Source organism: Rhodomicrobium udaipurense JA643, from assembly GCF_000636015.1.
GTDB classification, from domain to species: domain Bacteria; phylum Pseudomonadota; class Alphaproteobacteria; order Rhizobiales; family Rhodomicrobiaceae; genus Rhodomicrobium; species Rhodomicrobium udaipurense.
Genome location: NZ_JFZJ01000002.1, coordinates 1 through 54,910, shown reverse-complemented (window position 1 = coordinate 54,910; position 54,910 = coordinate 1). Strand labels below are relative to the sequence as shown.

Genomic DNA, 54,910 nt, shown 5'->3' with positions numbered 1-54,910 from the left:
TGGCCATGCTCATGGAGGATTTCCTCGAAGAGCTGGGCTGCGTCGTGGCGGCTTCCGCGCACAGGGTCGGCGTCGGCCTGCAGAAAATCGACCAGGTCGAATTCGACGTGGCGGTTCTCGACATCAACGTCGCGGGCGAAACGGTGACGCCTGTTGCGGAGGAACTCGAACGGCGCAACATCCCTTTCATTTTCGCAAGCGGCTATTGCGGAAACGCGCTCGATGACCGTTTCGCCGGTCGTCCTCTTCTCATCAAGCCCTTCGGGCAAGCCGATCTCGCCGCCGCTCTGCTAAAGGCTCTTGCGAAGCCAGCGGAATAACATGTGTCCGCGTGCGCGTCGCTCACGCCAGCGACGCAGACGCACCTTCCCCACCACCTTCAACGCGCCGTGACGGAGCCGCCGCAGCCTTCTCGCGCCGATGAGCCAGGACGCACGCCCGCATCTCGGCCAACACGTCGCTCGCCGTCATGATGTAGTCGCCCGCCCCGCCGAAAGCCGCTGCGTAGCGCGTGCGAATGCGGCTGTAAGGCGCGGGCGATCTGACCTGACCCATTTGCCCCGGGAAGAATTGCATAAGAACGTCGGCCATCGGCAAAGGCTCGGTGGCGAGGTTCACGACGCGTACATCGAGACGCAAAGCCCTCGCGATGTCGCGGCGGAGGCGGCGAACGGGATACCACTGATGGATGGCGACGCGGTTCAGCCCGGAAGCCTCGCGGTCGAGCAGCGCTCCTGCCGCGCCGTCGGTGATCGAAGGGCCGAAGACATCAGGCAGCCGGAGCACGACGCCGCGCCGCGACCGTTCCGCCACGGCGCTTTCCAGCCATCCCAATGCCGTACGAGGCGCACAAGGATCGACATAGCGCTCGTCCAGCGGAAGGCCTCGCGTCGGATACACGTCGAGCGACGACAAGAGAACAAGGCGCTTCGCCTTCTGGGCACCGGTCTCGATGAGCGGCAAAAGAACGTTCTGGCGCGTCGTCTCGTCCACTCCTGTGGCGACGATAACCACCTCGTCGCAAGGAGGCAGGCCCTGCCCGCCATAAGCCGAAACTGGCCAAGTGGAATATGCCCCGGAGGAAGATAGAACGTCTCCGATCGCTTTTCCGGGATCGACGACAAAACGTTTCATTTCCTGCTGCCAAACCTTCGTAATTACTCTAATTATTACCGCCGCGGCGCATTTTTTGTCGCCCCGCGCAGATGACCTCTATCAAGCGGTCAAGGACACTTAGGATATAGCGTCCTTTACTGAGAGCAAGTAATTTTAAGCGCTCTCCCCGCAAAATCGTTTCGCCGAACCGCAAGCCGGTTGCGGTGTTGGGGGAGCTGTGGCTAGAAGCGCGGGGAGACGGGGATGCGCGTGCATGCCGTAATCAACAGCCGTGCCGGGCAAGCGCTTGGGGTATCGGGCGAAAGCCTGGCCGACAAGACGCGAGCGGCTTTCGAGGCGGCGGGCCACGCGATCGCCGTAAACCTCGTCGAGCCGGGCACGATGGACGTCGCGCTCGACCGCGCGGTTGCGGCCAAACCTGACGTGCTGCTCGCGGGCGGAGGCGACGGCACCGTCACCAGCGCGGCACGCCGTGTGCTCGACACCGACATCGCGCTGGCCATCCTGCCGCTCGGCACCGTGAACCGCCTCGCGCGCGATCTCGGCATCCCGCTGGACCCGGACGCGGCGCTTAACGCGTTGGCCTCGGGCGAGTTCCGCAAGATCGACGTCGCCGAGGTGAACGGCGAGGCATTCCTCTGCAACTCGCTGCTGGGCTTACCGCCAAAAATCAGCGCCGAGCGTCAAGCCCTGCGCGGCCAACCCCTCGGCGAGCGGCTTCGCGGCTATTTCGCCCTTCTGAAAACCGTGATCGCCTCGCGCGGCCATCTCGACATTGCCATCAATGGCACGGAGACGCAACGCAAGCGCGTGCGCGTGTTCTCGCTGGCGGTTTCGAACAATCTCTACGATGAGCGCCCGAGCCTCATATTCTCGCGCAAGGCGCTCTCCGATGGTAAACTCGGCGTCTACATCGCGAAGCCGCATAGCGGGCTGGGCCTGATGTGGGTGCTCGCCCGCGCCGCGCTCGGGCTCTGGCGGGGCGACGACAGGCTCGAACAGCTCAGCGCCTCGGAGGTCACGATCATGACGCGGCGCAGAAAGACGCTGCGCCTGTCGAACGACGGTGAGGTGGTGCGGATGCGAACGCCGCTCAAATATCGCGTTCGGCCCGCGGCGCTTAACGTGCTCGTGCCGGTTCCGAAAGACGCGCGATGAAGATTGCCCTTTGCGCGGACCTCCATTTCGGCAGCGTGCCGATGGGCCTCGAAGACGCGCTACGCGAGGCGATGGAAGCGGAACGCCCCGACGTCATCGTGGTTGCGGGCGACCTGACACTGCGCGCGCGGCGGCGCGAATTCGAGGCGGCGAAGACCTGGCTCGCCGCGCTTCGCACGCCCGCGCTCGTGCTTCCGGGCAACCACGACCTGCCCTATTTCAATCTGCTCCAGCGCTTCGCGGACCCGTTCCACCGCTTTCACCAGGCGACCGGCACGCCGCATCTGATGCCGGTGTTCGAGGGCGGCGGCGGGGCGGTTCTGGGGTTCAACACGGCGCGGTCCTGGCAGCCGCATCTTCGCTGGCAGGACCGCGCGGCGCGACGGCGCGACATCGCGGCGACCGAAGCGGAGTTTGCCGCGATGCCGCCGGGCGTGTTCAAGGCCGTCGCGGCGCATCACCCATTTCTGCGCGTGCCGGACGAACCGCGAGCGCGGCCGGTGCGACGTGCAGGCGATGCGCTGCGGGCGTTCGCGCGATGCGGCGTCGAGCTGCTCATGTCGGGGCATACGCATCGAAGCTTCGCCATCGAAGTCCAGGTGAGCGACAGGCGGCTCGTCGCTCTTGGTGCGCCGACGGCGCTTTCCGCGCGCATGCGGGGTGAGGCCAACGGCTTCTGGATCGTCGAGGCCGACGCGGCGGCGATAGCCTGCACGTTATGGCTGCGCGAGGTCGCTGCGGGCCGTGCCGACCGCTTTTCGCCATCGCCGACGAAATTCTTTGCTCGCCGGTGATCTTCTGGAACGTGCGAGGCGCACCTGTGTTGAGGTATATGAGAAAGCATTTCACAGGGAGAAAACCATGCTAGGCTGGGCCTTGACCTTCCTTGTGATCGCGATTGTTGCCGGTGTCTTTGGCTTTGGCGGTATCGCCAGCGCGTCAGCCGGTATTGCGCAGATCATATTCTACATCTTTCTCGTGCTTCTCGTCGTTTCGCTGATCGGCTACTTGCTGAGAGGACGAGGCAACATATGAGTGTTGCACGATGAAAGAGAAAAGGAGCCGCGAAGGCTCCTTTTTTTGTTTCGCCTTGCTCCCGGCGCCAGCTCGCAACCTCGCCTACGGATTGTCTTCCGGCGTACCGGTTCCGGGCGCGTCCTCGGCCATCTCTTCGCTGTACTTCTCAAGGTCGCGCTCGATCTTCTCCTCGTCCGGCTTCTCGCGGTCTCGCTTGTCCCACGCCTTCTGGCCCACCTTCGCATCCGGATCGTCGGGCGAAATGGCGTTGTCGTTCTCCGCCTTGTAGGAGCCGATGCCGGTCTTCGCTTTGCTCATGGTTTCCTCCTCGCGGTTGGCCGCTCAAGATACTAACCCGCGAGGCGCTAACGCGTGCCCTTCTCGATGTCGTCGCGGATGCGGTCGCCGTCCGGCGCGATGTCGCTGTCCGGGCCTTCGGACGGCGGGCGCGGCTGGCCTTCCGGCTGCGGTTCGGGCCACACGCCGCCCCTGCCTGGCTTGCCGAAGCCGCCTTCCGGCGGCGCGCCGGGGATAGCATCCGGGCCGGGGCCGGTCGGGATGCCCGGCTGACGGTCTGGCGGGATGCCGCCGGGGAGCCCCGCGCCTGCGGGTCCACCCGGTGCTGATGGGTCTGTCATGGTTGCCACTCCTTTTACAGGGGAAGGAATGGCGCCGCCGGGTGTTCCGCCGAACGACGATCTCTGCCAAAGGGCGCTTCTGGCTGACAACCGCACGCAACCACGCTACATAAGGGGCAAGAATCCCCATTCATCGACGCACACAAGAAGAGAAGCCCATGGCCGCGCCGCAGTACGTTTACGTGATGCAGAAGCTTTCCAAGACCTATCCCGGCGGAAAGCAGGTGCTGAACAACATCTCGCTGTCCTTCCTGCCCGATGCGAAGATCGGCGTGGTCGGCGTGAACGGCTCCGGTAAGTCGACACTGCTCAAGATCATGGCGGGCGTCGAGACGGAGCATCAGGGCGAGGCGTGGGCGGCGGAAGGCGTGCGCGTCGGCTATCTGCCGCAGGAGCCGCAGCTCGATGCGTCGAAGGACGTGCTCGGCAACGCGATGGACGGCGTGGCCGACAAGAAGGCGATGCTCGACCGCTACAACGAGCTTGCGATGAACTATTCCGACGAGACCGCCGACGAGATGGCGACGCTTCAGGATGTCATCGACGGGCACAATCTCTGGGATCTCGACGCGCAGGTGGAGCAGGCGCTCGCCGCGCTGAACTGCCCGCCGCCGCATGCCGGCGTCGAGAGCCTCTCGGGCGGCGAGAAGCGCCGCGTCGCGCTGACGAAGCTTCTGCTATCGAAGCCCGACATCCTGCTGCTCGACGAGCCGACGAACCACCTCGACGCCGAGTCGGTGGACTGGCTCCAGCACTTCCTCGAAGACTATCCGGGCTGCGTAATCCTCGTCACCCACGACCGCTACTTCCTCGATTCGATCACCACATGGACGCTCGAACTCGATCGCGGTCAGGGCGTGCCGTACAAGGGCAATTATTCGAGCTGGCTCGAACAGAAGGCGAAGCGCGCGGCACAGGAATCGCGCGAGGACGAGGCCAAGCAGCGCACCATGGCGCGTGAACTCGAATGGATCAGGGCGAGCCCGAAGGCGCGGCAGGCCAAGAGCAAGGCGCGTATCACCGCCTATGAGAAGCTGGCGGAGGAAGCGGGCCGCGATCAGATCGGCAAGGCGCAGATCCAGATCCCGACCGGTCCGCGCCTCGGCGGCGTCGTGCTCGAAGCGGAAGGTCTCAAGAAGGGCTTCAACGGCCGCACGCTCATAGAAGGCCTCGAATTCAAGCTGCCGCCCGGCGGCATCGTCGGCGTGATCGGCCCGAACGGCGCGGGCAAGACGACGCTGTTCAAGATGATCATCGGCAATGAGAAGCCGGACGAGGGCTCGTTCCGCGTCGGCGAGACGGTGAAGCTCGGCTATGTCGACCAGAGCCGCGATGCGCTCGATCCGAAGAAGAGCGTGTGGGAAGAAATCTCAGGCGGCCTCGACCAGATCAAGCTCGGCACGAAGGAAGTGAACTCCCGCGCTTATTGCGGCTGGTTCAACTTCAAGGGCCCGGACCAGCAGAAGAAGGTGGGGCTGCTTTCGGGCGGCGAACGCAACCGCGTGCACCTCGCCAAGATGCTGAAGGAGGGCGGCAACCTGCTGCTGCTCGACGAACCGACGAACGACCTCGACGTGGAGACGCTGTCGAGCCTCGAAGCCGCGCTTGAGGATTTCCCCGGCTGCGCCGTGGTCATCAGCCATGATCGCTTCTTCCTCGACCGGCTCGCGACGCACATCCTCGCCTTCGAGGGCGACGGCCATGTCGAATGGTTCGAGGGCAACTTCCAGGCGTATGAGGAAGACAAGCTGCGCCGCCTTGGCGCCGCCGCGCTCGACACGCCGAAGGCGAAGTTCGCGCGGTTTGCGCGGGGGTAAGCAGGCATCAAAACCCCAGCAGTCGCTTAGCGACTGCTGGGTTAACGTATCACTCTATACTCCCTATGGGTCCCGAAGCTTTTCAGAAGTCTTTTTCTTTCCGTTTCAATCTGATGGATTTTCATCGCGGCGTTACAGCCGGGACGACCTGCTTTGCAAAGACTTCCTTGGCGGCGAAAAGACCGTTAAGCGCCGCCGGGAAGCCAGCGTAGACGGCCATCTGCATCAGAATCTCGGTAATTTCCGTTCTGGTGAGACCGACGTTGAGCCCGGCCTGAATATGGACCTTAAGCTGAGGACTCGCATTGCCCATGGCGGCGAGCGCAGCGATCGTCGCGATCTCCCGGGAACGGAGGTCGAGACCCGGCCGCGAATAGATGTCGCCGAAAGGAAACTCGAACAGATAGGTGGCGAAATCGGGAGCTATGTTGGCCAGTGCCGACACAACCTTCTGTCCCGCCTCACCATCAACCTCGGCGAGTACGCGCCTGCCGCGCTCCAACCGGCTCTCGTTCAGATCCGGTGAATGATCGACACCATCGGCTTTCGCCAACTCCGTTTGCGACAAAGAGGCCATTGAGACGCCTGGAAGAGCCAAGGCGTGAGCAAGAAACGTTCGGCGGGAAGTGCTCATTGCACCTCCTCTCCGCAGGCTCGCGCCTGCTGGACTTCGCCGTTAGAGGTGGGGCTGCTGTTACGCAAATCGATGTCAGCTCTTTCAAAGAGCATGCGTGGTGTGCTTTCCAGGTATTTTCCGCTGGCGCTGTGGTAATGCCTCGTCATAGTTCCTTCGTCCTCTGTTTCTGGTCGCCGTAACCGGCAATCTTGGTGTCGAGAACGAGGAGGCAGGCTTGAAGGTCAGCCACATGGGCTCGTATGCGTTCGCGATGTTGTACCAGAATTTCACAACGTTCAGCTTCCGTGCCGGCGCCGCGCTCCCGCAGGGCTGCATAACGCAGCATGTCCCGTATCGGCATCCCGGCCGTTTTCAGGCGACCGAGAAATTCGATCCAGATCAGCATGGACGCGTCGTAGTTACGCTGGCTTGATCGGTCCCTGTCGGCATAGGGGAGCAGCCCAATCCGCTCATAGTAACGGATTGTATGGGCTGATAGTCCCGACCGCCTAGCCAGTTCACCGATCTTCATAGCCCCTATCCTCTTCACGACGCAGAAGAAGCTACGAGTTCGAGCGCACTCGAAGTCAAGGATGTAATTTGAAAATTGGGAAGCCGCTGGCTGATCCGGGAAACGAGCACTGAACGCCATAAAGATAAACATCACCTGTCTCATGCCAAGTGTGCGCCGAGAAGTGGCGTCACTTCGAGCGGCGTGCATATAGTATTAAAGCGGTGGCCATCTGGTCGCCGCTCCGCTTCCGATGGAGCGCGCACCACGAAATATGCTGTAGGATCAGACCCGTAGCCCATGCTCGATGAAGCGGCGCATTTCAAAGATGGTACGGCGCGTGTTCGGCCTGTCCGGCTTGGCGCGTTGACGCTGGAAAACCCCGTCATTCTCGCGCCGATGTCGGGCGTCACCGACAGGCCGTTCCGGCGCATCGTCCGCAAGTTCGGGGCGGATCTCGTCGTCACGGAAATGCTCGCCAGCAAGGCAGTCGTGCATCAACACAGGAAGACGCTCAGGATGTCGGAGCGGGAGACCGACGGCGGCCTCATGGCGGTGCAGCTGGCGGGCCGCGATCCCGCGATCATGGCCGACGCCGCCCGTCTCGCCGAGGATCGCGGCGCTGATATCATCGACCTCAATTTCGGCTGCCCTGTGAAAAAGGTGGTCAAGGATTTGGTCGGCTCGGCGCTGATGCGCGACGAGGTGCACGCGGCGAAGATCTTCGAGGCGGTCGCGAAGGCGGTGAAGGTGCCGGTCACGCTCAAGATGCGCATGGGATGGAGCCCGGACCAGCTCAACGCGCCGCGCCTCGCCCGGATCGCCGAAGACTGCGGCATCGTCATGGTCACTGTGCATGGCCGCACGCGATGTCAGTTCTACGGCGGCGAAGCCGACTGGGGCTTCGTGCGGCGCGTCAAGGAAGCGGTTTCCATCCCCGTCATCGTCAACGGCGACATCGTCACGCCCGCCGATGCGGCTCGCGCGCTGGCGGCGTCCGGAGCCGATGGCGTGATGATCGGGCGCGGCGCTTACGGACGCCCTTGGATCATCGCGCAGGTCGCGGAGGCCCTTCGCGGCGAAACGGTCTCCGACGAACCTTCGTTGCGCGTCCGGCTGGACACGATGGCGGAGCATTTCGAGGCGATGCTCGACTATTACGGCGAGCGCACGGGCGTACCCATCGCGCGCAAGCATCTCCGCTGGTACAGCGCGGGGCTGCCGGAGGCGACCGCTTTTCGTGACGCCATCAATGTGGCGGAGGCGGCGGCGGACGTGCGACGCCAGATGCGCGCGTTCCGCGAGCCGCTTTTGTGAGGTCTCTGGTGCGGCGGATTTTGCATGATTCATACTCGTAACACCGTTATCAGGCGTAAAATCCAAAACTGCAACAGAATCAAATAGTTGCTGGTGCGCGTGCAGCAATGTGGACGAAAACGGATCCGCCCGAGCACGGTGCTCCGGAGCATCACGCGCCCGAGTCGAAAGGCTGCATCAGATCCGGGTCGCGGCCTGAGAGTTCCAGAAACAACCGCCGCCACACCTTCAACGCCGACGCCTGCTGCTTCGCGAAGCGCGGGCGCGGGAGCAGCACAACTTTCGTTCGCGCGGCGCTGAGCGCGGGCCGCACCTCCGGCAGCAGACGCTCGGTCAGCGCGGCCGAGGTGAGCGTCCCATTATAGGCCGAAGCGCCGGGTCCATGCTCCATCATGTCCGAGATCAGAATTACCTTGAGAAGCCCCTCTGGCTGAACATCGAGGCTTTGCACACCAAGCGCCAGCGCCTCCGCAATGGGCGATGCAGTAGCCGTGCCCTCATTCTCGAGGGCCGCCAGCGCATCCTCCACCGGCTGAAGGAAGGCGCTCTCATAGCGGACCGCGATCCGCTTCGGGTTCTCGAAGAACGGGTTCACCTCCGCGCCAGCGCCCGGATTGCAGAGATCGACCAGCGTTTCAAGCGCCACGCCGAGTCCGCGTTCGCGCTCCCGCAGCACCTTGACGGCGATCCGCTCGCCGCGCGCGGCCGCATCGCGCTGCGCGGCGATCAAGTCTTTTGCGAAGGACTGCTCGACCGGCGTCAGCGGGTCGGTGCGGTCAATAAGGACGAGGGTAGCGCTCGTGGCGCCGTTGCGGGGGCAGAGCGTGGCCGGATCGATCAGGTCCGCCTTGAGGCTTGCGGCGGCGTAGAAGCCGCCACCCGCGAGCGCCGCCGTACACGCGATGAGAAGAACTCCGAGCACCGATCTCAGCATGCGGCCGCTCCTGCGTTTGCGACTTGCGTCGACTGCCGAGCGCCTTCGAAGCTCGTGCGGACCGCTTCGGCGAGGATGGTCTCAAATCCATCGGCGGCGGCGTCGAGAAAGCGGAAGCTCTCGTCCTTCTCCTTCTGAACGGCTTTTTGTGACGCCTTCAATTTCTTCTCCTGTGTTTCCAGGAATTTGCCGCGTTCCACTTCGAGCGACGGAAGCGGTTTCGAAGTCAGCGCATACATGAATCCGCCTCGTGCCGTTCGCCTTGAAACGCGTTCGAGGCTTTCGATCTCGGCTTCGGCGCGTCGGGCCGCACGATCGAGATCGGCCTGAAGGCGACGGCGTTCCGCGGCCCACGCGTCGTGACGCGAGGACAAATCCGCAAGCGCCGCCGCGTGCCGGTCGAGCTTGCGGTCGAGCGCCTGAAAGGCGGCGGTCGCCCCTCCACCAGCCCGATGCATCGCCCGGCGCAACATCGCCGCCGTAGCCGCCCGCGCCTGCCGATAGCTTCGATGCCGTCGGCCGTAGCCGGGGATGGGATCGTCGAACTTGTAGCCATCGGCGGCGGCGATCAGGGCGGCGCACAGACCGATCACAAGAAGAAAGACGCTGGAAAAGCCTTCGATCCGGAACGGGTTTTCGACGAGCCGGCGAAGTGCGTCCGCTTCCGCGCTCTTCGATCCGGCCGGGTGGAGCGCCGCCTCCTTCGTCTCGGTTATGGGTTTGGCGGGCAACGCGACGAGCGTTTGCTTTGCCGTGCCAAGCGGGGCCGCTGCCTTTGGAGGCGGGCGGCTCGCTTCCACGCGCGTCATGGAATCGGCGAAGGCGCGTTCGCGATAGTCGCGGTAATGTGCGCCGAACAGGTTGATCGCGAAAATCGCAGCAACGCCCGCGAGCACGAAGACGCCCGCGCCAGCCTTCGCAACGAAGGATCGTCGGTTGAGCTGCGGCAGCGCGAAATAGCCGATGAGGAACGCCGCGCCCGCATTGGCAATCGCGAGAACCAGCGCTTCGAGCCAGCCGCCGAAAACCCCCTGCTCGCTCGTCCCGGCAAACAGCACGCCGTTGACCACAGCTTCGGTGAGGATGAGCGCGCAAAGCACGCCGAGGCCCAGCACCGGCGACGCGGCATAATGCGGCTCGCGCGTGATGCGGTGTTTCGCCTTGAACGCGTCGAGATCGGCAAGACGGCTCTTCTCCTCGCGCACGCGCTCGGCGAGTTCCGGCCCGTTTTCGATGAGCATGGTCTGCCGTGCGAGACGGGCCTCGCGCATCTCGGCATCAAGGCTCGGGGCGACGCATTTTTTCTCATGCGCCGCGATCGAATCGGAGAGAGCGGATAGGCGGTCGGCGGCCTTCGCATAGGCTGCGTCGATTTCAGCCTGAAGGCGCTCGGCCGTCGCGGCGGCGGCAGATGAAGCCTGACCGCCGGCCTCTCGCAAAGGCACGGCCTCGCGCTGCACATCAATAGCGGCGACACTCGCCAGCGCTGCACGCCGATACGGGACAACGCTGGAGGATGACAGGCCAATTTCGTCGGGCGGCCGCTGATCGATATCGCCCGACCTGTCTATGACGCGCTCGCCGTTCAACTCATCGATACACATAAAAACGCTCGGCTACTTTTTCTTAATATGAAACAGTTTTATGCATGAAATGACTAAAAAGGAAGAGAGCGTGGGCGGGGCTCACGTTTTTCTGAGGCCTGATGCGTCAATGCAACAACGCGATAGCAACCGCAACGAGGGGGACTGAACATGCGAGCGTGGCTTGCGGCAACAGCCGCGCTGATGATCGTGACGGCGCCTTCGTTTTTAGCGGAAGCCGCATCGCTCGGCGAAGGCGGCAGTCGCGGGCCATGGCTCGCGCGGTTTTCCGCTTTCGGCGGCCAGTGCCCGAAACTGTGCGTCGAATGGTTCGACGGCTGCAACAATTGCAGCTGCGGACGCGGGCGGATCGACGTTTGTACGCAGCATATCTGCTTCGGTCGCAGGCGGGCGCGATGCCTGCGCTGGGGCTTTTAGAGACGCCACTCGGGTCAGTCGATTAGAAAATCGACTTGAACACGCCGCCATCCGCGCGCAGCGCCGCACCGTTGATCGCGCTCGAAAGCGGGCTCGCGAGGAACACGACCGTTTGCGCGATCTCAAGCGGGTCTTCGAAGCGCTGCAAGAGCGAGGTCGGCCGCGCGGTCTTGAAGAAATCGGCTTCCACGGCCTTCTCGTCCTTGCCCTCGGATTTCGCCAGATCCTTCACGAAGTCCATCACGCCCTCCGACGAGGTCGGGCCGGGCAGTACCGCATTCACCGTGACCTGCGTGCCTTTCGTAAGCTCCGCCAGACCGCGCGAAATCGCGAGCTGCGCCGTTTTCGTCATGCCATAATGGATCATCTCCACCGGAATATTGAGCGCGGACTCGGACGAGATGAAGATGATCCGCCCCCAGTTCAGCAGCAACATCGGCGGCAGGAACGCGCGGGAGAAGCGCACGCCCGACATGACGTTGACCTCGAAGAAGCGGGCCCAGTCCTCGTCCGGGATGTCCTGAAACGGCTTCGGTTGGAAAATCCCGGCGTTGTTCACGAGGATTTGCACGTCGCCGATGGACTTCACCTCATCGATGATCCGGGCGACGTCCGCCTTGTCCGCTAAGTCGCCGTAAACCGCGTGCGCCGTTGGCAAATCCTTCTTTGCATGCTCCGCGGTTTCGCGCGAGCGGCCATGAAGGATGACCCGCGCGCCTTCCCTTAGAAGCAGCTCTGCGGTCGCCTTGCCGATGCCCTTGGTCGATCCGGTCACAAACGCAAGCTTGCCTTCGAGATTGTAGTCCACGGAAGTCCTCCTAAATCCAGATGGGCGAAGCGTATTCGCACGTCATATCGGCGCGCCCGGCCTCAGGGTCCAGCCTCGGAAGGAGAACGATATATGTTTGTTGCGATGAACCGGTTTCGGGTGAAGAGGGGAAGCGAACAGGATTTCGAGGGCGTCTGGCTCAAGCGCGACGTCCATATCAATCGCGAGCCGGGCTTCGTCGCGTTCCACCTCCTCAAGGGACCGGAGGCGGAGGACCACACGCTCTACGTCTCGCACACCATCTGGGCGAGCAAGCAGGCTTTCGAGGACTGGACGCGCTCGGAAAGCTTCCGCGCGGCGCATCAGGGCGCGGGCGAGCGTAAGGTTTTCTATCTCGAAGGCCCGCATTTCGAAGGCTTCGAGTCCATCCAGGAAGTGAAACCCGCCTGATCGGGAAACCCATGCATATCGGCCGGGCGGATCGTTGTTGCGCGATCCCGCCCGGCCGGAAATCGATCCGCCTCGAATAGCGGACGCTCTGCGATCTCCGATAACGCGCCGCCTGATTGACGACAAGGACTCGCGCGCCGCGCTTTCGGATGCCGGTCGCCGCCTACTTCTTCGCGGCGGATTTCGCAGGCTTCGCCTCGGCGGCGGGCTTTGCCTCGGCCTTGGCGGCTTTGGGGGCGGCGGCGGGCTTCACGAGCCCCTCCAGCTTTCCGAAGTGGTCGGCGAGCATGTAATAGACCGTCACGCGCTCCTTCGAGCGGTCGCCCTTCATCTTTTCCATGAGCGACTGGATGGCGGCGTCGAGCGCTTCGTCGCTCTCGGTGAGCGCAAGCTTCTTCTTGAGCCAGCTTTCGCGGACACGCTTCAATTCTTCGGGATCGGTCCCCGATACGAGCGCCGAATCGCGGTTGCGCAGCGCTATGCCGAGATGGCGCACGATCGCCGCGACGGCGTCCTCATTGGGGGAACTCACGTATTTCTTCACGTGAGCAAGATATTTTTCTGCGTCGGCCATGTTGCGAATCCTTTTTGGCTTTCACGACGTGCAGAAGATGGCGCGCGGTCTTGAGCGCTACAAGAGACTTCACTGAATCGGCGGCGGTTATGCAACGGCTTTGCAACCAATCACGACGACTGACGATCGTTCTGCTGGCGAATCGTCCGCAATCGCTCCGTGGAACCCGGCATGACACGGCCGACGAGTGGAACGCTCATGGCATAGGCGCGTTCTCCGAATGACAGACGGGCACGGATTTGCCCGGCACTAGATCGCTCCCGCTCAGATGGAAACGTTCGGGCGGAATAGTTGATCGAAATAGACACGGACAAGTCGAAAGGAATACCAGCATGGCCAAGGAAAGCATCCACGAGATCAACTCCACCACCGACTATGCCGCGGACAAGAGCAAGAACGAGATCGACGATCTTCGCGCGCAGGTGAAGGAACTCACCGACAAATACGGCTCCTATGCTCAGGACAAGCTCTCTGACGTGAAGGAAACGGTGCAGCAGAACATCGGCGACGTGGAAAAGCAGATCCGCGACAAGCCGGTGCAGGCAACGCTCATTGCGGCTGGCGTCGGCTTCCTCGTCGGCGCGCTTCTCACTCGCTGAAGGAGTAACGCCCATGTTTGGAGCAGCTCTGAGGCTAATGGCCGTCGGCGAAGCGGGTCGGCGCGTGGGCGATTACGCGAAAACAATGGTCACGAGGTATCTCGTGCTTTCAGTGGCGGCGACGGCGTTCCTTGGGGCGATCGTCTTCGCGCTGTTGGCGGGTTTCTGGGAGTTAACCTCCCGGAACAACGATCCGGTGACATCGGCGGCAATTCTGGCTGGAGTCCTGACCGGAGTTGGATTGCTGATAGCATTCGTGGCCTATGGAATTACCAGGGAGAAGACACCAAGCGTAAGTGAAGCGTTCGAACGCCCCGTTCAGGCTTTTCAGGCGCAGGTGCCAGCGACCGTCAACGACATCGGACGGCAGATCGAATATGCCGTGCGGACCTATGGCCCCATAAAGGTCGCAACCGCAGCCGCAGCAGGCGGCCTTGTCGCCGGATTGCTCGCCAAGAAGTTCCGCCAGATTTGAAACACTCCCGCCGCGTCGAACAACGATGCGGCGGTTCTCCCCTTTTCCCGAAAGGCAGAGCCCATGTGGCCGGATTGATCGAAAACCGCGAGGGGCACCTCGCGGTTTTCTTTTGCCCTCGCCCTCGCGCTAATCGCCGATCGCGCCGCTTTCGCGTAACGCCGCAATCGCGTCGGCGTCGAGGCCGATGTTCAGAAGCGTCCGCTCCGTGTCGGCGCCAAGAAGCGGCGGCGCGCGGTCACAGGCGACGGGCGTTTCCGAAAGTTGCAGCGGATTACCGACGAGATCGACCGAACCCGCCGGATGTTCCATGCGCACCACCATGCCACGATGGCGGATCTGCTCTTGCGCGAAGACCTGCGCGACGTCGTTGATCGGACCACACGGCACACCCGCCGCCTCAAGCGCCGCGATCCAGTCCACGCTGGCGCGGGCCGCGAGGAGCGGCTTCAAGAGCGCGACAAGCTCGTTACGATGGCGCACGCGCGCGACGTTGGTCGCGAATTTCGCATCGCGCGCCAAAGCTTCGCAGCCCGCCGCCGCGCAGAACCGCGTGAACTGCGCATCATTGCCGACGGCGACGATCACATGGCCGTCGCGCGTCTCGAACACCTGATACGGCACGATATTCGGATGCGCGTTGCCGAGCCGCTTGGGCACCACCCCGCCGACGAGCCAGTTCGTCGCCTGATTGGCGAGCACGGCGGTCTGCACATCGAGCAGCGCGAGGTCGATATATTGCCCTTCGCCGGTGCGGTCGCGATGGGCGAGCGCGGCGAGCACGCCCACGCTCGCATACATGCCGGTGAAGACATCCGCCAAGGCGACGCCCACCTTCATGGGTTCGCCGTCCGGCTCGCCCGTGAGGCTCATCAACCCGCCCATGCCCTGAATCATGAAGTCGTAGCCTGGGCGCGCTGCGTAAGGCCCGGTCTGTCCGAAGCCCGTGATCGAGCAATAGACGATGTCCGGCTTCACGGCACGAATCGCCGCGTAATCGAGGCCGTATTTCGCCAGACCGCCGACCTTGAAGTTTTCGAGAAACACGTCGCACGTCGCGGCGAGGCGGCGAACAAGCGCGCTCCCCTCCGGCTTTGCGATGTCTATCGCGACCGAGCGCTTGCCGCGATTGGCCGCGAGGTAATACGCGCTCTCGCTCGTGTCCGCACCGCTCGCGTCCTTAAGAAACGGCGGGCCCCAGCGGCGCGTGTCGTCGCCCTCCACCGGCTTCTCGATCTTGAAGACGGTCGCGCCCAGATCCGCGAGAAGCTGGCTCGCCCACGGCCCCGCCAGCACGCGGCTGAGGTCGAGCACGCGCAGATGCGCGAGCGGCCCCGGCTTCGGGCGGCCCGCTGATCCCGTATTCCCGCTGCTCATGCTGTCTTGACCGCCGCCGCTCAGCCCATCTTGACCGCCGCCGCTCATGCCGTAAACGCCTGAATGCCGGTCTGCGCGCGGCCAAGGATCAGCGCGTGCACATCCTGCGTGCCCTCATAGGTATTCACCGTTTCGAGGTTCGCCATGTGCCGCATCACGTGGAAACTGTCGGCGATGCCGTTGCCGCCATGCATGTCGCGGGCTTGCCGCGCGATGTCGAGCGCCTTGATGCAGTTATTGCGCTTGATGAGCGAGATGGCCTCGGGCGCGGCGGTGCCTTCGTCGAGCATGCGGCCGACGCGAAGCGCGGCTTGCGTGGCGAGCGCGATTTCCGTCTGCATGCCCGCCAGCTTGAACTGAACGAGCTGGTTCGCGGCGAGCGGGCGGCCGAACTGCTTGCGGGCGAGCGTGTAGTCGCGCGCGGCGTGCCAGCAGAACTCCGCGGCGCCGGTAACGCCCCACGCAATCCCGTAGCGCGCCTTGTTGAGACAACCGAACGGACCGGCGAGACCGCTCGCCCCCGGCAGAAGGTTTTCATCGGGCACGAAAGCCTCGTCGAGCACGATCTCGCCCGTGATCGACGCGCGTAAGCTGAGCTTGCCCTCGATCTTCGGCGTCGAGAAGCCCTTTGTGCCGCGCTCCACGACAAAGCCCTTGATCTTGCCGTCATGCGCGTCGGACTTCGCCCAGACGACCGCGATATCCGCGATGGGGCTGTTCGTGATCCACATCTTCTGGCCGGAAAGCAGATAGCCGCCGTCGACCTTCACGGCGCGGGTGCGCATGCTGGCGGGGTCCGACCCCGAGTCGGGTTCGGTTAGGCCGAAGCAACCGACGATTTCGCCACGCGCGAGCCCCGGCAGCCAGCGCTTCTTCTGCGCGTCGGTGCCATAGGCGTGGATTGGATGCATCACGAGCGACGATTGCACGCTCATCGCCGAGCGATAGCCGGAATCGACACGCTCCACCTCGCGCGCGATCAGCCCATAGGCGACGTGACCCACGCCCGCGCCGCCGAATTCCTCCGGAATCGTCGGCCCGAGAAGGCCGAGTTCGCCCATCTCCGTCATAATTTCGCGGTCGAACCGCTCCTCGCGATAGGCCGAGAGCACGCGCGGCTGCAACCGCTCCTGACAATAGGCGCGCGCCGAATCCGCGATCAGCCTCTCCTCTTCCGACAATTGGTCGTCAAGCAGGAAAGGGTCTTCCCAGCGAAAACTTTGCAAAGCGGGTCTCCTCGGATTTCTTCGTCAAGCGAGATCGCCTCGGTGAAAACGGGGCCTCGTTCGACATTTTGCGGAGCATGATCCTATCGCAAAGCCGGTTCAACTGTTGCGGGTCATGCCGTCTGACATATCGGCAGCCATGGTGTTCGAGCCAAGTCGTAATCGGTGGCAAAAGGCGTCCCCCGCTCATGGCCCGCGTCGCATCGCCCCGCCTTTGCCGAGCGCTTCAAGGGCGAATCGCGCGGCCTCCATGATCGCGGCGCGATCTACGCCCGTCTCGAAGCCGAGGCCGTCGAGCAGATAAACCACATCCTCCGTGGCCACGTTCCCCGAAGCACCGGGCGCATAGGGGCATCCGCCGAGGCCGCCCGCCGAACCGTCGACCACGCGGACGCCCTCTTCAAGACATGCGTAGATGTTCGCGACCGCCTGCCCTTTGGTATCGTGGAAATGGACGGCGAGGCTTTTCATCGGCACGCGCTCCGCCACTGCCCGCAGCATGGCGCGCGCGGCATTCGGCGTGCCGACGCCAATGGTGTCGCCGAGCGAAACCTCGTAGCAGCCGAGTGCCGCGAGCCTTTCGGCCACATCCGCCACCCGCGAGAGCGGCACCGCGCCTTCATAGGGGCAGCCGAGGACGCAAGACACATAGCCGCGCACAGCCACGCCTTCCGCCTGCGCGCGCTCGACCACGGGCGCGAACCGCTCGAAGGACTCGGCAATCGAGCAGTTTATGTTCTTCTGCGAGAAGCTTTCCGAAGCCGACGCGAAGATCGCGATCTCCCGCGCACCCGCCGCAAGCGCAGCCTCAAGCCCGGTCATGTTGGGCACGAGCACCGGCAACGACACGCCGCGCCTGCCCGCGAACGCTTTCAGCACGGCCGCCGTGTCCGCCATCTGCGGCACCCGGCGCGGCGAGACAAAACTGCCCGCCTCGATTGTCGTCAGCCCCGCCGCGATCAGCTTTTCGATGAAGGAGACGCGCGTTTCGACCGGCAGCGTCGCAGCCTCGTTTTGCAGGCCGTCGCGTGGCCCCACCTCGACGATGCGCACATGCTCAACCATCGCGCGCCTCCTCGGCCTCGAACTCCATCAGCGCCGCGCCCTCGGAGACGAAATCGCCGGTGGCGACGGCGTAGCGCGCAACGCGCCCGCACGAAGGCGCTCGCACCGTGTGTTCCATCTTCATCGCTTCGAGGATGAGGATCGGCGCGCCCGCTTCGAGGCTCGCGCCCGGCTCGGCGAGCAGCGCAAGCACCGTCCCCGGCATCGGCGCGAGCGTGCCCGTGCCATGGTGATGCGTGACCGCCTCCGCCCCGAAAGGATCGACGAGCGCGAGGCGGATGGGCTGCGGACCGTCGAAAACCGTTACCGCGCCGTCGATCAAGACCGCGCCGATGCTGTGCCGCGCGCCGCCGAGCGTCACCGCGAAACGACGCGGGTCGCCGCCCTCGCGCTCGAACGCGAACCGCGCAGCCTCGCCTTCGACGGCGAGCGTCATTCCATCGCGGCCCTGTTCGAGGCGGACGGTGAACGCATGGCTATCCTTGCCGCGAAATTCGAAAACCCGACTGCGCGAGCCGAACAGCGCCCATGCCGCCCATGCCGCGCCCGCCACCCACGGCGACCACGGATCGGCCGGATCGCTACGCGTTTCGTCCGCCTCGCGCGCAAGGATCGCCGCCACCGCCGCCGCGAGATGCACGGCGCCGGGCGTGAGGCTCGCGTCGAGACCAGCGTGCTCGCGCTCGATATATCCGGTATCGACCGCATTCGCGGCCACGGCATTCTCGCCGAGAAGCCGCGCGAGAAACGCCACGTTCGTCGCCACGCCCGCGATCTCGAAGCCCGACAGCGCGCCTCGCAGCCGGGCGAGCGCAGCGGCGCGCGTCGGTGCCTGCGCGATCACCTTCGCGAGCATCGGATCGTAATGCGGCGTGACATCGTCGCCAGCGCCGAAGCCGGTGTCGATGCGAAGGCCCTGCCCCGCCTGCGGCGCGCGCCAATGCGTGATGGTCCCGGTGGACGGCAAAAAGCCTGCGTCTGCATCCTCGGCATAGATGCGCGCCTCGATTGCGTGCCCGGCGCGCGCGATTTCCTCCTGCCGCAGCGGCAGCGTTTCACCCATGGCCACGCGGAGTTGCCATTCCACGAGGTCGAGGCCGATGATCGACTCCGTCACCGCGTACTCCACCTGTAGGCGCGTGTTCATTTCGATGAACCAAGCGTTGGCCTCGTCGGCGACGAATTCCACTGTCCCCGCACCGACATAGCCGATGGCCGCGGCTGCTTTTCGCGCCGCGTCGCAGAGCGCCTCGCGCCGCGCGTCATCAAGCGAGGGCGACGGCGCTTCCTCGACGACCTTCTGGTGGCGGCGCTGAAGCGTGCATTCGCGCTCGAACAGCGACACGACATTGCCGTGCGCGTCCGCGAAAATCTGCACCTCGATATGGCGGGGCCCCTCGACGAAGCGCTCCATCATCAGCGTATCGTCGCCGAACGCCGCCGCCGCCTCGCGCTTCGCGGCCGTGAGCGCGGCTTCGAGTCCATCCGCCGCGCGAACGATGCGCATGCCTTTGCCGCCGCCGCCCGCGACCGCTTTCAGCAGCACCGGGAAGCCGAGCCGCTTTGCCTCGCGCGCGAAGGCGTCCGCGTCCTGCGCCGCGCCGCCATAGCCCGGTACGACGGGCACGCCCGCCGCCTCCATCAGCGCTTTCGCTGCGGCCTTTGAGCCCATGGCGCGGATGGCCGATGCGGCTGGCCCGACGAAAATGAGCCCGGCTTCCGCGCAGGCTTCCGCGAACGCAGCCTTCTCGGACAAGAAGCCGTAACCCGGATGCACCGCCTCCGCGCCGCTCGCCTTGGCGGCCTCGATGATGCGGCCGATGTCGAGATAGCTGTCGCGGGCGGGTGCAGGCCCGATCAGCCGCGCCTCGTCGGCGGCCCTCACATGGCGCGCGCGGGCGTCCGCCTCCGAATAGACGGCGACGGTGCGAAGCCCCATGCCGCGCGCGGTGCGAGCGATGCGGCAGGCGATTTCACCGCGATTGGCGATCAGGAGCGACGTGAAGGGCCGGAGCGTCATGTCTGCCTCACATCCTGAACACGCCGAAGCGGCCCCGCTCGGGCGGCGCATTGAGCCCCGCCGAAAGCGCGAGCGCGAGCACAATGCGCGTGTCGGCGGGGTCTATGATGCCGTCGTCCCACAGCCGCGCGGTGGCATAATACGGGTCGGCCTGCGTCTCGAACTGCGCGCGGATCGGCGCTTTCAACGCCTCCTCCTCCGCCTCGCCGAGCGTTGCGCCCTTCGCCTCCAGAGCCTGCCGCCGGACGATGGCAAGCACGGTCGCAGCCTGCTCGCCGCCCATGACCGAGATCTTCGCGTTCGGCCACATCCACAGGAAGCGCGGACCGAAGGCGCGTCCGCACATACCGTAATTGCCCGCCCCATATGAGCCGCCGATGACGACAGTATATTTCGGCACGCTCGCCGTCGAAACCGCCGTGACGAGCTTCGCGCCATCCTTCGCGATGCCGCCCGCCTCGTATTTCCGGCCGACCATGAAGCCCGTGATGTTTTGCAGGAAGACGAGCGGAATGCCGCGCTGCTCCATGAGCTCAATGAAATGCGCACCCTTCAGCGCGCTTTCGGAAAACAGGATACCGTTATTGGCGAGGATGCCGACGGGGTAGCCGTGGATGCGCGCCGTACCGCAGACGAGCGTCGGGCCGTAGAGCGCCTTGAACTCGTCGAAGTCCGAGCCGTCGACGAGGCGAGCGATGATTTCGCGAACATCGTAGGGCTTCCGCGCGTCGGCTTCGACGATGCCGTAAAGCTCGTTGGTCGCGTAGCCCGCATCGCGGGGCGGCGCGATGTCGAGCGACGCGGGCTTCGTGCGGTTGAGCCGCGCCACAATCCGCCGCGCGATGCCGATGGCGTGCGCGTCGCTCTCCGCATAGTGATCGACGACGCCGGACTGGCGCGCATGCACGTCCGCGCCGCCGAGTTCCTCTGCCGTGACGATTTCCCCGGTCGCGGCGCGCACGAGCGGCGGACCGCCGAGAAAGATCGTGCCGTTACCCTTCACGATGACGCTCTCGTCGCACATCGCAGGCACATAGGCCCCGCCCGCCGTGCACGGCCCCATGACGAGCGCGATCTGCGGAATGCCTTCCGCCGACATGCGCGCCTGATTATAGAAGATGCGGCCGAAATGGCGCTCGTCGGGGAAGATTTCATCCTGCATCGGCAGGAACGCACCGCCCGAATCCACCAGATAGAGACAGGGGAGCCGATTTTCCCGAGCGATGTCCTGCGCGCGAAGATGCTTCTTTACCGTCAGCGGGTAATAGGTGCCGCCCTTCACGGTCGCGTCGTTGGCGACGATCATGCATTCGACGCCCGACACGCGCCCGATCCCCGCGATGAGCCCTGCTGCGTGCGCGTCGCCGCCATAAAGACCGTGAGCCGCAAGCGCGCCGATTTCGAGGAAGGGCGACGCCGGATCGAGGAGGAGCGCGATGCGGTCCCGCGCGAGAAGCTTGCCTCGTGCGACGTGCCGCGCGCATGCTTCAGCCCCCCCGCCGCCTTGCGCGAGCGCGGCTTTTTCGCGAAGCCTCGCGACGAGAGCCGTCATCGCCTCCGCATTCGCCCGAAAAGCTGCGGAGCGCCTGTCGATGGCGCTGTTCAAGACTGCCATGCCCGCTCCTGGTTTCGTCCCGCACAGGCGGAACGCGACTTCACCGCAAGACGAACAGAATAGTGTCGAGGAGCCGTTCCGAAAACGGGCGGCCCTAACGCAAGACGTGCACCTCCACCGAAAGAGCGATGTCGCGCCATGTCCGGTCGGCGGTCAGCACCGGCAGGCGCAGTTTTTCGGCGAGCGCAAGGCAAGCGCGGTCGCCGAGCGAGAGGCCGAAGGCCTTCGTCGCGACGCGCAGCGCGCCCGCGCGAAAGGCGAGGTCTTCATCGAACGGCAAGGTTTCGAGGCCGTAGCGCGAAAGCGCAGCGCGAACGAGCGGCATGGCGGCGCCGCGCTCCTGAAGTTTAGCCACCACCTCGGAAAGGTTCACGGAAGACATCGCGGCATTTCCGAAAAAAGCCTCGGCGCGGTCTGCGCCGGGCTCGCCGCCGAGATGCGCGAGGATGGCCGAGGCGTCGAGCACGATCGCGGCGCACATCAGCGGCGCCTCGGCAGTGGTGCGCGGGCACATTTGCGCATTCTAGCCACGCGATTCCACCTCCGCCTCATGCCGCCGGTCCTTTATGAGGTCGTCGGCGAGGCCGCTTCCGAGCAGACCTTTCATCATCGCCTGAGCCTGTCTTGCGCCAACGCGCGGGCTTAACACATGGAGTTCGCCATCCTCCAGCCAGGCGAGAAGCGCGTCGCCCTCTTCCACCTGCATCGCCTCGCGAAGCGCCGCCGGGATCACCACGCGGCCGCCGGGGCCAAGCGTCAGACGCAGCCGATTCGCGGCCCCGAAGCCCGGTTTTTCAGTGTCGTCCGCGACGAACGGAGCCTGCGGCGCTTCCTCGAAGCCGGTCCCCCGCGAGGGCGCGCCATCCGGCCGTTCGTCCTTTTTTTTGCGCGCCATTTCATCCTCCATTTTGCCCGACTATATCACATCGAGCAAAATTGGCAACAAGTCTGTTGGTAGCACTTACACATAAAATGACATTAATCACATCTTGCCAAACAATTCTCGCCCGATGAGCATGCGGCGGATTTCGCTCGTGCCCGCGCCGATTTCGTAAAGCTTCGCGTCACGTAGGAGCCGCCCCGTCGCCGTGTCGTTGATATAGCCGGTGCCGCCGAGAAGCTGGATCGCGTCGAGTGCCACGCGCGTCGCCGCTTCCGCCGCATAGAGGATCGCGCCCGCTGCATCCTCGCGCGTCGTCTGCCCCCGGTCGCAGGCGCGCGCGACCGCGTAGACATAGGCGCGCGCCGAATTCAGCGCGACCGCCATGTCGGCAACCTTGCCCTGCACGAGCTGGAACGTGCCGATGGGCTTGCCGAACTGCTTGCGCTCGTGGATGTAGGGCAGCACGATGTCGAGCGCAGCCTGCATGATGCCGAGCGGTCCGGCGGCAAGCACCGCGCGCTCATAGTCAAGGCCGGACATCAGCACGGCGACGCCACGCCCCTCGCCGGCCATGACGTTCGACTCCGGCACCTCGCAATCCTCAAAGACGAGTTCTGCGGTGTCTGAGCCGCGCATGCCGAGCTTGTCGAGCTTCGGCGAGACGGAAAAGCCCGACATGCCCTTTTCGATCAGGAACGCGGTGATGCCGCGCGGCCCGGCGGCGGGGTCGGTCTTCGCGTAGACCACGAGCACGTCGGCGTGCGGCGCGTTGGTGATCCACATCTTCGTGCCGTTCAGAACATAGCGGTCGCCGCGCTTCTCGGCGCGCGTGCGCATCGACACGACATCGGACCCGGCCTCCGCCTCCGACATTGCGAGCGCGCCGACATGCTCGCCTGAGATAAGCTTCGGCAGGTAGCGGCGTTTCTGCTCGTCCGTGCCATTGCGGCGGATCTGGTTCACGCAGAGATTGGAATGCGCGCCATAGGAAAGCCCCACGCTCGCGCTCGCCCGGCTCACCTCCTCCATGGCGATGCAATGATGCAGATAGCCGAGCCCCGCGCCGCCCCATTCCTCCTCGACCGTGATGCCGTGGAGGCCGAGCGCGCCCATGGGCTCCCACAAGTCGCGCGGAAAGGTGTTCGAGCGGTCGATCTCGGCGGCGCGCGGCGCAATATTGTCGTCGGCGAAGGCGCGCACGCTGTCGCGCAGCATGTCGGCTTCCTCGCCAAGCCCGAAATCGAGACCACGATAGCTGGCCATGACGTCCTCCCGCTCTTGTTTTTCTATAATGAGGCGCTTGAGGGAGGCTTGCTGTCAACATGGCGGAACGGCTATTCGGCGGCCTTCCGCGTCTGTCCATCCGTTGCGAAAGCCGCCTCAAGCTCGGCGTAGCGGGCCGTTGCCTTCGCGATGTTGGCTTCCTTCACATGGCCGAAACCGCGGATGATGTCCGGCACGGCGGCATAGGCAGCGGCGAGCCCAAGATTGGCGCGTGTCAGCATCGGCAGAAGCCGCTCGACGCGCGCCTCGTAGTCGGCGAGAAGCGCGCGCTCCGCCTTGCGTTCGGCGAGCCGCGCAAACGGATCGAACCATGTGCCGCGAAGGCGCTTGCCTTTGGCGAGAACGCGCAGCACGGGCAGCATCCACGGCCCGAAGGTCATCTTTTTGAGCTGCCCGGTGTCGGGATCGCGGCGGCCGAAGATCGGCGGCGCGAGATTGAACTTGAGTTTCACGTCGCCGTCGAACTCGGCGCTGACCTGCTCCGCGAAGGCGCCGTCCGTGTAGAGCCGCGCGACTTCATATTCGTCCTTGATCGCCATCAGCCGGAAGAGGTTCTGCGCGACCGCGCGGGTCAGCGCCTCGCTTTGTGGCGCGACGGCGATTTCGCGCGCGCGCACCCGGTCCACAAACGCGAGATAGCGCGCGGCATACGCCACGTCCTGATAGGCGGCGAGTTCGGCGGCGCGAAGGCCGACGATGTCGTCGAGAGTTTCGGCGAGCTTCGGCGCGGGATTAAGCAGCGCCGCGATGCGGTCGGGCCGGAGCGCCGCCTCGCGGCCGAGCGCGAAGGCGCGCTTGTTCGCGTCGACGCTCGCGCCGTTCAATTCGATGGCGCGCAGAATCGCACCGCGTTCGAGTGGGATCAGCCCCTTCTGCCAGGCGAAACCCGTCAGCACCATGTTGGCGAAGATCGCGTCGCCGACGAGCGCGACCGCGATAGCCTGCGCCGGGCATTCGTGGACCGCGCGGGCGCGCTTCCCGAGCCGTGCTGTCATGGCGGGCACATCGAAGGCGACGGCGTTGTCGCGGACGAATTCGGCGGTCGGCGTGATGCGCGGATCGGCCACGACGGCGGTGCGCGCCTCACTCATCATCGGCAGGCCGTTCTTGCCGTGCGCGACGACGATATCGGCCGCCAGCACGAGATCGGCCTGCCCCGCACCGATGCGCGGGCTGAAAAGCTCCGTCTGCGGCTCGCCGATCCGCAGGTGCGAATAGACGCCGCCGCCCTTCTGCGCGAGGCCGATCTGATCCACGATTCGCACCTGACGGCTGTGGAGATGGGCAGCCATGCCGAGCATCGCGGCAAGCGAGGTGATGCCGAGGCCGCCGATGCCCGTCATCAAGATGTTGTAGCCATCCTCGGGGATCGCGGGCAGCGCGGGGTCGGGCATGTCGGGCGACGCGTGCGCCGCCTGTGCGCGTTTGCGCGTGCCGCCATAAACCGACACGAAACTCGGACAGAAGCCGTCGACGCAGGTCGCGTCCTGATTGCATGTAGATTGGTTGATTCTGCGCTTTCGGCCGAACTCGGTCTCGACCGGTTCGACCGAAAGGCAGTTTGAGGCGCGGGAGCAATCGCCGCAACCTTCGCAGACGCTTGTATTGATAAGCAATCGCCTATCCGATTGTTCCATAAGGCCGCGCTTGCGGCGACGGCGCTTCTCGGTGGCGCAAACCTGATCGTAGATGAGGACGCTCACGCCCGGCACGGAACGGAGCTCCTGCTGCACCGCATCGAGCCGCGAACGGTGGTCGAAACTCGTGCCCGAAGGAATCGCAGGGGCGCGTCGGTGACGGTCTGGATCGTCGCTCACGATGGCGATGCGCGACACGCCCTCGGCGCGCATTTGCGCCGCGATCTGCGGCACCGTCAACTGCCCGTCGACCGGCTGCCCGCCGGTCATGGCCACGGCGTCGTTATACAAGATCTTGTAGGTGACGTTCGCGCCCGCCGCGATGGCCTGCCGGATCGCGAGGCTGCCCGAGTGAAAATAGGTGCCGTCGCCGAGATTGGCGAAGACGTGAGTTTCCTCGGTGAAGGGCGCCTGCCCCACCCACAACACGCCCTCCCCACCCATCTGGGTGTAAACGTCGGTGTTGCGGTTCATCATGGTCGCGAGATAGTGGCACCCGATGCCCGCCATGCCACGGCTTCCGTCCGGCACTTTCGTCGAGGTCGAGTGCGGACATCCGGAACAGAAATACGGCGTGCGCAGATGGATCGGCGCGGCGGCGGCCTGTTGCGCGGCCTCCGCGAGGCGCGTCTCGGCGGCCTTCATGCGCGGCGTCTTCATCGCTTCAGGCAGAACGCGAAGGATCGCGCGCGTCACATGCGCGGTGTCGATGTCGAGCACGTCGCTTATCAGCGGGCGGTCGTCGAGGTCGCGCTTGCCGAGGATGCGCGGGCGGCGACCATCGGGCAGCCCGTAAAGCGCCGCGCGAAGCTGATGCTCGATCATGTCGCGTCGCTCTTCCACCACGAGCACGGTTTCGAGGCCGTTCGCAAACGCGCGAGCGCTGTGATCTTCCAGCGGCCAGACGAGGCCGATCTTGTACACGCGAAGGCCGAGGGCGGCCGCCTCGGCCTCGGAAAGGCCGAGATCGCGCAGCGCTTGGCGCACATGCAGATACGCCTTGCCCGAAGCCGCGATGCCGAAGCGGGCGGCGGAGCTGTCGATGGCGAGACGGTCGAAGCCGTTTTCGCGCGCGAAGGCCATCGCGGCGGGAAGGCGGAAATGGCGGTGGATTTCCTCCTGCTCGGGCGGCGTGCGGCCGAGCCTGGCATTTCGGCCACCCAGCGGTTCGGCCACGCCATAGGGTGCGAACGACCGGTAGCGCAGCGGATCGATGCGCACCGTGGCGCTTGCGTCCATCGTGTCGGAGATGGCTTTCAGGCCGACCCAAAGCCCCGCGAAACGCGAGAGGTCGAAGCCTTTAATGCCGAATTCGATGATTTCGGCGATGTCGGCTGGGCTGAGCACCGGAATTTCGGCGTCAGCGAAGGCGAAATCGCTCTGGTTCGGCAGCGTCGAGGATTTGCATGAGTGGTCGTCGCCCGCGAGCGCCAGCACGCCGCCGTTTTTCGCGGTGCCGAAGAAATTCGCGTGCTTGAAGGCGTCACCGGAGCGATCTACGCCCGGCCCCTTGCCGTACCAGATGCCGAACACGCCGTCATGACGCGCGCCGGGGAAAAGTGATGCCTGCTGGCTACCCCATACGGCCGTCGCCGCGAGTTCCTCGTTCACGCCCGGCTGGAAGACGATGTGGCTTTCGGCGAGCCGCTTCTTTTCCTGCCAAAGCTGCTTGTCGTAGATGCCGAGCGGAGAACCGCGATAGCCGGAGATAAAACCCGCTGTGTCGAGGCCCATGGCCACGTCGATCTGGCGGCGAAGAAGCGGAAGCCTGACAAGAGCCTGTACGCCCGTGACAAAGACTTGACCTTGATCGACGCGATACTTGTCGTCAAGGCTGATGGAGGGCGCAGACGCAAGTGTGTCCATTGGCTTCTCCCATGGTCGATTTACGAGTATCCCATGAGAGAACTGAAAAGACTTTGCAAAGTTCTGAGAGGCGTTGCGAGCGTCGCATTAAGGCTTTCACAAAGCGCGACTGAGAGCATAATTTATGCGCAATCGCGCGAGAGCCGGATCCGATCAGTGCGGCCTGATCGGATCCGGCTCTGAACTCATAGGGAGAGACCGTTTTACCGAATCGGATTGCCATGCAATCGGATCGGAACGGGCTCTAGACGCCGCAGAGGAGATGAATCCATGCCCGGCACCGCCGCTTATCCGCTCGATTCCGTCGACCGCACCATTCTCACGCTGCTTCAGGCCGACGCGTCGCTGTCCACGGCGGAAATCGCCGCCCGCGCGGGCGCTTCGCAATCGTCCGTGTGGCGGCGCATCGAGAAGCTGGAGGCGGCGGGTATCATCCAGCGGCGCGTCGCCATCCTCGACCGCAAGAAGCTCGGCCTCAACATGATGGTCTTCGCGCATGTGAAGCTTCAGGCGCACGGCCAGCGCACGTTGCCCGCCTTTGAGGACGCGATCCGGCGCTTTCCCGAGGTCGTCGAGTGCCACACGCTGCTCGGCGAGACGGACTATCTGCTGCGCGTTATCACGCGCGACACGGAATCGTACGAGACTTTCTTCCGCAAGCATCTGAGCCAGGTCGCGTCCGTGCAGTTCACGAACTCGTCCATGGCGATATCGGAAGTAAAAAGCACGACGGAGCTGCCGCTGTCGCTCTTGTGGTAGGGAGTTCTACTGCGGTTTTGGCGCGGGAGCCGGAAAGAGAGAAACCTTCAGCTTGTGCCCGGCCTGATGCTTTCCTTGTCTACCTTGAAAAAGAACTCGGAAAACAATCTCGCCTTCAAGCGGCTTTTCGACTTGACCGACAGTTACAACGACAACGCCGCCCTTTACTTTATTGGGGCAATTGAACTTGACCGGCTTGACCTCATCTTCACGGACGCTGAGTGTGACGCTTGGAACGTCCTGCAAGACTTCGACCTCGGGCTTTGCCGTTAGCATAGACCGACAGTTGGCGACTCCATAGACCGGGAAAAGATCGATGGATTCCCCGCTTTTGGCCGCGATCGACCAGTCCGCTGCGGTGGCCGATCCGACGGTTACCGCCAACGCCACAACAAGCCCGCCACCTTTCGCGGACGCCCTTATAAACATAAATCGCCTCTCAACTTACGGAATAAGAGTAATCTCATAATTGTTAGTATACTTTCGCTCCCCGTCTTTCGTATTGAAGGTAAGCCGGACTAGTAATTTCGACACACTGTAGTCGTCTATCGGCCCCGCTGTTACATAAAGTTTTCCGCCTGAAACCGGCTTTGCGCAATGTTGCTGCCGTGGAACCACTTGGGCTTCTTTAATGGAGACAGTAACTCCCGGAGGTCCATCGAGGATCTCGGCTGTAGGAGTAGATTTCAAAATCGATTTGCAGTCTGGAGCGTAGAAAAGGTCCGTGACCTCTATCGTTTCGTTGCTTTTCAGCGCGATAGCTATAAGGCGCTCTGCGCTCCCCGCTTGCTGAACGACCAATGACGCAGAAAAAACACCGAACAAACATGCCCGTGTATTCCTGAAGCCACGCATGATCTCAACCTCACGAAAGACTGTTTATATATTTTTATTTATTAATCCGTCCTCCAGCCAATCGTCAAGGCCAAGATAGGCACCGTTACAATTGTGACAGGGGGAGAGGAGATGATCCCTCGGGGAGTGTACAAGCCCACAGGTTCGCATACGCCGCCGGAGCTGCCGCTGTCGCTCTTGTGGTGAGGCAGCGGCAGCCCGCTATCACGGGAAAAGCTTGAGGTCGAATGTGTGCGCGGACTGGCGCGTGGCGTCCTTCGTCTTGTATTTCACGCGGAAGGTGAGCGGGCCGTCGAAGGGCTTCTCCACCTTGCCGACCTTGGCCACGATCACGCCGCCGTCGACCTTCTCCTTGCACTTGCCGCCGGGCGGCAGGATCTTGTCCGCACGAACCGAGAGCGTCAGTTCCGGCGCGCCTTGCAGCACTTCGATTTCGGGAACAGCGGTCAACAGCGACTTGCAGTCCTTCACGCCGTAAACCGGCATGATGTCGGAGGTTTCGTTGCTCTTGAGCGCGAGCGTCTTTTCGGCGGCGGAAGCGGCCATCGGGGCGGCGGCAAACAAGGCCAGCGCGGCGGCGGCCATGGAAATTCTGAGCATGGTAGTCCCTCTATGCTGTGGTGAGCGAAACTTGGGAACGGGAGCGCGTCATTCAACGCGTGGCGGTTCTTGAGGCGGCTTAATTCTTGTTTATCCCAGCGTGTCCGTAAGCGGACGAAAACGCGCCCGAATTGCGGCACAACGCCGATAAAGGCACGGCGCGCAAGTCAGCAACGATTGTGGATGTGTGTCGCGACGCGCGCGGCCTGCCCCATGCCGACCACGATCTGATTGAGCCCTTCGGTCACGTCGCCCGCCGCGTAAAGCCCCGGCACGGTCGTCTCCGCATGCGCGGCCACCTTGAGCGCGCCCGCCTCGTTGACGTCCGCGCCTACCCCTGTGGCCAGGCCGGAGCGATAATCGCAGCCGATGGCGGAGTAAACGATGTCGAACCGATGGACCGCGCCATCGTACCCCAGCGCCTCGATGCCGTCGCCGCTGCGGGCAAGGGAGCGGATCGGCACCGGCACGAAATCGATGTCGTGTTCGGCGAGCGCGCTGCGTTCGGGGTGCTCGGGCGATAGCGGCTCGTCGAGTGAAAGCAGCGTGACATCGGCGCCCCATGTGCGCGCGATGAACTTCGCCTCGCCCAATCCGCACGCGCCGCGCCCGATGACGCCGACGCGCTTGCCCCTCGCCTCATAGCCATCGCAGATCGGGCAATAGCGCACGAGACCGGAGAGAACCGCCGCGTCCACGTGGGCAAGCCTCGGCGGAATGTCCACGACGCCGCTCGCGAGCAGCACAAAACGTGCGCGAAGCGTCCGCTCGCCGCCGTTAGCGTCGCGGAAGCCGACCGTAAAACCATCGCCATCGCTTGCAAGCGCTGTCGCCTCGCCGGACAGGATACGCGCGCCATAGGTCTCGGCGTGATCGCGTGCGCGGCGCAACATCTCCACCCCGCCGATGCCTTGCGCGAAAAACGGCACATTGTGGCTTTCGGGGATAAGCGCGGCGCGCGCCTCGCCCTTGTCGATGACGACGAACCGCCGCTCGAAGCGCGCGAGATACAGCGCCGCCGTCAGCCCCGCGGGGCCGCCACCGACCACGATGCAATCGAGTTTTTCAGTGTTCTCCATAAAAATGGAAAAGCGCCGACGCCTGCGTGGTTCCGCCGTGTGTCAATCTTTGAGCGTCTGCCCGAGCCGCCCCGCCAGATCCTGCACGAACTGCCAGGCCACGCGGCCCGAGCGCGAACCGCGCGTCATCGCCCATTCGAGCGCCTGCGCCTTCAGATCCTCCGGCGCGATCTTCAGCCCGTGATGCGCCACGTAGCCTTCCACCATCGCGAGATAATCGGCCTGCGAGCAGTTGTGGAAGCCGAGCCACAGCCCGAATCGATCCGACAGCGAAACCTTCTCCTCCACCGCCTCGCCCTGATGGATGGCGGTCGAGCGTTCGTTTTCCACCATCTCGCGCGCCATCAGGTGGCGACGGTTCGACGTGGCATAGAACAGCACGTTCTGCGGGCGCCCCTCGACGCCACCCTCAAGCACCGCCTTCAGCGACTTGTAGGCCGTATCGTCAGCATCGAAGGAAAGGTCGTCGCAGAACACGATGAAGCGATGCGGGCTTTCGCGCATGTGCGACAGGCAGCGCGGCAGGCTCTCGATGTCCTCGCGGTGGATCTCCACAAGCTTCAGCGCCGACGCGTCCTTGGCTGCATGCTTCGCGGCAACTTCCGCATGCACCGCCTTCACGAGCGAGCTTTTGCCCATGCCGCGCGCGCCCCAGAGCAGCGCATTGTTGGCGGGAAGCCCGCGCGCGAAATTCTCCGTATTGTCGAGCAGCTTGTCGCGCACGCGGTCGACACTCTTGAGAAGCGCGATGGGCGTGCGGTTCACATGCGGAACGGCGAGGAAGCGGCCGCCCTCCGCCTGCCAGACGAACGCATCCGCCGCCACGAAGGTCTCTTTGCGCTCCTCCGGCGGAGCAAGGCGTTCCAGCGCCTCGGCGATGCGGGTTAGGAGGGGTTCCAGCGAATGCGGTGTTTCGGGCATGGTGAAAGTCGCGGTTGTGGATGAAAAAAGCGCAAGGTCGGCGCGCCGATGTGGAAGAACGCGAAACTATGCGCTATTAAGCCACGGACGCAACAGCGCAGAAGTTGCCATATCAGCGCGAGCCATTATAAGAAAGCCACGTTCTTCTGCGCGAAAGACTCGCGCCCGTTCTTTTCCGCACATCACGGAGTCCTCTCGATGATCTCTCCCGCATACGCCCAAGCGCCAGGCGCCGGAGCCGGCGATATTTTCGGCATGCTGTTCCCGCTCATCCTCGTCTTCGTCATCTTCTATCTGCTGGTGTTTCGTCCGCAGCAGAAGCGCATGAAGGAGCATCAGGCGATGCTTGATGCGGTGAAGCGCGGCGACACGGTCGTGACGGCGGGCGGCATCATCGGCAAGGTGATGCGGATCGGCACCGATGGCGAGTTGAAGATCGAAATCGCCGATGGCGTGCAGGTGCGCGTGCTGAAGTCCACGATCACCGACGTTCGCGGCAAGGGCGAGCCTGTAAAGGGCGACGCGTCGAAGGACAAGGAAGAATCGCCCGCCGAATCCGGGGCGAACGGCGACAAGACGGCTGCGTAAGCGCGCAGCCTGAGTACGCAGCGCATCAAGGGGAACAGGGTCGATGAGCGCATTCACGTTGCATTTTTCGCGCTGGGGCGCGGTGGCGACGATTCTCATATCCGTCGCGTCGGTGATCTTCGCGCTGCCGAACGTGATACCGCTCTCGACCTATGAGAGCCTGCCCTCATGGGCGCAGCTTCCCCGCATGCCGCTCGGCCTCGACCTTCGCGGCGGCACGCACCTTCTGTACCAGATCGACACCGCCCAGCTCAAGAAGGACTGGCTGCAATCCATCCAGACCGAATCGCGCCGGTCTCTCAGCGAAGCGCGCGTCGCCCATTCGGGCGTGGTCATCGCTGGCAATCAGGTGCGCGTGAACCTGCGCGACCCGGCGAATACCGACGCCGCGCTGACGAAGCTCAAGACTTTGGCGCAGCCGCTTTCCACGTCGCTGCTGACGAGTTCCGGCGGCGATACAGGAATGGACGTCGCCGTGCAGTCCACGCAGCCGGGCGTCATCACGCTTGAGCCGACGCAGGCAGGCATCCAGCGCCGCATCGAAAACGCGATCTCGCGCTCCATCGAAGTCATCCGCCGCCGCGTCGACCCGCAGGGCACAACCGAAGCGACCATTCAGGCGCAGGGCGGCGCAAACGGCAAGGATCGCATCCTCATCCAGGTGCCGGGCCTCGCACCCGACGAAGTGAAGTCCCGCGTCGGCACCACTGCAAAACTCACCTTCCAGCTTGTCGATTCGTCGATGTCGGCGGAAGACGCGAAAGACCATGGCGTGCCGCCGGATTCCCAGCTGCTGCCGGATCAGGAGCGGCCGGGCCAGTTCGTGCTCGTCCATAAGGAAGTGATCGTTTCGGGCGACGACCTCGTAAACGCCTATGCGGGCTATGACAGCCGCGCGGGCGGCATCGGCGAGCGCGCGGTCGATTTCGAGTTCAACAGCCGTGGCGCGGCGGCGTTCGCGCGTGTCACCCGCGAAAATATCGGCCGCCCCTTCGCCATCATCCTCGACGGCAAGGTAATCTCGGCCCCCGTCATCCGCTCCGAAATTCCGGGCGGTCGCGGCCAGATCACGGGCAATTTCGGCGTCGAGGAAACGAACCGCCTCGCGCTGCTGCTGCGTTCCGGCGCGCTTCCTGCCGCGCTGTCCATCATCGAGGAACGCTCCGTCGGCCCAAGCCTCGGCGCGGACTCCATCGACGCGGGCTCCATCGCCGCCGCTGTCGGCTTCCTGGCGGTCTCGCTGTTCATGATCTCGGCCTACGGGCTGTTCGGCGTATTCTCCGTGATCGCGCTGGCCGTCAACATCGCCATCATCATGGCCTGCCTTTCGCTGTTCCACGCAACGCTGACCATGCCGGGCATCGCCGGTATCGTGCTGACCATGGGCGTCGCGGTGGATGCGAACGTGCTCATTTACGAGCGCATACGCGAGGAACTGCGAACCGGGCGTGGCATGATTTCGGCCATTGAGGCGGGCTTCGACCGCGCCTACGCGACCATCATCGACTCGCATTTGACCGCCCTTCTCGCCGCGCTGATCCTCTACGCTTTCGGGTCTGGCACGGTGAAGGGCTTCGCGGTCACGCTGTCTTTCGGCATCGTGAGTTCGCTGTTCACCGCGATCACGCTGACGCGTCTGATGGTGTCGACATGGCTGCGCCAGACGCGCCCGACCGTCCTTCACATCTAGAGGGTCGCGCACGACACTCTAGTTTCTTATTGTCGAGCAACGCCGCACCGGACGCGGCCTGCTCTAGCGCCGAACGAGCCAAGCCATGCTGCTGAAACCGCTGTTCCGCCTCCCGCAGAAGACGAACTTCCACTTCGTCAAATACTTCAAGGTCTGCTTCGCGCTGTCGATCATCGGCATCGTCGGCACGGTCGTGCTTCTGTTCATCCAAGGGCTGAACTTCGGCATTGACTTCAAGGGCGGCACGCTGATGCAGGTGCAGACGCCCACCGCCGCCGAAGCAGCCAAGCTGCGCACGACGCTGACTGAAATCGGCGTCGGCGAGATCCAGATCCAGAATTTCGGCAAGGACGACGAGCTTCTGATCCGCTTCCCGGAGCAGGAAGGCGGACCGGAGGCGCAGAAGGTCGCGGCCGACAAGGTCCTGGCCGCGCTCCCGCAAGGAACGAAGGAACTCCGCCGCGAGCAGGTCGGCAGCACCGTCTCGAAGGAACTCATCAACTCGGCGATCTGGGCGCTGGTTCTCGCCAATCTCGGCATTTTCGCCTATGTGTGGTTCCGCTTCGAGTGGCAGTTCGCGCTCGGCGCCATCATCGCGCTCATCCATGACGTGATGATCACCATCGGACTGTGGTCGCTGTTCGGGCTCGACTTCGACCTCACCATTGTCGCGGCCCTGCTCACCATCCTCGGCTACTCGATCAACGATACCGTCGTCATCTACGACCGTATCCGCGAGAATTTGCGCCGCTACAAGAAGATGCCGCTCCCGCAGTTGCTCGACCTGTCGGTGAACGAGACGATGTCGCGCACGATCATGACCGTGGCCACCGTGCTCATGGCGCTGATCCCGCTCTACATCTTCGGCGGCGAGGTCATCCGCGGCTTCACCTTCGCGATGATCTTCGGCACGCTGATCGGCACATACTCCTCGGTTTACATCGCCGCGCCGTTCCTGATCCTCATCGGCGTCAAGCGCGACTGGAGCGGCGTCGAGAAGGCGGGCGCGAAGCCCGGCGTTCCCGGCGCGAAGCCCGCCAAGTCCGCTTCGTCCCGCCCCGAAAATCGCCCGGCCATCGAGACGAGCGAAGCCGACGCGTTCGAGCCGACGGATACGCCTGAAGTTGAAACTCCGGCGCCCGCGCGGGTCGCCACAAAGCCATCCGGTTACCGTCCGCCTGCGGGACGCAAGGCCGGACGCGGCAAGCGCCGCTGACGGGAGCGCGGCCAATGAGCAGTTCCCTGACACGCCTTGGCCCGCGCGCACCTGTCTCGCTGACGCCGGGGGGCACGCTTCAATTCGCGGGCAAGATCCGCGATGCGGCGCTCCTCGTCTCGACCGCCGAAGTCTTCGCGTGGACGGCGCCCGAAGACTCGCGGGAGGCGGATATCCTCCGCTTCCTCGATACGTGCGAAACGCCCGGCGACTTCCTCCTCTACGGCACCGGCGCAAGCCTGCGCTTCGCCTCCCCTGCCTTCGCGCGCCAGATCGAAAAGCGCGGCCTCGGCCTCGAAACGATGGACACCGCGGCGGCCTGCCGCACCTACAATGTGCTCATCGCCGAGCGTCGCCGCTTCACCGCCGCGCTGCTTCCGATCCCGAGAGACTGACCCGCATGTCGCCAGCCGCCGACACGCGCGCCGACGACCTGAGCGCGGCGGAACTCGTCCGCACGCGCGACCGCGACCGCTACTGGAGCGCGCTGTTCGCGCCCGATGCGGCCCGCCCCGCGCTTCTCGCTCTCTACGCCTTCAACGCGGAGTTGAACCACGTGCTTGCGGTCGCGCGCGAGCCGCTGCCCGGGCAGATCCGCCTCAAATGGTGGCGAGATGCGATCGAGTCCGCCGCCACGGGCGAGAAAACCGGCAATCCCATCGCCGATGCGCTTAACGCCGCCGTTACCGCGCATAACCTGCCCCGCGAGCGCCTAATCGCCATGGTCGACGCGCGCGTGCCCGAACTATTCGGCGATAGCCCCGCCGACAATGCGGAGTTCATAGCTCTGGTTGAAGACTCCCAAGGCGCGCTGTTCGAACTCGCCGCCGCAGCGCTCGGCGACCGAAGCGACACCACGAAAGCCGCCGCCCGCGAGGCCGGCCTGGCGCTCGGCATCCTCGAAACAGTGCGTGCGCTGCCATCCTCCGTCGCGCGCGGTCGCCTGCCCCTGCCGCTTGCGCTCCTTGAAGCGAAGGGCGTCGATTTCGAAGCCATGGGGCGCGGTGAAGTCAGCCCCGAACTCCGGGCCGCGCTCGCCGACTTGCGCGCCGACGCAGCAGCCGCCCTTCAGCGTTTTCGCGAGAAGCAGGCGCACATCGCGCCGCACGCGCGCGCGGCCTTCCTTCCTCTGGCGCTCGTCGAGCCCTATCTTCAGGCGATGGCCGCGCCGAGCTTTCATCCCTTGCGGGACAGCGTCACGCTCAACCCGCTGGGCCGGTTCTGGCGCATCTGGCGCGCGGCGCGCCGCAACAAACTCTGACGGACGAACGATGACCGCATCCGAACAGAAGACCCTCAAACGCTTTTATAAAGACGCCACCGTCGCCGAGCACGACGGCGCGTTCCAGATCCATCTCGATGGGCGCACCATAAAGACGCCCGCCGGCCGCGCGCTCGCCGTGCCGACTCGGGCCCTCGCCGACGCCATCGCCGGGGAATGGAACGAGCAAGGCGAGATCATCGCGCCGCACAGCCTGTTCCTCACGCGGCTTGCGAACAGCGCCGCCGACGCGGTCGCGCCGCGCGAAGCCGAGGTCGTCGACGAAATCACGTCCTTCGCCGCGAGCGACCTTCTGTGCTACCGCGCGCCATTTCCCGCCGCGCTCGCCGCCCGGCAGGCCGAGCTTTGGAACCCGGTGCTCGCCTTCATCCGCGAGAAATATGGCGCGACGTTCGAGGTGGCCGAGGGCGTCGGCCATGTCGCGCAGCCGCCCGCGTCGATCGAAGCCATTCGCAACGTCGTCGCCGCCTACGGCCCGTTCCGGCTCGCCGCACTGCACATGATGACGACGCTCACGGGATCGGCACTGCTCGCGCTCGCCCATGTGGATGGGTTCCTCGATCTGGCGGCGACGTGGGCAGCGGCGCATGTCGATGAGGCGTGGCAGGCCGCGCAATGGGGCCAGGATTTTGACGCCGCCGAGCGCCTGAAGCGCCGCTCCGACGATTTCGACAAGGCGTCGCGCTTCTTCGCGCTCGCGTAAGGGCATGATCGGCAAAGGTGCTTTGATCCCATCGAAAAGCACCTGATCGCAAACGCAAGCGAAGGCCAGACACAGCCCTCCAAAGTCGCACCGCGATGGCACCAAGTCGCCGCAGCGGGTTTATGCCAACCGAGCGCCACTGCGCGGGCAGCGGCGGAGGCTGACTCGCGGAGGTCTGAACGTGGCACTTACCGGCATGGCATCCGAACCATGAGCGCGGCTGAACTCATCGCGGCAAGCGCGACCGCACCCGCTCTCGATACGACGGTTCCCGCAGCCGGGTTATCGCCGGACGGCCTTGAAGCGCTGCTCCGCGAAATCGGCGCGCGCCGCTATCACAATCTGCACCCGTTTCACAAGCTGCTGCATGGCGGCAAGCTCTCGAAGCCGCAGGTGCAGGCGTGGGCGTTGAACCGCTATTATTATCAGGCGACGATCCCACGGAAGGATGCGGCGCTGATGTCGAAGATGACCGACCGCGCGACGCGCCTCGAATGGCGGCATCGCTATTTCGATCACGACGGCATCGGCGACGACGAGGGCGGCATCGTGCGCTGGCTTCGCCTGACGGACGCTCTGGGCCTGCCCCGCGATTATGTCGAGTCCACGCGCGGCATCATTCCGGGCACGCGCTTCGCCTGCGACGCCTATCTCAATTTCGTGCGCGAGAAGACGCTACTCGAAGGCATCGCGTCCTCGCTCACCGAACTCTTTGCGCCCGGCATCCACTCGGAGCGCATCTCCGGCATGCTCGCGAATTTCGATTTCATCGACGACGCTATGATGGGCTACTTCACGCGCCGCCTCGGCCAAGCCCCGCGCGACGTCGATTTCGCGCTGACTTATGTGAAGGCGCACGCGCGGACGGCGGAAGCGCAGCAGGCGGTTGCGGACGCGCTCCTGTTCAAGACGCAGGTGCTCTGGGCGCAACTCGATGCGCTGCATTTCGCCTATGTCGAGCCGGGTCTGATCGCGCCTGGAGCTTTCCGTCCATGATTTGCGAGCTGCGCGAGCGAGCTGTCGTATCGGCGCGCAGCGCGCCAAAAATGCCGAGGCATGTGCGCCTGCGGTTCGATCCGGTGCGCGGGCGACACGCTGTGCTCGCGCCGGAGCGGGTCTACTGGCCGGACGACATCGCCGTCGACATTCTGAAGCTCTGCGACGGCGAGCGAACCATTGCCGCCATGTCTGCGACGCTCGCCGCCGAGTACGCCGCACCCGTCGAGACCATCGAAGCCGATGTGCTGGAGTTCATACAGGGATGGATGGATTTGCGCCTGCTGACGCTGTGACGGCCAACGCCGCCGCGCGCGCCGGGCCGCCGCTCGGACTGCTCGCGGAGCTGACGCATCGCTGCCCGCTGCAATGCCCCTATTGCTCGAACCCGCTGAACCTCTTGAAGGCGGCGGATGAACTCGACACGCGCGGTTGGCTTTCCGCGTTCGAGCAGGCGGCGGATCTCGGCGTTCTTCAGGTGCACCTGTCGGGCGGCGAGCCGACGCTTCGGGCGGACCTCGAAGACTTCGTCGCGGCGCTCTCGGCGCGCGGCGTCTACACGAACCTCATCACGGCTGGCGTAACGCTGACCCGCGAACGCGTGGCGCGGCTTGCCGATTGCGGTCTCGATCATGTGCAACTCAGCCTTCAGGCGCTCGACGCCGAGATGTCCGACCGCATCGGCAATCACACGGGAAGCCTCGCAAAGAAGCTTGAGGTGGCGCGATGGGTGCGCGAGGCGGGCCTTCCGCTGACGCTCAACGCGCCGACGCACCGCCACAATATCGGGCAGGCGGCCGCGTTGATCGAGCTTGCGCTCGAACTCGACGCCGACCGGCTCGAAATCGCGCATGTGCAATATTACGGCTGGGCGGCGAAGAACCGCGCGGCGCTGGTGCCGGATTATGACGCCGTCCTCGAAGAAGCCGCCATCGTCGGCGAAGCGCGCGAGCGGTTGAAGGGCGTGCTCAGCATCGACTACGTGACGCCCGACACCTACGCGCAATTCCCGAAGCCGTGCATGGGCGGCTGGGCGAAGGACGTCATCACCATCACGCCTTCCGGCAAGGTTCTGCCGTGCCACGCCGTCGAAAGCCTTCCCCTGCCCTTCGACACGGTGAGCGACAAGCCGCTCGCTGAAATCTGGTATGACGGCGCGGCATTCAACCGCTTTCGCGGCGATGAGTGGATGAAGGAGCCGTGCCGCTCCTGCCCGCGCAAGACGGTCGATTTCGGTGGGTGCCGGTGTCAGGCGTTCGCGCTCACGGGCGACGCCGAAGCCACGGACCCAGCGTGCAGCCTCTCGCCTCATCACGGGCTGATGGCCGGGTTTGCCGAGGTGAGCGCCGCCGCCCCGCCGACCTTCGTTTACCGGCGGATCGGGCGCAGCTAACCGCAAACTTCAGTTATCTTCGAAATTCAGGGGAAGCACGCAGGTCGCGGCGAGTTCATCGACGGCGCCTTTCCAGGCGTCGTCCGTGTCCTCACGTATGTCGACACTCTTGCTAGCGAGAAGCTTCCCGGTCTCCACGTCGCGGACGAAAACAGCCATGGCGCGCGGGACATCCTGTACTTTCTGCACCGATCCGGTGATGGAAATCACGGCATCGACCTTCCGGGCAAGCGCGCCGTCGCACCCATTGCACGCGCTGAGGCTGAAGGCACGCGCGGACGGCTCCACCGGGGTCAAATCCGCCATCTCGAACTTGCCGGAGCGGACGAGGGCTTCGCGCAACCGGGTGGCCGCAGCCTTCAGCCGCTGCGCCTCTTCGGGACGGCTGCCAAGGCTCGCGGCGTCGGAATTCGCGTCGATCATTTCAAAATCGAAGACCGCAACGCGTTCCGCCGCCGAAAGGCCACCGGCGGCGAGGAAAAGAAACAAAGCAAGTGCTGTCGAAAATATAGGCATAGGGCGAATATGAACACCGAGCTTGGGCGCGGCAATGGCGCTCCGCAGCAGGATCGCCCCATGGTTACCGGCGTGAGCGTAGCGCAAAAGCAATGAGACAGAGCGTCTCCAGAAGCCCGCCTGAAAAAGAAACGCTCTGGTGCTGTGGCGCATACGTTTGGTGCACATCAGTACACGACGACCGAGCGGATGCTTTGGCCCCTGTGCATGAGATCGAAGGCGTCGTTAATCTTCTCCAGCGGCATCCTGTGCGTAATCATCGGGTCGATCTCGATCTTCTTTTCCATGTACCAGTCGACGATCTTCGGCACGTCGGTTCGTCCGCGCGCGCCGCCGAACGCCGAGCCCTTCCAAACGCGGCCGGTGACGAGTTGGAACGGCCGCGTCGAGATTTCCTTGCCCGCTTCCGCCACGCCGATGATGATGCTCGTGCCCCAGCCGCGATGACAGCATTCGAGCGCCTGCCGCATCACGGTGGTGTTGCCGGTACAGTCGAAGCTGTAATCCGCGCCGCCGCCGGTGAGGTTCACGAGATGGGCCACGATGTCGCCCACGTCCTTCGGGTTGACGAAATGCGTCATGCCGAAGCGGCGGCCCCATTCCTCCTTCGAGGGGTTGATGTCGACGCCGACGATCTTGTCGGCGCCCACCATGCGTAGCCCCTGGATCACGTTCAGGCCGATGCCGCCGAGGCCGAACACCACGCAATTTGCGCCTGGCTCGACCTTCGCCGAGAAGATCACCGAGCCGACGCCCGTGGTCACGCCGCAGCCGATGTAGCAGGATGTATCGAAGGGCGCGTCCTCGCGGATCTTCGCCACGGCGATCTCGGGCAGCACGGTAAAGTTCGAGAACGTCGAGCAGCCCATATAGTGGAAGATCGTCTGTCCCTTGTAGGAGAAGCGGCTCGTGCCGTCCGGCATCAAGCCCTTGCCTTGCGTCGCGCGGATATGCGTGCAGAGGTTCGTCTTGCGGCTGAGGCAGGATTTGCACTGGCGGCATTCCGGCGTGTAAAGCGGGATGACGTGGTCGCCGGGCTTGACGCTTGTCACGCCCGCGCCGACCTCGCGCACCAGCCCTGCGCCCTCATGGCCGAGGATCGACGGGAAAATGCCCTCGCTGTCGAAGCCGTCGAGCGTATAGGCGTCGGTGTGGCAGATACCCGTCGCCATGATCTCGACGAGCACCTCGCCCGCCTTCGGCCCTTCGAGGTCGACTTCCACGATTTCGAGCGGCTTTTTCGGCTCGAATGCGACGGCGGCGCGCGTTTTCAATCCCGTATCCTCCCTTTGCGTTTTCCGCATATGTGACAAGAGAGTTTACGCCGCGCGCAGCCGCTTTCAACCAGGCCGGCTCGACACTTCCACGGCTCTCACGTCGGATTGAAGCTCGCGCGCCGGGGACGAAAGGCAGCCGCATGCATCCAATGATGATCCCGGCGGCTGAAGCGCGTCGTGCGCGCCTCCGATCAGCCTTCCGACGGGACGGGCGCGATATCCGCACGCGGCCGGTTCTCGACGAGCGGCTCGCCCGTGATGATGTAGGCCGCGATTTCCGCGATGTTCGTGCAATGATCGCCGATTCGCTCGATGTTCTTCGCGCAGAAAAGGAGATGCGCCGAGAAGGTGATCGTGCGCGGGTCTTCCATCATGTAGGTGAGCAACTCGCGGAACAGCGCGTTATACTGGCGGTCGATTTCCTCGTCGCGGTTCCAGACGAGCAGCGCCTGATCGAGATTGCGCTGCGAATAGGCGTCGAGCACCGTCTTGAGCTGAAGGGCCGCCAGATCGCCGATAGCGGTGAGGCTCCTCGTCATGGGCGAGAGCCACGCCTTTTCATCGAACTGCGCGAGCCGCTTCGCCGTGCTTTTCGCCAGGTCGCCGATGCGTTCGAGGTCGCTCGCGATGCGAAGCGCGCCCAGCACCACGCGAAGGTCCACCGCGACCGGCTGGCGGCGCGCGATGAGCTGAACCGTCATTTCCTCGACTTCGCGCTGCACCGCGTCGATCACTTGATCGCCAGCAATAACCTTGATCGCCTTTTCCGGATCGGCCTCGGTGACGGCGGAGAGCACGAGCCGCAATTGCTGCTCGGCGAGACCACCCATGCGGGCGATGGCGTTTTCGAGAGCCTTGAGCTCCTGATCGTAGGCGGTGACGGTGTGGGCAGTCATTTCCCTATTCCTTCTTGAAGGCCGGCTCGGCTGCGAAAATGCATTGGATATTCGGACCAGGAACGGGAAGAGCGCCATGCGCCATAACCCCCTTTTTGGATGAAGCCGAGTCCGCCCGCGTCATTATCGCCTTTCTTTAAGACAGAAACGTAACAGCAATTTAACGCTGCAAGTATCAGCGCAGACGACGGTTCAACACCTCCATCAGCTCGGCTACCTTGGTGCGCTGTTCCTCAGCGTTGCCGCTCTGGATTGCATGCTCGACGCAATGGCTGACGTGGTTCTCCAGGATTTCGCTTTCCACCTTGCGAAGGGCAGCCTGCACCGCCGCGATCTGTGTAATGATGTCGATGCAATAGCGTTCATCGGCAACCATGCGCGCGATGCCGCGCACCTGACCTTCGATGCGCGCCAGTCGTCGCAGCCTCTTGTCCTTGCCTTCCCGCATCGGAAATTTGTACCACCGCAGGGTATGACAGACAACGAATCGCTTGGGCGCCGAAGCGCACGACCGAGCAGGTTGAAGCAGGCCATGTCGTGGGCGGTCGAGATGCGCGCGCACTTGCCAGACGCAAAAACGCGACGCAAATCTTGTGCTCGCGCGTGAAAATTGCGACAACGCATCCAATCAGCGGACAAATTCGAGACGAACACAAAGGCTACCCATGGCAGGGCATTCGCAATTCAAGAACATCATGTATCGCAAGGGCGCTCAGGACGCGAAGCGCTCGAAGATGTTTTCCAAGTTCGCGCGCGAAATTACCGCCGCCGCGAAGGTCGGTCTGCCCGACCCCGCCATGAACCCGCGCCTTCGCACCGCCATTCTTGCGGCGCGCGCGCAGAACATGCCGAAAGACAACATCGAACGCGCCATAAAGAAGAGCCAGGAGGCGGGCGGCGCGGACTATGTCGAGGTGCGCTATGAAGGTTTCGCGCCCGGCGGCGTCGGCATCATCGTCGAAGCGCTGACCGACAACCGCAACCGCACGGCGGGCGAGGTGCGCTCGCTGTTCACGAAGTACGGCGGAAACCTCGGCGAAACGGGCGCGGTGTCATTCAGCTTCGACCGCGTCGGCGAGATCGAATATCCGCTGTCGGCCGGCAGCGCCGAGGAGATGCTGGAAGCCGCCATCGAAGCTGGCGCGGACGATTGCGACACCGATGCCGAGGCGCACTGGCTCACGACCACCATCGACGCTTTCAGCGAAGTTCAGGCTGAGCTTGAAAAGAAGTTCGGCCCGGCGAAGTCGGCATCCATCGGCTGGCGACCGCAAAACACCGTCGAGGTGGACGAGGAAAAGGGCGAGAAACTTCTGAAGCTGATCGATTCGCTGGAAGATTCCGACGACGTGCAGAAGGTCTACGCGAACTTCGAGATGAGCGACAAGGTCATGGAGAAGCTCAGCGCGTAAATCGCGGTCCGGGCGGCGGCGTTCCCGCGCGAAAGCCGGGGCGCGGCTGGCGGAGCGGAGAACGGCGCGTGCCCGCAGCAGCGCCTTTCCACTTTGTGTCTGTCCGCCGGAATTTTGCCGTCGCGATTTAAGACCCGGCGAAGATGTATTCGTCCACCTTCTTGCAGTCTTCCGGCGACAGCACGACGATTGCCGGAATTTCGATCCGCTTGAAAACCGCCTCGATCTTCGACGCTCCCCAGCCGTTATTGTTCGTCGTCTTGTCGAAGATCGGCTTCACATCCTTCACGATGCAGGTGCCGCGCGTATAGGACGCGGTCAGGCCCATCGCGCGCTTTGCGGAGCCGTGAAGCCCGGGGATCGTACCTTCGAGCCAGCCGGTCGTGGAAAGCGCATATGTCTTGGGATCGGTTTCGGTGGCGAAAAAGCTCTCCACCTCGAACTCGCAGGAGAAGGCACGGCAGTATATGCCGGTCTTGATGTCCTCGATATTCTCCTTGAATATGGTCTTGACGAAGCCTCGGATTTCTCGCGGCTCACCGCCAAGCGCCGGAGCGGTCATACCAAGCGTTATCGCAAGGGCATAAGCAAATAAACGAGGCGTGGGCATCGGGAAAACCGGCTCGCGTTGCATGAAAACTATTCCCCCCACTGTCTTTTGCTTCTAAAGAAGTAACCGTACGGCGCAAGGCTTATCTGCGCCGTATCGCCGCAAAAAGATGGAAAATCGGCTCCGACTGCGCTACGACACGCTCAAATTATCACAAGGGCAAACGAATGCGCATTGACTCCATCCCGATCGGCAACAACCCGCCTTTCGATATCAACGTGCTCGTCGAGGTTCCCATTGGCGGCGAACCGATCAAGTACGAACTCGACAAGCCGTCGGGAACGCTGTTCGTCGACCGCATGCTGTACACCGCGATGCATTATCCGGGCAATTACGGCTTTGTGCCGCACACGCTGTCGGAAGACGGCGATCCGCTCGACGTGCTCATCGCGAATAATCGGCCGATCGTGCCGGGCGCGATCTGCAACTGCCGCCCGATCGGCGTTCTTTTCATGCGCGATGAAGCAGGCGGCGACGAAAAGATCATCGCCGTGCCCTCGGACAAGATTTCGCCGACCTATCGCGGCATCCGGGACTATACCGACCTGCCGGACATGCTTCGCAACCGCATCTCCCATTTCTACGAGCACTACAAGGATCTCGAACTTGGCAAGTGGGTGAAGATCGACCGTTGGGGCGGCGAAGCGGAAGCGCGCGACCTCATTCTGAAGGCGATCGAGGACGGCCGGAAAAAGGGCTGATCCCCGGACGCTCATGGCTGTATCTGGGGGCGTTGGTACAATTGCCGCGCCCCCGTCAAAATTCCGACATCGGATCTTGCACGGATCGGTGGCGGGTTACACCTGATCTTCCATGGGGGCGGCCTTGCCAGTGTAGGCGAGGCTTTCCGGTTTTGCCGGAACTTGCCTTCGCCTGTGCATCGGGCCACGAGGGGCCATTCCGATGCAGACACGAATTCCGGCGCCGTGACGGCCGCGAAGGTGGCATTGCACGACGCGGTTAGCTTTCACGCAATAGACTCAAGGAAGGGATAATCATGTCATTTGAGGACGATCGGCGGCGTCGCGCAAGCACGAACCCCGAGGAATGGTTCAGCATTCTTCTGGCTCTGTTCGCCACAATCGGCGGCGCATTTTTCATCGGTTCCTATCCGGACTATACGCCGGGCGAGACCGGCGGCGTGGCTTGGGCCGTGCCTGTCTGGATCGGGTTTTTCTACCTCATCATTCAGATGATGTTCCTGCTTTTCTCCGCGAGCCAGATCCGCGCGCTCGGCGTGCTCGATTCGGTGCTCGCCATCGCGCCGGTCGTCGCGGGTCTCGTGATCCTCGTGCAGATCATCATCAGCCCGACGTTCAAGGAACAGATTTCGGCCTATCAGCTGAATTCGCTGGCCGTGTTGATCGTGGCGGGCGCGTCGGAATTCCTGTTGACGATCTGGATCCGGTTCGTTCTTAACCGTCGCACCGTCTCTTTCGGCGGCGGCGAGATGTAAGCGGAAAGCTTCTCTCCGATTTCACAAGGGGCGCGCGCCGCAAGGCCGCGCCCTTTTGCTTTTCATAATCGACATTCGAGCTGGGACGCGCAGCGCGTAGGACTCGTAATCCCATCCGCCTTATGATATGCGCCGAAACAAAACAGGCGAGGTACAAGCCATGCGCTTGGCAATCATGGGCGCTGCCGGACGAATGGGGCGCGCGCTGATCCGCACCATTCACGAAACACCGAATTGCGACGTCTCAGGCGCAGTCGAGCGCGCGGGCTCGCCCTTTATCGGCAAGGATGCGGGCGAAGTCGCCGGTGTCGGCCCGCTCGGCGTCGCGATCACGAGCGACGCCATTTCGCTGTTCACCCATGTCGACGGCGTGCTCGATTTCACAACCCCTGCCGCGAGCGTTGAAACCGCTGGCCTCGCCGCGCAGGCGCGGATCGTCCATGTGATCGGCACGACGGGCTTTTCCCCCGACGACGAGGCGAAGATCGAGGCTGCCGCACGCCACGCCACAATCATCAAGTCCGGCAATATGAGCCTCGGCGTGAATCTGCTCGCGGCGCTGGTGGAGAAAGCCGCCGCCGCCCTCGACGAACGATTCGACATCGAAATCATCGAGATGCACCACAAGCACAAGGTCGACGCGCCATCCGGCACAGCGCTGCTTCTGGGCGAAGCGGCAGCCGATGGCCGTCACATCCAGCTTGCCGATCACAAGATCACCGCGCGCGAAGGCCATACGGGCGAGCGCCCGCTCGGCGCGATCGGCTTCGCCGCGCTTCGAGGCGGCTCCGTCGTCGGCGATCACAGCGTGATCTTCGCAGGCGCCGGCGAGCGCATCGAGTTGTCGCACCGCGCCGAAGACCGGCAGATTTTCGCGCGGGGCGCCGTCGCCGCCGCGCTCTGGGGTCAAGGCAAAGGCCCCGGTCTTTTCTCAATGCGCAACGTGCTAGGGCTTTAACACCCCGCTTTTTCGCGAAACTCGAAGGATACAGCAATGAACAACGTGCTCGTGCTCGTTCGCCACGGCGAGAGCGAATGGAACAAGCTCAACCTTTTCACCGGCTGGCGCGACCCCGACCTCACCGAAAAGGGCATCGACGAAGCGCGCCAAGCGGGCGAACTCCTGAAGAAGGACGGCTATGCCTTCGACATCGCGTTTACGAGCGCGCTCACACGCGCGCAGCACACGCTGTCGCTCATCCTAGACGAACTCGGCCAGCGCACCATTCCGGTCGTGGAGAATCAGGCGCTGAACGAGCGCGACTATGGCGACCTCGCTGGCCTCAACAAGGATGACGCGCGCGCGAAATGGGGCGAGGAGCAGGTGCACATCTGGCGTCGCTCTTACGACATCCCGCCCCCCGGCGGCGAAAGCCTGAAGGACACGGCCGCGCGCGTGCTGCCCTATTATGAGGCGGAAATATTGCCGCAGGTGAAAGCGGGCCGGAATGTGATCGTCGCCGCGCACGGCAATTCGCTCCGCGCGCTGATCATGAAACTCGACGGGCTTTCGACCGAAGAAATCCTGAAGCTCAACCTCGCCACGGGCGAGCCCTATGTCTATCGCCTGAACCCGGATGGGTCGGCCGCTTCGAAGAAGACGCTTACCGCGTAGTCTCGCCTTTCCCGAAACCGGATAGGGCACGCCCGATTCGGTTTCGGCGCCGCGCGTGCCTGCGTAAATCGCTGGTGGCGTGTGGAATATGGCGAAAACCGGGCGTAAACGTGGCCCGCCACGCTCAAGAATGCCCCGCTTACGCCTTTCGTACGACAAAGCTCTTGCGCCCGCGCTCGCGATGAGGCAGCAAAGACACGCGGAAGCGAAAACTCCGGCTTTGCTTTCCGCAGCTGATACCCGCCGCCGGAGTTTGACCAGAGCATTGTAACCCGGTTCACCGGCCCGACATGGAAAAGCCCTGTGTTGCGGGAGGCCGAAAGGCGAAGGCCAGGCTGACCCCCGCGACGAAAGAGAAACGGACGGGCAGCACCTCTTCCCTTCTTTCGGCGGAGGAGATCGGTGAGCTTTTCTCCCGGTTCGCGGCGGCCATGCCGGACCCGCGCACCGAACTCGACTATGTGAACCCGTTCACGCTCCTTGTCGCGGTGGTGCTCTCTGCACAGGCGACCGATGCGGGCGTCAACAAGGCAACAAAGGCGCTGTTCGCCATGGCGGACACGCCGGAAAAAATGCTGGCGCTCGGGGAAGACAAGGTCCGCGACGCTATCAAGACCATCGGGCTTTTCAACACGAAGGCCAGAAACGTCGTGGCGCTTTCGAAGGCGCTCGTCGAAACCTACGGCGGCGTGGTGCCGAAAGACCGCGATGCGCTCGAAAGCCTGCCAGGCGTCGGGCGCAAGTCGGCGAATGTCGTGCTGAACGTCGCTTTCGGCGAGCCGACCATCGCCGTCGACACACATATCTTCCGCGTCGCGAACCGCACCGGGCTCGCGCCGGGGAAAACGCCGCTCGCGGTGGAGTTGGGCCTCGAACGCGTCGTTCCCGCCCGCTTCGCGCTGAACGCGCATCACTGGCTCATCCTGCATGGGCGCTACGTCTGCAAGGCGCGAAAACCGGAATGCTGGCGATGTCTCATCGCCGATCTGTGCCGGTTCGAGCCGAAAACTCCATCCCCCGCGACAAGCGGCGGCGCTAGCGTCAACTGAAACGGAACACGAAAAACCATGACGAAATCGCTTCACGTGCTCGGGATCGGCCATGCGCTGGTCGATATCATCGCCTCCTGCGAGGAAAGCCTCCTCGAAGAGTTTTCGCTGGTGAAAGGCACGATGCGGCTTACCTCGCCGGAAGAGGCGACCGCGCTTTACAGCCGCATGGGACCGGCGGTCGAGGCGAGCGGCGGCTCGGCGGCAAACACCTGCGCGGGCATCGCCTCGCTCGGCGGCAAGGCCGGCTTTGCGGGCAAGGTTGGTCAGGACCAGTTCGCGGACGCCTTCGCGCACGACATCAAGGCGACGGGCGTCAGCTTCTTCGGCGCGAAGGACGGCAGCGGCACGCCCACCGGACGCTGCCTGATTCTCGTCACGCCCGATGGCGAGCGCACGATGAACACCAATCTCGGCGCGGCGGCGGAATATTCCGAAGCCAATCTCGACGCGGACGCTATCGCTGCGGCAGGGATCGTCTATCTCGAAGGCTATCTGTTCGATCCGATCCCGGCGCGGCAGGCGTTCTTCGCGGCCGGCGAAGTCGCACATGCGCGCGGCACGAAGCTCGCCTTCACGCTGTCCGATCCGTTCTGCGTGGACCGTCACCGCGAAGGCTTCCGCAAATTCATCCGCGAGAGCGTGGATATCGTGTTCGCGAACGAGAAGGAGTTGCTCGCCCTTTATCCGGGCGCGTCGTTCGATGAAGCCTGCGCGGCGATCCGTTCGGAATGCGCGCTTGCCGCCATCACCCGCAGCGAGAAGGGGTCCGTCATCCTCGAAGGCGAGACCACCGTCACCGTCCCCGCGGTGAAGATCGAAAAGCTCGTGGACGCCACCGGCGCAGGCGATCTCTACGCGGCGGGCTTTCTGTTCGGCCTCTCCACGGGCCGCGACCTCGAAACCTGCGCTAAGATCGGCAGCCTGTGCGCCTCGGAAGTGATCACGCAAGTCGGGCCGCGCCCACAGCGCCCGCTGGCCGCCCTCGCCCAATCGCACGGCCTCATCTGATCTTGAAGTTATGTCGCGCGCGTCTTCTCGATCTCGGCCGACATCGAGTCGAATGCCGCATCCCTGAGCCGCGCCCATTCGCCCCAATCCGTGGGGCTTATGCCCTCGGCAACGGGGACGGCGTAAGTGACGGGCGCGCCATCGACCGGACGTCGGCGGCGGGACTGGTACGCGCCAAGCACGCTTTCGATGCGCAGGCGCTTGTCGATCGGCCCCGGCGACTGAAAGGGCGCGAGCCGGAACTGGGAGCCGCCCACGGCTTGCCGGTACGACATCGGCGACGCGCCGAGGCCCGGCGCGGCCGGATGCAGGAAAACGGGCGGCGCCGACGAAAGCCGCTCGGCCGCTTCCAGAAGCGCTTCGGTCTCGCATTCGCCGCTGACAAGGATCGCGCCATCTTCCGGGATGAGCGGCGGGAGCAGGCCCGGCGGCAGGATACCGGCTCGAACTGCGGCATGCAGCCCGCCGCCACAATGGACAGAGGGCGCATCTTTCGACAGCGAGAGCGAAAGCGCCGCGAACGGCCGCGATGCGAGCGCGATGTCGAGCCCGGCGAGCGCCGAGCCAAGCACCGCGTCAACAGCCAAAGCCTCGTATAGTCCAACCTCGGCACGGCCCGCGCGTTTCCACAGCAGCGGGTTCGCAAGCTCACGGAAAAGATCTTCGGCGTCCGCCAACGTCACACCGCAGGCGAGCATCCCCGCGGGCAGAACGGCGCTTCCGGCAGCGGCGAGCGCTGTTGCGGGCGCGCCGCTTGCCTCAAAAGCCTGAAGCGCACCGAGGATCGCCGCCGCGTAGACGCCCGTGCTGGTGACAGCGATGGTATTTCCGCGCCCGAGAAGCGCGCTGGCAAGCTGCGCCGTCGCGCGTGGAACCGAGAAATCGATGAAGAGCGAGGTTCGATAGGGTCGGGGCGGCAACCACTCCGCCGCCTTCCTCACCTCGATGCCGTCGCTGGCGACGACGAGGCTGCACCGCTCCGGCCCGCGCCGCTCGATGGCATGCCGTTCGAGGTCGGATAGCTCCGTCGCGCCGCCCTGCCCCAGAAAGACGATTTCATCGGCCTCGCAGACAGCGTCCGCCGCGAAGGCGTGATCGGAGCCATCGGCGATCACCACCGTGACGTCGAATTTAAGCTCCTGTTCCTGAAGCCAGTGCGCCATCGCGGGGTCGTCGAAGGCCAGCGCGCCCGGAAGGCTGCCGCCGAACGTTTCTTGCCGGAGCACGCGGACCTCGGCGGTCTCTTCGAGCGCCAGCAACAGGGCGTCGAGCGTCGCTTTGTCGAGGCGCGCATTCGCGCCCGCCGGGCACACGAGCAGGCGCGACGACGCCTTCAGGCGATTGGCTGCTGCGGCATGACCGTTGAACGCGCGCGAGAAGCACGAGCCGATGAGCGAAGGCGTCGCCGCGTAGCCCGCCACGAGATCGTCCCACGCGATGGACAGCAGCACGGTTTCGCGCAGCGCCTCATGCGTCGACGAAGCCGGACCTCGGCCGAAGAACGCTTGTGCCTCGACCGCGTCGCCCTGCCCGGTCTCATGCCCGGAAGCTCCGCCCTCCCGCGCCTTCAGTCGCCCCGAAGCGACGATTGCCAGATCGTCCACGGGATCCCCTGCCATCGCGACGATCTCGCCCCGCCCTACAACGCGCAGCGACGTGCAGGCATAGACGCGCTCAAGCTCGGCCCCGCTCAGCCCCGCAAAGGCCGGGACGCCCTGCAAAAACCGGAGTGTTCGCGACGCCTGTTCCATGCCCTCCCCTTAGCGCGCTTTGCTTGCAGTGTATGCGATTTTCCACAATGCGCACGGGTTGAGCGCCTGCGCGAAACCCGCGACACGGGAATGCTATGCGCCGCGCAGACACCCGCTTACTTTTTCCTTGCGAAAGCCTTTGGTAGCCTTCCACCGGCATGCCGATACTGTTAAGACGATGCGTAATGAAGACAATGCGCGCCGGACCGGCAGACCGGCCGCCCCTCCGTGGATGTACTTTTGGGCACCAGACCTCGCCATAGCCGGCTCCGGTTGATGAGCGCGCTTATTTTTTGCGCGGCTGTGCTCGCTTTTTCTCTCGCACCCTCCGGCACTGAAGCCTTTGCTGACAATCCGGTGCCGGATATCGTTCCCCGCGCGGCGTGGGGCGCGCAGCCGCCAAATTATGTGCTGATGCACGACCAGAAGCCGACCGAGATCATCATCCATCACACGGCGAATCGCCAGCAAAGAAGAGTCAGCCTCGAAGCCAAGATGCGGGGCCTGCAAGAGTTTGCATTCAAGCCCGGCCGTGTGGGCTTCCTGACGAAAACGGCGTGGGGCGACGTCCCCTATCACTACTACATCGACGTTTCGGGCCGCATCGGCGAAGGCCGCGACCTCTCCTTCGCCGGCGACAGCGTGACCGCCTTCGACAATGAGGATCGCATCCAGGTCGCGGTCGAGGGCGATTTCGAGCGCGAGCAGCCGTCACAGGCGGAGGCCGAATCGCTGACCCGCCTTGTGACGTGGCTCGCCGCATCGTACGGCATCCCCGCGAGCGCGATTTCCGGGCATGGCGATTTCGACCAGACGAACTGCCCCGGCAAGAATCTCAAGCCGATTCTCGAAGAAATCCGCGAAGCCGTGCGCGCAATAAAGGCACGATAGCGACGGCGCGACGGTTCGTCCAGCGGGCGAGACCATGGGAATTACATAGCCGGATATCGGGTTAGATCAGCCGGATCGTTGAATTCGTCTCTGATACCAATCGGATGACGTAATGGCCAGAGCCGCTTGAGGAATCCATTTTCATCCGGGTACGGGCGGGGAGTACCGCGCAAAGGAGGCTTGACCCGCGTTGCCTCAGGCGTTACATGAACCAAAGATAGGCGAGCACGCCATTACTTCCAATTCCAATATCCAGGTCCGATCATGTCGCGCCAGTGCGAACTCACAGGCAAGGGTGGCCTCGTCGGTCATCTCGTTAGCCACTCCAATATCAAGACGAAGCGGCGCTACCTGCCGAACCTTTGCAACGTCACGCTGATCAGCGATTCGCTCGGTCGCGGCGTGCGTCTGCGCATCAGCGCGAATGCCCTGCGCTCGGTCGAGCATCGCGGCGGCCTCGACGCCTTCCTGCTCAAGGCCCGCGACGAAGAACTTTCGCTTAAGGCTCGCCGCCTGAAGAAGGAAGTCTCGAAGGCGCGCGCCGCCGCTGCTACGGCCGAGACTGCCGCCTAAGACGCCGCAGTCGCCACCTGCCAATCCGCGCTCGAATGGAATCATTGGAGCGCGGACACGATGCTCGGCGGCCAGTGCTTGATCTGCGATTCGGCGGCGTAAAATGAGCGGGGGCTAGCCCTTCGCCTTACCATTGCGCAGACCGTTTGCCGCCTTTTTTGGACACGCTAACGAAGATCCCTGCTTTCAACAGAGCATAGAGTCGTGGCGCGGGTTTCGCTGACTTTAATAAGCATCCACTCCTGCACAAACAATTGTGGCGCCATAGCGCTCCTGCGGCGGAATCACAGCCCCCGCACATGATCGAGTCGCCTCACGGGTCAGATCGTCCCGCCGAGTTCGCTCTCTCGGCATGTCTCCTCGGGTGCAACGCAATGTTGCCCGCGCGCAGGTACCTGCGCGCCACCGCGCGACGTCATTCCCACACAGTCCAACGCAAAAGCGCCGTTGCCTTGTGACGTCGAAGCCTGACGAAGACGCAAAAGATTCGAGCCGACGCCGCGAACGGCTTTGGGCGAATCACCACGCGATTGCAAACGAACCGATGTTTTCGCCACCGTGTCGATGCTGCGGGGTCATGAAATGACCCGTCGTCTGCCCGGTTGCACGGCCGCGAGCGCCATAATGTCGGGTTCGAGCCTCTCCCGGATGGAGCGTTCGAAACGCGACACGGAAAATCGAACGGCCGCCCTCGAAGAGTACGCCGCGAGCGCTTGCTAAATTGACGTATATCTTCAATATTCAGGATACTAACCGTGTCTGCCTATAGCGGAATACGGCAATTCACCCGTTTCGACTTCGCCGCGCAAATCAAAGGGAGAATGAACATGACCAATACACCCAATTTCGGCGAACTTCCTGATTCCGTACGCAGCATCCTCAAGACGAGCATCGAGCAGGCGCAGAAGGCTTTCGATACGTTCGCAGCGTCGAGCGAAAAGCTTCTCCAGGGCGTGGACACGTCTTCTGTCCCCGCCGCCGATGGCCTGAAGCAGCTTAACGAAAAGATCGCGGCCTTCACGCGTCAAAATGCAGATGCGAATTTCAGCCTCGCGCTCAAGCTGACCGATGCGAAGCATCTCAGCGAGATCGTGGAACTGCAAAACGCTCACCTGCGCGACCAGATGGAAACCTTCAGCCACCAGTTGGAAGAGCTTCGCGAGATCACCGTCAAGACGGTAAAGGAAGGCTCCCGCGCAGCTACGCAAACCGTGCAGAACGCCGCCAATTCGGTTCCGTCGAACCCCTTCTACAGCGGCAACTGATTTCATTAGAATGCGGAAGCCGCTCAATTTTTCGCTGCGGCTTCCCTCTTACGGGTTCAAGGCACCACCCTCTGGAAATGAGTCTTTGGTTAACGCATTGACGTGGAATCGGCACATTCTTTGCTTACTTTTGCGTGTAGCCGGACCTCGGGCTGGCCGGCACATGTACTCGTAAAGGGGAAGCAGACATGAAAAAGGATCAATCGAAGCGCGAACCGGCGGTCGTTCGGGCTTGGGCTGAGGACGCTGACAAGAAAATCACCATCCAGATCGAGGATCGCGATGGAGAAGCGCTCGCTTTCATTCAGCTTTCACCGGAAAAGGCCTCCGAGTTCTCCGATTGCCTTGCCATCTACGCGGCCAAGCTGAAAATGGCGGCCCGCGAGAAAAACACAGCGCGGCTCGCATCGATGGCGCGACCCACTCTGCTCTGCTAGCGCTTGCGGGGTCTTGCGCTCCTTCCGTCCTGCCACAAACCGTCGACGTTGACCGGTCATCCGATACCCGGCTTGGAAAGTCTCTTTTCATTCAGGAGTGTCGATTAGCTTTGGAGCTGTCGGATGACTGGTCCGCGGTTAGGAGATAACCAAGGCCCGTCTAAGGTGATTGCACGCGAAGTGGATGCCGGTTGGCTGGTCGGAACGCGGCACATCGATACTTTGATTAAATATACGCGAAATGACTCTGTAGCACTTTGCTTTTCGGGTGGAGAACAAAAGCGCGCGGCGCTTCAATTTGTGAGCGTCCTCAGCCGTTGCATAAAGGGTTGCGCCGTCTTCAAAGTTTAGAAGAGGCGGGCTCGCCGAACAGGGCTGTTTCAGATCAAATCCGGCTCAAGCGTTTCCTGCCTTTCCAAGTCCTTGGCAGTTTCCGTTTGCACAGGCGGCGGACGGTCTGGAATCGCCCGTATTGGCATGAGCAAGCCGCCATCCCCCTACAGAAAGACGGAAGTAAGCGCGCAACCAGGCGGCTTCCAACAAATTGAAAGAAGCGCATTTTCAGCGCTTGCGATACGCCAGCGAGGCGGGTATATACGGCGAACGCGTTAGGGAGAACCGACGCGGTATCCTTCGCATCGGCAGCGATGCGATCAAGTCGGAGTGTAGCGCAGCCTGGTAGCGCACCTCGTTCGGGACGAGGGGGTCGAGTGTTCGAATCACTCCACTCCGACCACTTTTAAAGCGCTCATCTGGCATCACGGCCTTTGCATGCCTTTCGGGTTGCGGGAGTATGATGCGTCCTTTGAGACACCCAAAAAGCCAGTTTGGCGAATGTCGCCTCTGATTGAAAAGAAGGGCGCTCCAAGATTCGTTTGAGTAGCGGAACCCGCGCCCACTTTGCGGATCACGTGTCGCTTCATGCTCGCGCCCCTACCAGCGTGGTGCCATAAATCAGAAGCAGCACGACACTCTAAGTTTCGGGCCCGATTTGACGCAGAGCTGCTAGCATGGAAACGCTCTATAGAAGAAGCTCGCACCCGCCTCCGTGCGCACAGATCGAAATGGCCCGAACCACCTCGAC

Annotated in this window: 59 protein-coding genes and 1 tRNA gene (1 of these 60 cut by a window edge); 32 read left to right on the top strand and 28 right to left on the bottom strand. The window is 63.7% G+C overall.

The features are described from left to right. Positions 1-320, top strand: the 3' portion of a protein-coding gene (locus T281_RS00745; RefSeq protein ID WP_052036876.1) for a response regulator. 103 nt of this gene lie to the left of the window's left edge; only the last 320 of its 423 coding nucleotides appear in the window; the start codon falls outside the window, past its left edge; the stop codon is at positions 318-320. Positions 321-342: 22 nt separating this feature from the next. On the opposite strand, the gene T281_RS00740 is transcribed toward T281_RS00745, so the two are convergent. Continuing rightward, positions 343-1,134 (bottom strand): NAD-dependent epimerase/dehydratase family protein, encoded by a 792-nt coding sequence (locus T281_RS00740; protein ID WP_155954961.1) that lies wholly within the window; start codon positions 1,132-1,134, stop codon positions 343-345. Positions 1,135-1,359: 225 nt separating this feature from the next. Here T281_RS00740 and T281_RS00735 point away from each other — a divergent pair, with 225 nt between their 5' ends. The 3 genes from T281_RS00735 (at position 1,360) to T281_RS00725 (ending at position 3,309) form a co-directional block, all read left to right on the top strand. Next, a complete protein-coding gene (locus T281_RS00735; protein ID WP_037232645.1) occupies positions 1,360-2,274 on the top strand; it encodes a diacylglycerol/lipid kinase family protein in 915 nt (304 codons plus the stop codon). Continuing rightward, positions 2,271-3,068 (top strand): metallophosphoesterase family protein, encoded by a 798-nt coding sequence (locus T281_RS00730; RefSeq protein WP_052036875.1) that lies wholly within the window; start codon positions 2,271-2,273, stop codon positions 3,066-3,068. Before T281_RS00735 ends, T281_RS00730 begins: the two co-directional genes overlap by 4 nt. A 67-nt stretch (positions 3,069-3,135) precedes the next feature. Further along, positions 3,136-3,309: a DUF1328 domain-containing protein gene (locus T281_RS00725; RefSeq protein WP_013418400.1), complete on the top strand. Its 174-nt coding sequence runs from the start codon at positions 3,136-3,138 to the stop codon at positions 3,307-3,309. An 84-nt stretch (positions 3,310-3,393) separates the two neighbouring features. Here T281_RS00725 and T281_RS00720 read toward each other — a convergent pair whose 3' ends face one another. Both T281_RS00720 and T281_RS17265 read right to left on the bottom strand, forming a co-directional pair. Then, the gene (locus T281_RS00720) at positions 3,394-3,609 is read right to left on the bottom strand and encodes a hypothetical protein (protein WP_037232642.1); all 216 of its coding nucleotides are present in this window, start codon (positions 3,607-3,609) and stop codon (positions 3,394-3,396) included. Positions 3,610-3,656: 47 nt separating this feature from the next. Next, entirely contained in the window at positions 3,657-3,929 is a 273-nt protein-coding gene (locus T281_RS17265) for a hypothetical protein (RefSeq protein WP_052036873.1), read from the bottom strand. Between the two features lie 158 nt (positions 3,930-4,087). Here T281_RS17265 and ettA point away from each other — a divergent pair, with 158 nt between their 5' ends. Beyond that, positions 4,088-5,746 (top strand): energy-dependent translational throttle protein EttA, encoded by a 1,659-nt coding sequence (gene ettA / locus T281_RS00710; RefSeq protein WP_037232636.1) that lies wholly within the window; start codon positions 4,088-4,090, stop codon positions 5,744-5,746. A gap of 121 nt (positions 5,747-5,867) precedes the next feature. Here the strand turns inward: ettA and T281_RS00705 are convergent, their stop codons facing one another. After that, positions 5,868-6,323, bottom strand: a complete 456-nt coding sequence (locus T281_RS00705) for a carboxymuconolactone decarboxylase family protein (RefSeq protein ID WP_081796508.1) — start codon at positions 6,321-6,323, stop codon at positions 5,868-5,870. A 202-nt stretch (positions 6,324-6,525) separates the two neighbouring features. Continuing rightward, positions 6,526-6,894, bottom strand: coding sequence for a MerR family transcriptional regulator (locus T281_RS00700; RefSeq protein ID WP_052036884.1), 369 nt, complete (start codon positions 6,892-6,894; stop codon positions 6,526-6,528). A 279-nt stretch (positions 6,895-7,173) separates the two neighbouring features. Here T281_RS00700 and dusB point away from each other — a divergent pair, with 279 nt between their 5' ends. Further along, a complete protein-coding gene (gene dusB, locus T281_RS00695) occupies positions 7,174-8,190 on the top strand; it encodes a tRNA dihydrouridine synthase DusB (protein WP_037232632.1) in 1,017 nt (338 codons plus the stop codon). Between the two features lie 151 nt (positions 8,191-8,341). On the opposite strand, the gene T281_RS00690 is transcribed toward dusB, so the two are convergent. Beyond that, positions 8,342-9,124 (bottom strand): hypothetical protein, encoded by a 783-nt coding sequence (locus T281_RS00690; protein WP_037232629.1) that lies wholly within the window; start codon positions 9,122-9,124, stop codon positions 8,342-8,344. Further along, a complete protein-coding gene (locus tag T281_RS00685) occupies positions 9,118-10,728 on the bottom strand; it encodes a hypothetical protein (protein WP_037232627.1) in 1,611 nt (536 codons plus the stop codon). Before T281_RS00685 ends, T281_RS00690 begins: the two co-directional genes overlap by 7 nt. A gap of 150 nt (positions 10,729-10,878) precedes the next feature. Here T281_RS00685 and T281_RS00680 point away from each other — a divergent pair, with 150 nt between their 5' ends. Further along, positions 10,879-11,145 (top strand): hypothetical protein, encoded by a 267-nt coding sequence (locus tag T281_RS00680; protein ID WP_155954959.1) that lies wholly within the window; start codon positions 10,879-10,881, stop codon positions 11,143-11,145. A gap of 22 nt (positions 11,146-11,167) precedes the next feature. Here T281_RS00680 and T281_RS00675 read toward each other — a convergent pair whose 3' ends face one another. Continuing rightward, positions 11,168-11,953 carry an SDR family NAD(P)-dependent oxidoreductase gene (locus tag T281_RS00675; protein WP_037232622.1) on the bottom strand — a complete coding sequence of 262 codons (786 nt, stop codon included), beginning with the start codon at positions 11,951-11,953 and terminating at the stop codon, positions 11,168-11,170. Between the two features lie 93 nt (positions 11,954-12,046). On the opposite strand from T281_RS00675, the gene hmuQ reads away from it, so the two are divergent. Then, a complete protein-coding gene (gene hmuQ, locus T281_RS00670) occupies positions 12,047-12,364 on the top strand; it encodes a heme-degrading protein HmuQ (protein ID WP_037232618.1) in 318 nt (105 codons plus the stop codon). Positions 12,365-12,527: 163 nt separating this feature from the next. Here hmuQ and T281_RS00665 read toward each other — a convergent pair whose 3' ends face one another. Then, positions 12,528-12,938: a DUF2853 family protein gene (locus tag T281_RS00665; protein WP_037232616.1), complete on the bottom strand. Its 411-nt coding sequence runs from the start codon at positions 12,936-12,938 to the stop codon at positions 12,528-12,530. 332 nt (positions 12,939-13,270) lie between these two features. On the opposite strand from T281_RS00665, the gene T281_RS00660 reads away from it, so the two are divergent. Next, the gene (locus T281_RS00660) at positions 13,271-13,537 is read left to right on the top strand and encodes an ElaB/YgaM/YqjD family protein (RefSeq protein ID WP_037232614.1); all 267 of its coding nucleotides are present in this window, start codon (positions 13,271-13,273) and stop codon (positions 13,535-13,537) included. A gap of 13 nt (positions 13,538-13,550) precedes the next feature. Further along, positions 13,551-14,012 (top strand): hypothetical protein, encoded by a 462-nt coding sequence (locus tag T281_RS00655; protein ID WP_037232611.1) that lies wholly within the window; start codon positions 13,551-13,553, stop codon positions 14,010-14,012. A gap of 129 nt (positions 14,013-14,141) precedes the next feature. Here the strand turns inward: T281_RS00655 and T281_RS00650 are convergent, their stop codons facing one another. From T281_RS00650 to T281_RS00610, 9 genes are all read right to left on the bottom strand, one after another. Next, complete coding sequence (locus tag T281_RS00650; protein ID WP_052036883.1) at positions 14,142-15,389, bottom strand: CaiB/BaiF CoA transferase family protein; 1,248 nt, start codon at positions 15,387-15,389, stop codon at positions 14,142-14,144. Positions 15,390-15,433: 44 nt separating this feature from the next. Next, entirely contained in the window at positions 15,434-16,615 is a 1,182-nt protein-coding gene (locus T281_RS00645) for an acyl-CoA dehydrogenase (protein WP_037232608.1), read from the bottom strand. A gap of 186 nt (positions 16,616-16,801) precedes the next feature. Further along, on the bottom strand, positions 16,802-17,680 hold the full coding sequence (locus T281_RS00640; RefSeq protein ID WP_037232604.1) for a hydroxymethylglutaryl-CoA lyase: 879 nt from the start codon (positions 17,678-17,680) through the stop codon (positions 16,802-16,804). After that, a complete protein-coding gene (locus tag T281_RS00635; RefSeq protein WP_037232602.1) occupies positions 17,673-19,700 on the bottom strand; it encodes an ATP-binding protein in 2,028 nt (675 codons plus the stop codon). The genes T281_RS00640 and T281_RS00635 overlap by 8 nt, the downstream gene beginning before the upstream one ends. A 7-nt stretch (positions 19,701-19,707) precedes the next feature. Then, positions 19,708-21,315, bottom strand: a complete 1,608-nt coding sequence (locus T281_RS00630; RefSeq protein WP_037232599.1) for a carboxyl transferase domain-containing protein — start codon at positions 21,313-21,315, stop codon at positions 19,708-19,710. A 94-nt stretch (positions 21,316-21,409) separates the two neighbouring features. After that, positions 21,410-21,829: a PIN domain-containing protein gene (locus T281_RS00625; protein WP_245269115.1), complete on the bottom strand. Its 420-nt coding sequence runs from the start codon at positions 21,827-21,829 to the stop codon at positions 21,410-21,412. A 9-nt stretch (positions 21,830-21,838) separates the two neighbouring features. Beyond that, positions 21,839-22,210, bottom strand: a complete 372-nt coding sequence (locus tag T281_RS17260; RefSeq protein ID WP_155954958.1) for an AbrB/MazE/SpoVT family DNA-binding domain-containing protein — start codon at positions 22,208-22,210, stop codon at positions 21,839-21,841. 87 nt (positions 22,211-22,297) lie between these two features. Further along, the gene (locus tag T281_RS00615) at positions 22,298-23,461 is read right to left on the bottom strand and encodes an isovaleryl-CoA dehydrogenase (protein WP_037232596.1); all 1,164 of its coding nucleotides are present in this window, start codon (positions 23,459-23,461) and stop codon (positions 22,298-22,300) included. Between the two features lie 71 nt (positions 23,462-23,532). Next, positions 23,533-26,985 (bottom strand): indolepyruvate ferredoxin oxidoreductase family protein, encoded by a 3,453-nt coding sequence (locus tag T281_RS00610; RefSeq protein WP_037232593.1) that lies wholly within the window; start codon positions 26,983-26,985, stop codon positions 23,533-23,535. A gap of 270 nt (positions 26,986-27,255) precedes the next feature. On the opposite strand from T281_RS00610, the gene T281_RS00605 reads away from it, so the two are divergent. Beyond that, positions 27,256-27,744 (top strand): Lrp/AsnC family transcriptional regulator, encoded by a 489-nt coding sequence (locus tag T281_RS00605; RefSeq protein ID WP_037232590.1) that lies wholly within the window; start codon positions 27,256-27,258, stop codon positions 27,742-27,744. A gap of 6 nt (positions 27,745-27,750) precedes the next feature. Here T281_RS00605 and T281_RS18575 read toward each other — a convergent pair whose 3' ends face one another. From T281_RS18575 to T281_RS00585, 4 genes are all read right to left on the bottom strand, one after another. Then, complete coding sequence (locus T281_RS18575) at positions 27,751-28,134, bottom strand: hypothetical protein (RefSeq protein WP_155954956.1); 384 nt, start codon at positions 28,132-28,134, stop codon at positions 27,751-27,753. A gap of 669 nt (positions 28,135-28,803) precedes the next feature. Then, on the bottom strand, positions 28,804-29,199 hold the full coding sequence (locus tag T281_RS00595) for a hypothetical protein (RefSeq protein WP_155954954.1): 396 nt from the start codon (positions 29,197-29,199) through the stop codon (positions 28,804-28,806). Positions 29,200-29,366: 167 nt separating this feature from the next. Next, positions 29,367-30,278 (bottom strand): NAD(P)/FAD-dependent oxidoreductase, encoded by a 912-nt coding sequence (locus tag T281_RS00590; protein ID WP_037232587.1) that lies wholly within the window; start codon positions 30,276-30,278, stop codon positions 29,367-29,369. Between the two features lie 42 nt (positions 30,279-30,320). Further along, the gene (locus T281_RS00585; protein ID WP_037232586.1) at positions 30,321-31,199 is read right to left on the bottom strand and encodes an ATP-binding protein; all 879 of its coding nucleotides are present in this window, start codon (positions 31,197-31,199) and stop codon (positions 30,321-30,323) included. Positions 31,200-31,397: 198 nt separating this feature from the next. Between T281_RS00585 and yajC the strand changes: the two genes are divergently transcribed. The 9 genes from yajC to pqqE all read left to right on the top strand — a co-directional run bounded on the left by yajC (position 31,398) and on the right by pqqE (position 39,067). Then, positions 31,398-31,787: a preprotein translocase subunit YajC gene (gene yajC / locus T281_RS00580; protein WP_037232580.1), complete on the top strand. Its 390-nt coding sequence runs from the start codon at positions 31,398-31,400 to the stop codon at positions 31,785-31,787. A gap of 43 nt (positions 31,788-31,830) precedes the next feature. After that, the gene (gene secD, locus T281_RS00575) at positions 31,831-33,477 is read left to right on the top strand and encodes a protein translocase subunit SecD (protein WP_037232577.1); all 1,647 of its coding nucleotides are present in this window, start codon (positions 31,831-31,833) and stop codon (positions 33,475-33,477) included. Positions 33,478-33,562: 85 nt separating this feature from the next. Then, complete coding sequence (secF, locus tag T281_RS00570; RefSeq protein ID WP_037232574.1) at positions 33,563-34,693, top strand: protein translocase subunit SecF; 1,131 nt, start codon at positions 33,563-33,565, stop codon at positions 34,691-34,693. Between the two features lie 14 nt (positions 34,694-34,707). Then, positions 34,708-35,088: an Mth938-like domain-containing protein gene (locus tag T281_RS17255; protein WP_052036871.1), complete on the top strand. Its 381-nt coding sequence runs from the start codon at positions 34,708-34,710 to the stop codon at positions 35,086-35,088. 5 nt (positions 35,089-35,093) lie between these two features. Then, positions 35,094-35,954, top strand: coding sequence for a phytoene/squalene synthase family protein (locus tag T281_RS00560; protein WP_037232572.1), 861 nt, complete (start codon positions 35,094-35,096; stop codon positions 35,952-35,954). A 10-nt stretch (positions 35,955-35,964) separates the two neighbouring features. Continuing rightward, positions 35,965-36,678 (top strand): ATP12 family chaperone protein, encoded by a 714-nt coding sequence (locus T281_RS00555; RefSeq protein ID WP_037232569.1) that lies wholly within the window; start codon positions 35,965-35,967, stop codon positions 36,676-36,678. 210 nt (positions 36,679-36,888) lie between these two features. Further along, positions 36,889-37,674, top strand: a complete 786-nt coding sequence (pqqC, locus tag T281_RS00550; protein WP_037232566.1) for a pyrroloquinoline-quinone synthase PqqC — start codon at positions 36,889-36,891, stop codon at positions 37,672-37,674. 50 nt (positions 37,675-37,724) lie between these two features. After that, complete coding sequence (gene pqqD / locus T281_RS00545) at positions 37,725-37,970, top strand: pyrroloquinoline quinone biosynthesis peptide chaperone PqqD (RefSeq protein WP_338053288.1); 246 nt, start codon at positions 37,725-37,727, stop codon at positions 37,968-37,970. Next, the gene (gene pqqE, locus T281_RS00540) at positions 37,940-39,067 is read left to right on the top strand and encodes a pyrroloquinoline quinone biosynthesis protein PqqE (RefSeq protein WP_052036870.1); all 1,128 of its coding nucleotides are present in this window, start codon (positions 37,940-37,942) and stop codon (positions 39,065-39,067) included. The genes pqqD and pqqE overlap by 31 nt, the downstream gene beginning before the upstream one ends. 9 nt (positions 39,068-39,076) lie before the next feature. Here the strand turns inward: pqqE and T281_RS00535 are convergent, their stop codons facing one another. The 4 genes from T281_RS00535 to T281_RS00520 form a co-directional block, all read right to left on the bottom strand. Beyond that, positions 39,077-39,556 carry a DUF3280 domain-containing protein gene (locus tag T281_RS00535; RefSeq protein WP_052036869.1) on the bottom strand — a complete coding sequence of 160 codons (480 nt, stop codon included), beginning with the start codon at positions 39,554-39,556 and terminating at the stop codon, positions 39,077-39,079. 194 nt (positions 39,557-39,750) lie between these two features. Next, complete coding sequence (locus tag T281_RS00530) at positions 39,751-40,857, bottom strand: S-(hydroxymethyl)glutathione dehydrogenase/class III alcohol dehydrogenase (RefSeq protein ID WP_037232550.1); 1,107 nt, start codon at positions 40,855-40,857, stop codon at positions 39,751-39,753. Between the two features lie 194 nt (positions 40,858-41,051). Further along, the gene (gene phoU, locus T281_RS00525; RefSeq protein WP_037232547.1) at positions 41,052-41,756 is read right to left on the bottom strand and encodes a phosphate signaling complex protein PhoU; all 705 of its coding nucleotides are present in this window, start codon (positions 41,754-41,756) and stop codon (positions 41,052-41,054) included. A gap of 175 nt (positions 41,757-41,931) precedes the next feature. Next, complete coding sequence (locus T281_RS00520) at positions 41,932-42,204, bottom strand: metal-sensitive transcriptional regulator (RefSeq protein WP_037232544.1); 273 nt, start codon at positions 42,202-42,204, stop codon at positions 41,932-41,934. Positions 42,205-42,421: 217 nt separating this feature from the next. Between T281_RS00520 and T281_RS00515 the strand changes: the two genes are divergently transcribed. Next, complete coding sequence (locus tag T281_RS00515) at positions 42,422-43,168, top strand: YebC/PmpR family DNA-binding transcriptional regulator (RefSeq protein WP_037232542.1); 747 nt, start codon at positions 42,422-42,424, stop codon at positions 43,166-43,168. A gap of 127 nt (positions 43,169-43,295) precedes the next feature. Here the strand turns inward: T281_RS00515 and T281_RS00510 are convergent, their stop codons facing one another. Then, complete coding sequence (locus T281_RS00510) at positions 43,296-43,730, bottom strand: hypothetical protein (RefSeq protein ID WP_037232539.1); 435 nt, start codon at positions 43,728-43,730, stop codon at positions 43,296-43,298. Between the two features lie 215 nt (positions 43,731-43,945). Here T281_RS00510 and ppa point away from each other — a divergent pair, with 215 nt between their 5' ends. The 6 genes from ppa to T281_RS00480 all read left to right on the top strand — a co-directional run bounded on the left by ppa (position 43,946) and on the right by T281_RS00480 (position 48,909). Continuing rightward, positions 43,946-44,479, top strand: coding sequence for an inorganic diphosphatase (ppa, locus tag T281_RS00505; protein WP_037232536.1), 534 nt, complete (start codon positions 43,946-43,948; stop codon positions 44,477-44,479). 296 nt (positions 44,480-44,775) lie between these two features. After that, complete coding sequence (locus T281_RS00500) at positions 44,776-45,234, top strand: hypothetical protein (RefSeq protein ID WP_037232533.1); 459 nt, start codon at positions 44,776-44,778, stop codon at positions 45,232-45,234. 160 nt (positions 45,235-45,394) lie between these two features. Further along, positions 45,395-46,192 (top strand): 4-hydroxy-tetrahydrodipicolinate reductase, encoded by a 798-nt coding sequence (gene dapB / locus T281_RS00495; RefSeq protein WP_037232667.1) that lies wholly within the window; start codon positions 45,395-45,397, stop codon positions 46,190-46,192. A gap of 36 nt (positions 46,193-46,228) precedes the next feature. Next, complete coding sequence (locus T281_RS00490; protein ID WP_013418354.1) at positions 46,229-46,849, top strand: 2,3-bisphosphoglycerate-dependent phosphoglycerate mutase; 621 nt, start codon at positions 46,229-46,231, stop codon at positions 46,847-46,849. Between the two features lie 290 nt (positions 46,850-47,139). Next, on the top strand, positions 47,140-47,898 hold the full coding sequence (nth, locus tag T281_RS00485) for an endonuclease III (protein ID WP_037232532.1): 759 nt from the start codon (positions 47,140-47,142) through the stop codon (positions 47,896-47,898). Between the two features lie 18 nt (positions 47,899-47,916). Continuing rightward, positions 47,917-48,909 carry an adenosine kinase gene (locus T281_RS00480; RefSeq protein WP_037232531.1) on the top strand — a complete coding sequence of 331 codons (993 nt, stop codon included), beginning with the start codon at positions 47,917-47,919 and terminating at the stop codon, positions 48,907-48,909. A gap of 8 nt (positions 48,910-48,917) precedes the next feature. On the opposite strand, the gene T281_RS00475 is transcribed toward T281_RS00480, so the two are convergent. Beyond that, positions 48,918-50,660, bottom strand: a complete 1,743-nt coding sequence (locus T281_RS00475) for a Crp/Fnr family transcriptional regulator (protein WP_037232530.1) — start codon at positions 50,658-50,660, stop codon at positions 48,918-48,920. A gap of 276 nt (positions 50,661-50,936) precedes the next feature. On the opposite strand from T281_RS00475, the gene T281_RS00470 reads away from it, so the two are divergent. From T281_RS00470 to T281_RS00450, 5 genes are all read left to right on the top strand, one after another. Further along, positions 50,937-51,551, top strand: coding sequence for a peptidoglycan recognition protein family protein (locus T281_RS00470; protein WP_052036868.1), 615 nt, complete (start codon positions 50,937-50,939; stop codon positions 51,549-51,551). A gap of 264 nt (positions 51,552-51,815) precedes the next feature. After that, entirely contained in the window at positions 51,816-52,124 is a 309-nt protein-coding gene (gene rpmB / locus T281_RS00465) for a 50S ribosomal protein L28 (RefSeq protein WP_013418349.1), read from the top strand. A gap of 827 nt (positions 52,125-52,951) precedes the next feature. Next, positions 52,952-53,389 (top strand): phasin family protein, encoded by a 438-nt coding sequence (locus T281_RS00460; RefSeq protein WP_013418348.1) that lies wholly within the window; start codon positions 52,952-52,954, stop codon positions 53,387-53,389. Positions 53,390-53,577: 188 nt separating this feature from the next. After that, positions 53,578-53,826, top strand: a complete 249-nt coding sequence (locus tag T281_RS00455; RefSeq protein WP_013418347.1) for a hypothetical protein — start codon at positions 53,578-53,580, stop codon at positions 53,824-53,826. A gap of 659 nt (positions 53,827-54,485) precedes the next feature. After that, a tRNA-Pro gene (locus T281_RS00450) sits at positions 54,486-54,562 on the top strand. Positions 54,563-54,910 lie beyond the last annotated feature (348 nt).

Coding starts and splice junctions, on each gene's coding strand:
- nth (WP_037232532.1), top strand. CDS start 47,140: ATGGAAAAGCCCTGTGTTGCGGGAGGCCGAAAGGCGAAGGCCAGGCTG.
- dusB (WP_037232632.1), top strand. CDS start 7,174: ATGCTCGATGAAGCGGCGCATTTCAAAGATGGTACGGCGCGTGTTCGG.
- T281_RS00660 (WP_037232614.1), top strand. CDS start 13,271: ATGGCCAAGGAAAGCATCCACGAGATCAACTCCACCACCGACTATGCC.
- pqqD (WP_338053288.1), top strand. CDS start 37,725: ATGCCGAGGCATGTGCGCCTGCGGTTCGATCCGGTGCGCGGGCGACAC.
- dapB (WP_037232667.1), top strand. CDS start 45,395: ATGCGCTTGGCAATCATGGGCGCTGCCGGACGAATGGGGCGCGCGCTG.
- T281_RS00520 (WP_037232544.1), bottom strand. CDS start 42,204: ATGCGGGAAGGCAAGGACAAGAGGCTGCGACGACTGGCGCGCATCGAA.
- T281_RS00665 (WP_037232616.1), bottom strand. CDS start 12,938: ATGGCCGACGCAGAAAAATATCTTGCTCACGTGAAGAAATACGTGAGT.
- T281_RS00630 (WP_037232599.1), bottom strand. CDS start 21,315: ATGGCAGTCTTGAACAGCGCCATCGACAGGCGCTCCGCAGCTTTTCGG.
- T281_RS00735 (WP_037232645.1), top strand. CDS start 1,360: ATGCGCGTGCATGCCGTAATCAACAGCCGTGCCGGGCAAGCGCTTGGG.
- T281_RS00700 (WP_052036884.1), bottom strand. CDS start 6,894: ATGAAGATCGGTGAACTGGCTAGGCGGTCGGGACTATCAGCCCATACA.
- T281_RS00490 (WP_013418354.1), top strand. CDS start 46,229: ATGAACAACGTGCTCGTGCTCGTTCGCCACGGCGAGAGCGAATGGAAC.
- T281_RS00555 (WP_037232569.1), top strand. CDS start 35,965: ATGACCGCATCCGAACAGAAGACCCTCAAACGCTTTTATAAAGACGCC.
- T281_RS00480 (WP_037232531.1), top strand. CDS start 47,917: ATGACGAAATCGCTTCACGTGCTCGGGATCGGCCATGCGCTGGTCGAT.
- T281_RS00595 (WP_155954954.1), bottom strand. CDS start 29,199: ATGCTCAGAATTTCCATGGCCGCCGCCGCGCTGGCCTTGTTTGCCGCC.
- rpmB (WP_013418349.1), top strand. CDS start 51,816: ATGTCGCGCCAGTGCGAACTCACAGGCAAGGGTGGCCTCGTCGGTCAT.
- T281_RS00625 (WP_245269115.1), bottom strand. CDS start 21,829: ATGTGCCCGCGCACCACTGCCGAGGCGCCGCTGATGTGCGCCGCGATC.
- T281_RS00740 (WP_155954961.1), bottom strand. CDS start 1,134: ATGAAACGTTTTGTCGTCGATCCCGGAAAAGCGATCGGAGACGTTCTA.
- T281_RS17265 (WP_052036873.1), bottom strand. CDS start 3,929: ATGACAGACCCATCAGCACCGGGTGGACCCGCAGGCGCGGGGCTCCCC.
- T281_RS00510 (WP_037232539.1), bottom strand. CDS start 43,730: ATGACCGCTCCGGCGCTTGGCGGTGAGCCGCGAGAAATCCGAGGCTTC.
- T281_RS00560 (WP_037232572.1), top strand. CDS start 35,094: ATGTCGCCAGCCGCCGACACGCGCGCCGACGACCTGAGCGCGGCGGAA.
- T281_RS00610 (WP_037232593.1), bottom strand. CDS start 26,985: ATGGACACACTTGCGTCTGCGCCCTCCATCAGCCTTGACGACAAGTAT.
- T281_RS00615 (WP_037232596.1), bottom strand. CDS start 23,461: ATGGCCAGCTATCGTGGTCTCGATTTCGGGCTTGGCGAGGAAGCCGAC.
- pqqC (WP_037232566.1), top strand. CDS start 36,889: ATGAGCGCGGCTGAACTCATCGCGGCAAGCGCGACCGCACCCGCTCTC.
- T281_RS17255 (WP_052036871.1), top strand. CDS start 34,708: ATGAGCAGTTCCCTGACACGCCTTGGCCCGCGCGCACCTGTCTCGCTG.
- pqqE (WP_052036870.1), top strand. CDS start 37,940: ATGGATGGATTTGCGCCTGCTGACGCTGTGACGGCCAACGCCGCCGCG.
- T281_RS00720 (WP_037232642.1), bottom strand. CDS start 3,609: ATGAGCAAAGCGAAGACCGGCATCGGCTCCTACAAGGCGGAGAACGAC.
- T281_RS00655 (WP_037232611.1), top strand. CDS start 13,551: ATGTTTGGAGCAGCTCTGAGGCTAATGGCCGTCGGCGAAGCGGGTCGG.
- T281_RS00705 (WP_081796508.1), bottom strand. CDS start 6,323: ATGGCCTCTTTGTCGCAAACGGAGTTGGCGAAAGCCGATGGTGTCGAT.
- T281_RS00475 (WP_037232530.1), bottom strand. CDS start 50,660: ATGGAACAGGCGTCGCGAACACTCCGGTTTTTGCAGGGCGTCCCGGCC.
- T281_RS00455 (WP_013418347.1), top strand. CDS start 53,578: ATGAAAAAGGATCAATCGAAGCGCGAACCGGCGGTCGTTCGGGCTTGG.
- T281_RS00725 (WP_013418400.1), top strand. CDS start 3,136: ATGCTAGGCTGGGCCTTGACCTTCCTTGTGATCGCGATTGTTGCCGGT.
- T281_RS00585 (WP_037232586.1), bottom strand. CDS start 31,199: ATGCCCGAAACACCGCATTCGCTGGAACCCCTCCTAACCCGCATCGCC.
- T281_RS17260 (WP_155954958.1), bottom strand. CDS start 22,210: ATGGCGCGCAAAAAAAAGGACGAACGGCCGGATGGCGCGCCCTCGCGG.
- T281_RS00730 (WP_052036875.1), top strand. CDS start 2,271: ATGAAGATTGCCCTTTGCGCGGACCTCCATTTCGGCAGCGTGCCGATG.
- ppa (WP_037232536.1), top strand. CDS start 43,946: ATGCGCATTGACTCCATCCCGATCGGCAACAACCCGCCTTTCGATATC.
- T281_RS00500 (WP_037232533.1), top strand. CDS start 44,776: ATGTCATTTGAGGACGATCGGCGGCGTCGCGCAAGCACGAACCCCGAG.
- ettA (WP_037232636.1), top strand. CDS start 4,088: ATGGCCGCGCCGCAGTACGTTTACGTGATGCAGAAGCTTTCCAAGACC.
- T281_RS00635 (WP_037232602.1), bottom strand. CDS start 19,700: ATGACGCTCCGGCCCTTCACGTCGCTCCTGATCGCCAATCGCGGTGAA.
- secD (WP_037232577.1), top strand. CDS start 31,831: ATGAGCGCATTCACGTTGCATTTTTCGCGCTGGGGCGCGGTGGCGACG.
- secF (WP_037232574.1), top strand. CDS start 33,563: ATGCTGCTGAAACCGCTGTTCCGCCTCCCGCAGAAGACGAACTTCCAC.
- T281_RS00460 (WP_013418348.1), top strand. CDS start 52,952: ATGACCAATACACCCAATTTCGGCGAACTTCCTGATTCCGTACGCAGC.
- phoU (WP_037232547.1), bottom strand. CDS start 41,756: ATGACTGCCCACACCGTCACCGCCTACGATCAGGAGCTCAAGGCTCTC.
- T281_RS00650 (WP_052036883.1), bottom strand. CDS start 15,389: ATGAGCAGCGGGAATACGGGATCAGCGGGCCGCCCGAAGCCGGGGCCG.
- yajC (WP_037232580.1), top strand. CDS start 31,398: ATGATCTCTCCCGCATACGCCCAAGCGCCAGGCGCCGGAGCCGGCGAT.
- T281_RS00515 (WP_037232542.1), top strand. CDS start 42,422: ATGGCAGGGCATTCGCAATTCAAGAACATCATGTATCGCAAGGGCGCT.
- T281_RS00690 (WP_037232629.1), bottom strand. CDS start 9,124: ATGCTGAGATCGGTGCTCGGAGTTCTTCTCATCGCGTGTACGGCGGCG.
- T281_RS00605 (WP_037232590.1), top strand. CDS start 27,256: ATGCCCGGCACCGCCGCTTATCCGCTCGATTCCGTCGACCGCACCATT.
- T281_RS00685 (WP_037232627.1), bottom strand. CDS start 10,728: ATGTGTATCGATGAGTTGAACGGCGAGCGCGTCATAGACAGGTCGGGC.
- hmuQ (WP_037232618.1), top strand. CDS start 12,047: ATGTTTGTTGCGATGAACCGGTTTCGGGTGAAGAGGGGAAGCGAACAG.
- T281_RS00640 (WP_037232604.1), bottom strand. CDS start 17,680: ATGGTTGAGCATGTGCGCATCGTCGAGGTGGGGCCACGCGACGGCCTG.
- T281_RS00590 (WP_037232587.1), bottom strand. CDS start 30,278: ATGGAGAACACTGAAAAACTCGATTGCATCGTGGTCGGTGGCGGCCCC.
- T281_RS00680 (WP_155954959.1), top strand. CDS start 10,879: ATGCGAGCGTGGCTTGCGGCAACAGCCGCGCTGATGATCGTGACGGCG.
- T281_RS00470 (WP_052036868.1), top strand. CDS start 50,937: ATGAGCGCGCTTATTTTTTGCGCGGCTGTGCTCGCTTTTTCTCTCGCA.